The sequence below is a fragment of the Sphingobium sp. genome (assembly GCA_023266575.1).
In the GTDB taxonomy this organism is placed as follows: domain Bacteria; phylum Pseudomonadota; class Alphaproteobacteria; order Sphingomonadales; family Sphingomonadaceae; genus Sphingobium.
Genome location: JAHFPV010000004.1, coordinates 57,672 through 114,182, shown reverse-complemented (window position 1 = coordinate 114,182; position 56,511 = coordinate 57,672). Strand labels below are relative to the sequence as shown.

Genomic DNA, 56,511 nt, shown 5'->3' with positions numbered 1-56,511 from the left:
CGATTAGAGCGCACGAATCTGAAAACACGTTGAATTCAGTGTGCCGGACATAATGCGTCCATGGGCGAAGGAATTCTGCTGCCTTGTGGGCAAAGTCCGCTGGCACAATTTAACTAACAGCATTGTGCAAGTGTCGACTCGACGTGTTTTCAAAATCACTGATGCGGCGTGTTCATTTTCGGAACACCAATTCTGACGACGAGTATCGCGTTGTGCGAAAGGCAAGCATCTGCGGCGTTTGAGCGGGCTGGGTGCCTGTAGGCAAGAGCCATCAGACCGAAATGACACCGGCGCAACTGCTAAAACCTTTTCCAAAGCGCGATTCTAAAAACACGTTCATGTCACGCGTTCTGCATCAGCGCCGACCTATGATCACAGGCGATATTTATTGCGCCGGTGATGTTCCTTGACGAAGCCATAGAAGCGCTTGGAATAGTTGCGCGGCAATTCTGAGGGATTAGCCCCAAGAAATGCGTCGAAGCGGCGCAGCAGCTCGTTATAGTCCCAACCAGGGAAGTCGGCGCGAATGGCGGAATAAATTTCAGCGTCGATCATTCTGCTGGAGATCGTACGGGCAGCAGCATCGGATCGGCGCGCAGGTGGCGTTCCGATCACACGTCGCGGCGCGTCATCCGTGCTGACCCGCATTCCTTTGGACAGACTGGAAATCATACCCAGCGCCAGACGCGGATCGACCATATCCTGATCGTGCTGGGCCGGGGAGGGGAGGGCGGCCTGTCGCCTTGTTCTCGCCCGCTCACTCAGATGCCGCCGCATCACCATTTTCATCTTGGGGCGTGGGCCATCGCCGTCAATCACTTCCAGACTGATATCAGGCAGGTCATTGACGCGCGCAAGATCCAGCAGTTTGCGTTTGAAAACGGGATAGAGGCTCTCGCTGCCGCTCTTCTGGTGCAGCGTCTCGAAACCGATGGTAAAGCCTTCCGCGCCATTGCCTCCGGCATGTTTGCGCGAGGCGCGATAGAGCCATTTGCCCAAACCACTGGTAATCTCGAAATAGAGCGGTGAAATCGATAGCACGTTGCGCTTGTCCATCACCCCGTCAAAGAACCATTTGGACAAAGTGATTTCCATGCCCAACGACCGTTGAGTGCGTTCGTCGACCAGATGCGTATAGCTGTCGATCCAGGAGAAAGTTGTCTCGCGACTCTTGGCACTGGCGCGGATGTTGGTCTTGATCGTCGTCGCTTGAAGCCGGTCCAGCGCATTGACCAGCCGCTCATAGGCGCGGCCGCTCGTCCCCCAGCAGATGCGTTTGAGCAGATCGCCAGGTTGGAGCCGGATCACAGGCGACAGATCATTGGCCCCGCGTTCGCGCAATTCGTTGAGATGGGAGGCAAGGTAGATCATGATGTCCGCGTCCCAGATCGTCGCCATGCCATAGGCGGGATTGGGTGAGACATGGACGCTCACCGACTTGTCGGGACTGGTATAATCGATGGGCTTGATGCGCTTGCGCTTCGACAGGCTGAAGAAGGGGCGCTGCATCGTTTCCTGATAATCACGCAACGAAATGTCGCTGAAATCAGGCAGGGTGAAGAACATTTCGAACTGGACCTTGCGCTCTTTCAGCGCCGTCTTGAGTTCGCCCTCAATCTCCACCCTATCGGTCCCGTCCCGTATTCCCTCCAGGGGGAAAATTGCGATAACATTCTGAAATATAACAATAAAAGAAGATTTTTTAGCTTTTCATCCCTTGGCCCTAGCGCCGCCGTGCCCGCATGATCTTCGCCTGCTCGATCACCGGGCGGAGCGCCGCCAATATATCGTCGGTCGACAGGTCGGATGGCATCAGCGTCAGCGTCAAAAGTTTCTGCTGGTCCTTGTCGACCTGCCCAACCGTCGCGCCGTCCGCAGCTGCGATCGTCGCCTTCTGCACCCGGCCCTTGGTAGTTACAGCCTTGAGCAGGCGCGCCAGCACTTCCGAACCGGCTATGGGCGGTTCATCACCAGACCGGCGAAAGCTCTGTTCCGACGCGATCTGATCAGCCGCGGCCTCCAGCTTGGCGCGTGCGGTAGGATCACGCAGCAGGGGCAGGAGTTTCTCGGCATATTTGGCCTGAAGGTCCATCGGCGAGTGAAAGGCGCTGACCAGCAGGGGCGGGATTTCGGTGAGCGCAATATAGCGCGACAGCTGCGACTTGGAGATTTTGAGCCGCTCGGCCATGCGCAACTGAACGCCGCCATAGAAGCGATCGACCGCCGCCTTGTAGTTCGCCCCGCGTTCGAGATCGGAAATATCCTCCCGCTCGCGATTTTCGATATCGGCCAGGCGGAAGGCTGCTTCATCGTCCAGATCCTCGATGATCGCGATCAGTTCGATGTCGGGGTAATGATTAGCGTTGAGCCAGGCGATCGCCCAGTGCCGCCGCGTGCCGGTGACCAGTTCATAGGGCAGTTCGCCCTGCGGCGTGCGGCGCACCACGGCGGGGATGCGATTGCCGCCCTCGGCCAGGATAGAATCGATCAGGCTGCGCAGACGATTTTCATCGAGCAGCGAATAGTCGCGCGCATTGCCCGACCAGATCGAACATTCCGACGGCTTCAATCGGATCGTCGGGCGTTTGACGATCCGCGCCGCCTCACCAAAGGCTTCCAGCCGTTTGTTGGTGAAATTGGGGCGCGGAGCCGCAGGATTGGCATCGCTCGCCGGGACGGGCGCGGGGGCAGGATCGTTGAGCGAGGCGGCCAGTGCTTCGCTGATCAGGGACCGGCGGCTCATGCGGCAACACCCACGCTGGCGTCAGCGGTCAGGCTGGTCGATGGCCATTGCTGGCGGATCTGCTGCTCGACCTCGGCAAAGACCGCGTCTAGATTGTCGCGGCAGCGCGTATAGGTCTGGTGCGAGGCGGACGGTTTGGATTCATAGATGGAGCGGAACGCCTGGGTAGCGTTCTTGATTTCCTCCGACGCCAGGATCGGTTGCCCCAGCAGCAGCCCGGCATAGGTAGCCTGCATGATCCGCCACATATCATTCTCACCCGGCTTGCTGGGCGAGAAGGCGGAGCAGACCACTCGGATGAAGCCATAGTCCACCGGCGTGCCATTTTCTTCGAGAATCTCGATATTGTCCGCGATCGTGTCCATGAAATGGATGGTCGAGAGATAGTCGAGCTGACGCGCAGGCACCGGGATCAGCAGGCCGGTTGCCGCGGCCATGACGTTGAGACCCAGAAAGCCCATGGCTGGCGGCGGGTCGAGCAGGATGATGTCGAAATCCTTGGTCACGCTGGCAATGCCGATACGCAGCGCCTGCAAGCCTTCGCGCACGGCCTGTCCGCCTTCGCGAAGGGTCGCGGTCAGATCCCATTCGGCGTCCTGCAGCCCCAGGCTGGACGGCACGATCTTGATCGTCGGCCATGGCGTGTCGCGGATCGTTTGCGAAAAATCGCTGAAGGTGCTGCGGGGCGAGAGGAACGCACCCAGCGTCTGTTCGTCATCGATCAGCGTTTCGGGCTGGATGTCGAACATCGTTGTGGTGGAGGCCTGCGGGTCGCAGTCGATCACCAGCACGCTGTACCCGTGCAGGGCGAGATAGTCGGCCAGATGCTTGGTGATCGTGCTTTTGCCGACCCCGCCCTTGAAATTCTGCACTGCCAGCACGACCGCATCTTCGTCTGGCTGCTTGCCCACCTGTATGCCAAGCGCGGTGCGAATCTGTGTCAGATCCTCCAGCGTGTAGTAGCGGCGGCCGTTAGGCAGTTGCTTGGGCTGGGGCAGGCGGCCTTTGGCTTCCGCCTTGGCCAGCGCTTCGGGGGTCCGGCCGATCAGTTCGGCGGCGACTGTCGGGCCGAAAGTGATATCGAGCGTCTTGTGATTGTCCGGCCGGAACACGATCGTCTTGATATGATCGCGCATTTGCTGGCAGGCTGTGGTGACGTTACGCAGTGTGTTGACTGTAAACGACATGGTGCCTCGCATCGCCGAATCATGGGCAGTAAATTGGTTGGCGTTTAATGCGCCTATTTTGCCTCGAAAGTCAAACCAGCGGTGAGAGTCGTCGATAATACCGACTTGTTGCATTGCGATATCGCCAAACCATAACCTTGGTGTCGGGTCGCAGCGGATGGGTTTGGAGCGTCTTGATAGCCTATCAACCTCAACTCTGATGCTCTGATTGAGATGGATGGCCAACCTTGAGCCGTTTTGATCTGTCACGCCGCGCTGTCGGCTTAGAGATTTATTCTGGGATTAGCAGGGTTAGGGCTTGGTCCGCGCTGCTTTTCTCCGCCCATTTCCATGAGTCGGGCAGGGGTAGGCAAAACCGATCCCACGTCCGATCGGACCTGAAAACACGCTGGAGCGGTTCTGAAACCACGTCGGATGCGACGTGATAACACGCTGTGTTTCGGGCCTAATCATGCTCCATTGCGGGTATATGGGCAGGGCGATAATTGACCAAGGGGCGTTGATAGGACGGATCGCTTCTGTCGCGGGCCGACACGCCATTCGCGTCGATCCCCGGCCAGTCGGCAAAGGGCAGGGGGAGGGTGGGGACCAGCCCTGACCATTCGATGACATTACTGCGCAGCGCGATCTTCCACGCGCCGTTGCGTCGCTCCATCCGGTCGAGATAGCGCCCGCCCGCGATCCAGTTGCTGGCGTCGCGATTGCGGCCAACGAACAGATAATAGGTTTCGACATGCGCGGTGTCGCCGTCAATGTCGATCGTCTGGTTTAGGAGAATATGATGAGTGGCCTCCTGCCCGGTCTCATGCAGGCCCGTCGCCCAGTCATAGAGTGGCGCGGGTTCCCCGACAAATGGCCCGGCAGCGATGGTGGCGTCGGGGTGGAAGGCCGACAGGAACAGCGCTCGGTCGAACCGGTCCATGCCGCGGGCAAAGCGGGCGATGCAGTCGGCGATGTCTTGCCGGTCGAGCAGCGCGTCGAGGCGGGCGATACGATCAGTGTCCATGGCCGGACTCCTTGATGGGGCGCCAGATCGGCGATCCGCGTTCGGCCCGCAGCGACGGGATGATCTTCCCGTCGATATCGGCAATACCATAGTCCTGCGCGACCTCGGCGGTGATGAAGGTGCCGCCCGACCGCTCCATGATCGCTGGATCGACCGCCAGCGCAGCGATGACGAGGCCTGGAAATTCGGGCGAGCAGCCGACCAGCGGATTGGTGACGGTACGGCTCTTCATGGCAGGGTTGGCCGCCAGATTGCGGTTGGCCCGCTCGGTGAAGGTCAGCCCCTGCCACAGCGAGAGCGAGGCGACATTATGCGGTTCCAGTTCGATCGCCATGTCCCGCGCCATCCGGTCCACGGCCGATTTGCAGGTGCCGAACACCGTACCATAAGTATAGGTGACCCCGACATAGCCCGAAACCGCGACAATCAAGCCTGATCGCTGCGGCGTCATGATCTTTGCCGCGTGCCAGGCGGCGGTGAAGTTGGACCGCACCCCCACATCCACCATCTCCCAATTGGACAGCGGCTTTTCCCAGAAGGGCAGGGGGGTGGTCAGATCCTCCGGCAGTGCGAAGGCGTTGTTGACCAGAATATCGAGCCGACCCTGCTCCTGCGCCACGCGATCGAACAGTGCGGCGACTTGGGCGTCATCGCCATGATCGACTGCGACAGCGATGCCCTGGCCTCCGCGCGCATCGCATTGCGTCGCCGTCTCGCCGACCGTGCCGGGCAGAGCGTGATCGCCGTCTTTCACAGTGCGGCCCGTCACATAGACGGTCGCGCCCTGCTCCGCCAACGCGAGCGCAATGCCCTTGCCGATCCCCCGGCTTGCGCCGGTGACGACGGCCACCTTGCCTGTCAGCTGTCCCATCCCGTGCTACTCCTCATTATCTCGATCACGGCCCGCGAAGAAGGTTTCACTGACATCGCCCTGGGCGCGGCCGGTAAAGTCCGGACCGCTGAACGCCATGCCCATCAGCCCCTGCGACCAGTCGACCGCGGGGCCATCATCGCGGAACCAGTCATAGACCATGATGCGGCGAATGATCCGCCACTCGTCCGCGCGCCGTTCCATCTCATCCAGATAGCGACCGCCCAGCCACACATCACGAGCGCCTTCGCCCGCATCGATGCGGTGATAGGCGCTGACCTGGGTTTCGACCCGCGCGCTGTCGCCCTCCAAAACGACATGGCTTTGTCCCAATATATGCTGAGTCACTGCGATGGCATCCGACCCCGGCACCACCCAGGCGAGATAGGCGGCAAAATCGCCCGCGAATATGCCATAGTCCGTCGTCGCATCCGGCCAGAAGCTGGCACTGATCAAGGCTGCGTCGCGCCGGTCCTCACCCCGCGCCAGCCGCGCCAGACAGTCGCTGATCTGCTGCCGGTCGTGCGAAAACCGCCACGCCGCCGCATCGTCGGGCATTTCCATCCTCTCCTTCGTTCCCGCGATTATCGCGCGTCGGCGTGGTGATTGGCTTGACGAATCTGGACAGGAGCGCATCATCACCGCGGCACCGCCGGAGGGGATCATCATGACCGAGAGGAGCGATCCGTTCGAGGCCGTCCATGCCCGCCTGTTGCGCTTCTACCCTGAATTGGTGCGCGATCTGGGGGGCGATCCTGTCCTGCTGTTGCATCAAGCCGGGCTTGATCCGGCGGACCCCAGCATCGGTTATCGTCAGTTGGTCCTGTTGCTGGAACATAGCGCTGGGGCGTTGGACCGTCCCGATTTCGGCCTGCGCCTGGCCCTGCGTCAACGCGGCGGCGCGATGTTCGGGCCGCTGGGGCAGGCGATGCGCAACTCGACGACGCTGGGCGATGCGCTCGATTATGCCAGCCGCCACAGCTATGCCCACAGCCTGGCCGCGCGGCTCTGGCTACGCCGTTTCCCGTCAGTCCGTCATGTGTTTGTCGGCCATGACATCTTGCTAGACGCCATGCCCGACCGGGCGCAGGCGATGGAGCAGATATTGCTGCTGGGGCATTTGACCGCGATGGACCTGACGGGCAGTCGCGCCCGCGCGCGCCGGGTCCATTTCCGACATCAACCGCTCTCGCCGCTTCCCCTCTATCGCCGCCATTTCGGTTGTCCTGTGCATTTCGGCCAGAGCGAGGATGGCATCAGCTTCGCTGACCGGGACATGACCTGCCCGATTGTCGCGCCGGACGCCGATGCGCTGAGCGCCGTGACCGCCTATATCCGCACGCATTTCCCTGATCATCATCCCCCGTTGCACGCGCAGGTGCGCGGCCTGATCATGCAGGGGCTGGGCGTCGGCGATTGTTCCAATGCGCAGGTCGCCGTGCAGCTTGGCCTGCACCCGCGCACCCTGCATCGCCGGTTGCGCGCGGAAGGCACCGCCTTCCAGACGATCAAGGATGAGGTGCGGCGCGACATGCTGCTTTATTATCTGCGCCAGACCGATCTGGACGTCATGGTCATTTCGGAGAAGCTGGGCTTTGCCGAACAGTCGGTGCTGACCCGTAGTTGCCATTTATGGCTGGGTGCTGCGCCCACCGCGATCCGCGCGGCGGCACGCGGCTAAGCTTACACTGTCCAAATCCGTCAAGCAGCTGCCTTGGGGCCGCTGCTAGTCTCCATCGCAATTCCGCCGACCCGCCACGTCGCGACGGCAGACGCATGACAGGAGAGAGACATGACCAGCCCGACGCTCGATTGTTCGGATATCGACCAATATCTGGGCAAGCCGATCCAGCCTGCCCGCATGGTGGAGCCGATCGCCAATAGCGATATTCGCCGCTGGGTGCAGGGGATGCGCTACCCCAACCGGCTCCATTATGATGCAGGCTATGCCGCGCAAAGCCGCTGGGGCGGGCTGGTTGCGCCGCAAAGTTTCGCCGTCACCATGGATTGCGCCCATGGCTCCGCGCCCGCCTGCGTGGGCAGCATCCCCAACAGCCATTTGCTGTTCGGTGGCGACGAGTGGTGGTTTTATGGCCCCCGCATGAAGGGTGGCGACCGCATCTGGAACGAGCGAATTCCGTTCGACTACATGGTCAAGGACACCAAATTCGCTGGGCCTACCTGTTTCCAGCGCGGCGACAATTTCTACTATAATCATGACGGCGACCTGATCGCCAAACAGCGTTCCACCACGATCCGCTACAATCAGGCGGCGGGCAAGAATAATGCGCCGACCGATGGCTTTGACGATCCGGTCTGGACCGACGATGAGCTGGAAACGCTGGAAGTGCGCAAGATGGAATGGATCCAGATGCTGCACGATCTGGGCCATGACCGGCGCTGGTGGGATGATGTGGTGGTCGGCGCGGCCTTGCCGCAGCGGGTGATCGGTCCCCACTCGATCGTGTCCTTCACCACCGAATGGCGCGCCTATATGTTCACCCAATGGGGCGGCACCCATCGCCGCACCGATCTCGACATGGAAGCGCTGGGCTTCGTCAAGGAAATGGCGGGGCATGAAAATGACCCGGTGATGGAGGCGATCAATCCCGAATTTACCGACGGTGCCTATATCGGCCCGTCACGCGGGCATCTGTTCCCGCGCTGGGCACGCTTCATCGGGATGCCGCGCGGCTATGGCTATGGCGCGTCGATGGGGGCTTGGATCACGGACTATTTCGCGGGCTGGGCAGGCGAGTGGGGCATGGTGCGCCATTCCGCCTGCAACTATCGCGGTCCCGCCCTGACTGGCGACATCACGGTGACGAGCGGCTCCATCCTCGACAAATTTGTCGATGAGGAAGGGTGCCACATGGTGCAGGTGGAATGTCGGTTGATGAATCAGGTCGGCGTGACGCTGGCGACCGCCAAGGGCGAGGTGGAGTTGCCCAAAAAGCCCGCTTAACCAGGTAGCGGCAAATAGACGCTGGCGCGCAGGCCGCCTTTGGCCTGGCTTGCCAGTATGACATGGCCGCCATGGGCCTGCGCCGCTGACTGGACGATGGAGAGGCCAAGGCCCACCCCGCCGGTGCGCCGGTTGCGGGAGGGTTCGCCGCGGAAAAACGGTTCGAACGCGCGGGCCAAGTGGTCCTGGCTCATGCCGGGGCCATTATCGGCCACCTCGACCACTGCCATCATGCCCTGCGTTCGCACCGTGACGTGGGCGGCGTCGCCATATTTGACGGCATTGTCGATCAGGTTGGCGAACAGCCGCCGCAGCAGGATCATGTCGCCCTGGATGGTGATGGGCGCGACTTCGGCGATGGTGACCGGCTTGCCCATATCGGCAAAATCATCGACCAGCCCCTCGACCAGCAGGCCAAGGTCCAGCGGCTCCATCACGCGCGGGCGGCTTTCATTGTCGACAAAGTCCAGCGTGGTGCTGATGAGTTGCTCCATCTGACGAATTTCCTCCTGCGCGGCGGTGCGGATCGGGTCTGGCGCTGCGGCAAGGTGGAAGTGAAGGCGGGATAGAGGTGTCCGCAAGTCATGGGCGATTGCGCCGACCACCGATGTCCGTTCCTGCACGAACCGCGCGATACGTGCCTGCATGTCGTTGATCGACCGGGCCGCCATGCGGATTTCGGTCGGCCCTTCGACCGGGACCGGCGCTGCCTCATTGCCTGCCCCCATCCGTTCGGCCGCTGCGGCGAAGCTGCGGATCGGTCGGGTCAGCCGCGCGCTGAACCACATGCTGAGCGGGATGATGAAGAGCAGCCCGAACAACAGCGTATCCTGCCCGGTCAGGTTCCAGATCGTGCCGGGCGCGCGCGCTTCCCGCGTCACGATGCGCCATTGGCCCGATGGCTGCCGGGCCGCAGCGGTGAAGGTGCCGACGATGAATGGATCGACCTGTCCATCGCGTCCGTAGAGCGCGATTTCGCGGTTGAACTGGTCATATCGTTTCTGATCGCCGTCGTTCAGATACAGCAGGACATGAGCGGGCGGGAGCCGCAACCTGTCCGCCAGCATTCTGGCGAGCAGTCTTTCGCTGGGGTCGGTCATCGCGCGGGGAGCGCTTGTCTGTGTGCGAATGTGCAGTACCGGCGCGTCGCGCAAAATCGGCTGGCCGCGCATCAGGCGGGAAATTTCATAAATGGATACGGGCGTTTTTTCGGATGGGTGGATCAGGAACAGGATCGACAGGCTGAACAGCGTCAACGTGGCGATCACGCCAAATGCCATTGCCAGCATATGGGCGTGGATCGAGTTGGCCCATTGGCGCAGACGCATCATCATGCGCGTGTGACCATCGGCAGGAAAATATAGCCTTCGCTGCGCACCGTTCGGATGATTTCGCCATGGGCGCGGGTGCCCAGTTTCCGCCGCAACCGGCTGACCTGCGTGTCGATCGCGCGGTCAAAGGCATCGCTATCCTCGCCGCGCGCCAGTTCCAGTAGCTGGTCGCGGTTCAATATCTGCTGCGGCTTTTCGATGAAGGTCAGCAGCAGGCCAAATTCGCCCTCCGACAGGCCGATGATGATCCCGCCCGGATCGCGCAAGACCCGGCGCACCGGGTCCAGCCGCCAGCCGTCAAACTGATAATGGGCGGTCGCGTCGGCGTTGCCGCCCGCAACCGGTCGCCGCCGCCGTTCCAGCGCGCGGATGCGGGCGAGCAGTTCGCGCGGCGACACGGGCTTTGGCAGATAATCGTCGGCGCCGCCCTCCAGCCCTGTGATCCGGTCCGTCTCCGTCCCCAGCGCCGACACCATGATGATCCCGACATCGGCGGTGTCCGATAGCGTCCGGGCCAGCGACAGCCCGTCCTCGCCCGGCATCATCACGTCGAGGATGACGATATCGGCCGCCTGTCGCGCCAGCGCTGCGCGCATGGAGCGCCCATCCTCCGCCTCATCCACATCATAGCCCTGCGCGATCAGGAAATCGCGGATCAGCGTGCGGAGCGCCGGATCGTCATCGACGATCAGCAGCCGGGGGCGGGCGGGGGCTTCGACGTCCGACATGGCGGCTTTCCTCTCTTGGCTCCTCTTGTCGGTCTTTTCCGGTGGCGATTCAATTGTGGCGTGACAGCCATCGCAGGGACATTGACGCCCGCCTTTTCGTCCCTCTGTGTCAACGCAGACAAATTAGTCGGCACCCCATCTGCTAAAGCCTTGCGCATAGAGGCCGCTCGACCGGCCCGATGCAGGAGACAGGGTTATGCCGGATAGCGATGGGATGCTGACACGCCGGACCATATTGGGGCTGGTCGCTATCGCGCCATTGGCGATCGCTGCTCAGGCCCATGCGGCGTCCTGTGCCGATCCTGCCACCCTGTCCGCAGCGCAGAAGAGTATGCGCAAGTCGCTCGGCTTCAAATCCCCCGCGCCTGATCCTGCCAAACATTGCGCGACCTGCGCCTTCTTCACCGGCAAGGGCGCGGATTGCGGCCAATGCGCATTGCTGAGCGGCGGCATTGTTCCGGCCAATGGCGTGTGTGACAGCTGGGCGAAGAAGGGCTGATCGCGATGACGCGCGCGCCGCGCCAGTTCGTCTGGGACTTGCCCGTCCGCCTGTTCCACTGGGCGCTGGTCGTGCTGATCGGCTTTTCCTGGTGGAGCGCGGAAAATTACCGCATGGACTGGCATCGCCTGTCGGGGCAGGCGGTGTTGTTCCTCATCGCCTTCCGCCTGATCTGGGGCGTGGTTGGCTCCGACACGGCGCGTTTTGCCTATTTCTTGAAAGGCCCGCGCGCCATCCGCGCCTATCTGGCCGATAAGCAGGCACCTGCCAGCGTCGGCCATAACCCGCTGGGCGGCTGGAGCGTCGTCGCGATGCTGGCGATATTAGGCACGCAGGTGGTGAGCGGGCTGTTTGCGGTCGACATAGACGGCATCGAGTCCGGGCCGCTTTCCCACCTTGTCGATTTCGATCAGGGGCGGTTGGCCTCCGCCATCCACGGGGTCTGCTTCACCGTGCTGCAAGCGCTCATCGTGCTGCATGTGCTGGCGGTCCTGTTCTACCTCGTGGTGCGAAGGCGCAACCTGATCGGACCGATGGTGACAGGCAGCACCGCCGCCCAAGCGCCGATGGCGATGCGCCGGGCCGGACCATTGGCATTGCTCGTCGCGCTGTCGCTGTCGGCGGCACTCGCCTGGTGGCTCTTTGCCGAACCTGCGCTCTGAACCCAAGAAAGGATAGACCATGCGGAAATTCCTGATCGCAGCCGGTTTTGCAGCCCTGCTCACATCGCCGCTGATCGCTGCGCCCGGCGATATCGTCGCGACCCGGATCGCGGGCTTCCGCGAAGTCGGTGCGGCGTTCAAGAATATCAATGACGAGCTGAAATCGGGCAGTCCGCAGCTTTATGTAGTGCAGATTTCCGCGCGCCAGATTCGCGATTATGCGCGCCAGCATGTCGGCTGGTTCCCGGCGGGCAGCGGCCCGCGCCCCGGTGTAAAGACAGCGGCGAAGGCCGAAATCTGGAGCCAGGCACCCGCCTTCAAAAAGGCGCAGGACGGCTTCGTCGCGCAGGCCAATGCCTTTGCCGGCGTCGCAGGCAGCGGCGACGTGGCGAAAATGCGGATCGCGGCCAAGGCGCTGGGCGGCAGTTGCGCGACCTGCCACCGCAGCTTCCGGGTCGAGGACAAGCGCTGATGCGTCGCGCGCTTATCCTGCTGGCTTTCTTCCCCGCACCGCTCTGGGCGCAGGCGGCTGACCTCGACATTCCAGTTGCGGCGGCCGATCATTTTCCGCGCGGCATTTCGGTCAAGGCGCGCGTCTATACCGACCGGCGCGGCTTCACCCTTTATGGCATGGATATGCGTGCCGCGACCGGCCGAACCGGACAGCCCGCCCTTTATTGCAGCGGCGCTTGCCTGACCCAATGGGAGCCATTGTTGGCCCCACGCGGCGTGCCGATCTCCCCTGTCCCGCGCGCCTTTGGTGGACCGCGTCAGGAAGTGGCGGCGACGAAACCAGCGTCGGACAACCCCGACTGGACGGTGATGGAAGGACCGGCCGGGCCGCAATGGGTCTATAAGAAGGTCCATCTGGTGTTCACGCGAAAAGATGCTCGTCCCGGATCGACCGAGCATGACGGAGCGGACGGCTATTTGTGGAATAGCCTCAAATATCTGCCGCCGCCGCCCAAGCTGGTCGCGCCGCCCGATGTCACCGCGCGGCTGGTCGATGGTGCCTATATGCTGGCCGATGCGCAGGGCAACTGGCTGTTCAGGCCGAAATCCGCAGACTGCGCCGATCCCTGCGGCTGGAGTCCGCATTCCACCGGCATGGCGCGGCGGAGCGTGGGGCAATGGAGCGTCCGCCAGACCGCCGAATCCGCGCAATGGGTCTATCGCGGCAAGCCCGTCTATCGCGCCGCCCCGCGCCAGCCCGTGCCCGCCGACGGCGTGGCGTTGAACCCCTGATGAAGGAGAGCATCATGATCGCCTACAGGATCGCAGCCCTATGCACGGCAAGCTTCCTCGCCCCGATCGCGCAGGCACAGGCCTTGCCCGCGCCGCCCGCCAATGGCGAGCTAGGCTTTGTTTTCACCCATTTCGCGCCCGCTATCCATCAGGGCGCGCAGGACTGCCCGGACGGCCTCGCCGCCACGCTGCGAGAGAATTATCTCCAGACCCAGGCACCCGCAGAACGGCTGCGCCTGCTGGAAAAGCCGAACGAAGCGGAGCTGACCAAGCGATGGACCGGATACGCCTTCGGGCCGCAGGGGACCAATATCTGCACCCACCCGGCGTTGTTCGATCGCCCGCCCCAGCGCATTGTGCAGGGAAAGGTCGCGCAGGGACTGGATCTGGACGAAGGCGCGGACGCGGACGGTTGCGGCCATGAACCCTTCACGAGCCCCACGGGCCAGACCGGAGTGGACAACCAGACATGGCGCGCCATGGGCTGCGTGCGGACGTGGCGCGGGGTCGATGGCACCGGCGGCGACATTGTGCGCGGGCTGACCCAGTTTCTCGTCAGTGGCGAACATACACAGGTGCTTCTGCTGACCGGCGTGGACAGTTTGCAGGACGATCCCGACGTCAGCGTGATCTACGCCAATAGCGAGGATCGCGCAGTCGTCGATTCCAAGCAAAATTTCATGCGCGACGCCAGCTACACCGTCGTTGCCAATGCGCAGCATCGCAATGTGCTGAAAGGCCGCATCGTCGACGGCGTGTTGATGACCGATCCGGCCCAAATCCGCCTGCGCCAGACCTGGGGGCAGGGGTCCGAACGCGACATTCGCGGCAAGCGCACCGAATATGACATGACCAAGGCGCGCCTGCGTCTGACCTTCCAGCCGGACGGGTCGCTTAAAGGACTGGTCGGTGGTTACCAGCCAATCTGGGATATCATGGCCAGCGCCTCGATCGGCGGGGAAGGGGCGGCCACGACGGCGGGCTATGACTGCGCCGCCATGTATGCGGCGCTCAAGAAGCTGGCCGATGGCGATCGCGATCCGGCGACCGGCCAGTGCCGTCGTATCTCCAGCGCGATGGAGGCGGGGGCCATTCCCGCCTTCGTCAATGATACCCCGCCCGCGACCAAGGTGGCGCAACAATGATCCGTGCGCTCTCCCTCATTGTCGCGCTGGGTCTGACCGCCTGCTCGGCGGAAAAAGCGCCGCATAGTGCATCGGCTGAGCCTTCTTTTGCTCCGCTCAAGGAACCGCTCGGCCAGATCGTCACGATGCGCCGCCTGACCGAAGCGCAATATCGCAACAGCATCGCCGACATATTCGGCCCCGACATCCGCGTGGCGGGCCGGTTCGAGCCGATCGTGCGCCCGGTGCATGAACTGATCGCGACCGGCGCGGCATCCTCCACCATTTCGCCCGCAGGTCTTGAACAGTTTGATGCCATGGCCCGTGCGATCGCGGCGCAGATATTCGATGCCGACCATCGCGCCCAGTTCATGGATTGCGCGCCACGCGACGCGGCGGCTCCCGATCCCGATTGCGCCGCGCGCGTTTTGGTGCCGGTGGGCCGCTATCTCTTCCGTCGTCCGATGACGCAGGAGGAAGTCGCGGCCTATGTCATGATGGCAGGCAAGGCGACGGAATCGAGCGGCTCTTTCCACAAGGGGCTGGAACTGGGGCTGGCCGCCATGCTGGTGTCGCCGCATTTCCTCTATGTTGTGGAAAGCGCTGAACCCGACCCCGAAAGTCTCGGTGGCCTGCGGCTCGACAATCTGGCGCGCGCATCGCGGCTGAGCTTCCTGATGTGGAACACGACGCCCAATGAAGCGCTGCTGAAGGCGGCGGAGCAGGGCCAGCTGACCGACCCGGCGCAACTGGCGGCCATCGCCGGGCGCATGGTCCGCTCCCCCCGGCTGGAGGATGGCGTGCGCGCCTTCTTCGCCGACATGCTGTTGTTCGAGAAGTTCGACGAAATGGCCAAGGATCAGATCGTCTATCCCCGCTTCAACCCCGATGTCGCGTCGGCTTTGTCGGAACAGATGCTGCGGATGATCGTCGATCAATTGGTGACGCAGAAGGGCGATTATCGCGACCTGTTCACCACCCGCCGCACCTTCATCAACCGCGCGCTGGGGCCGCTCTATCAGGCGAAGGTCACATCGACGCAGGGCTGGGTGCCGTATGAATTTGCGCTGGGTGATGACCGGGCGGGTCTGTTGGGCCAGGCGGGGTTCCTGGCGCTCTACGCCCATTCGGGGCGCAGTTCGCCGACCCTGCGTGGCCGGGCGGTCCGTGAATTATTGCTGTGCCAACCCGTCCCCAACCCGCCCGGCAACGTCAATTTCACCGCGGTGCAGGACGTGACCAGCACCGCCATGCCGACCGCCAAGATGCGCCTGACCGCGCATAACAGCGACCCGGTCTGCGCCGCCTGCCACAGGATCACCGATCCGCTCGGCCTGCCGCTCGAAAAATTCGATGGCATCGGTGCCTTTCGCCCGCGCGAGAATGGCGCGCCGATCGACACGGCGGGCCTGTTCGAAGGGGTCGCGTTCCAGGGCAATGTCGGCCTGGGCAAGGCGCTCGCCGCCAGCAAGTCCACCACCGAATGTGTCGCAGGCCGCGCCTTCCAATATGCCACTGGCCGCGTGCCGGAGGATAACGGTGGATTGGCGGGCGGGATCGAGCAGGATTTTGCCAAGGATGGCTATCGCATTGCGTCGCTCTTCCTGCGCGTCGCCACCATGCCGCAGGCCTATCGCATCGCCGCTACGCCGCTCGCTGCACCCCAAATCGCCATGACCACCCGCACAGGAGTCCATCCATGAGCTTCACCCTGAACCGCCGCACCGCGTTGCGCGGCATGGTCAACGGCATGGCGGTCGCGGTCGGCCTGCCGCTGCTTGACGCATTTCTGGACGGTAATGGCGCAGCGATGGCCGCGACCGGCGCCCCGGTGCCGGTGCGCTTTGGCACCTGGTTCTGGGGTCTGGGGGTCAATCCGCCCCGCTGGTATCCCAGCAAGATCGGCGCGGACTATGACCTGAAGGAAGAACTGGCCGCGATTGCGCCGCTCAAGCACAAGATCAACATTCTTGGCGATTTCAGCCTGCCGCTGGATGGCAAGCCCAACCTGCCGCATATCAGCGGCGGCATCGGCATCCGCACCGGCATGGCGATTGCGTCCGACCGGGGACTGCCCGCGCCCTCCTTCGACGTGGCGATCGGTGACGTCATCGGCACCCGCACCCGCTTCCGTTCACTCGAACTGTCGGCGACGGGCGACCCGCGCAACTCGCTGTCGGGGCGCGGCAATGGCAATCTCAACCCGGCTGAAGTCTCCCCCGCCGCGCTCTACACCCGTATCTTCGGTCCCGATTTCCGCGATCCCAACAGTGCGACCTTCACCCCTGATCCAGCGCTGCTCGCCCGGCGCAGCGTGTTGTCGGGCGTCGCGGACCAGCGACAGGCGCTCAACGCGCGACTGGGCGCGGCGGATCGGCAGAAACTCGACCAATATTTCACGTCGGTGCGCCAGCTGGAAAAGCAGCTCGACGTGCAGCTGACCAAGCCCGAACCGATGCAAAGCTGCGTCGTGCCGCAATCCGTCGCCGACCGCCCGGTCAATGCGGAAATCGAAAATGTCATGGCCAATCATCAGGTGATGACCGACCTGCTGGTCATGGCGCTGGCGTGCGACAATGTCCGGGTGTTCAACATGAATTTCAACAATGGTGCATCGTCGCTGACCCGCATCGGCAGCACCATCACCCATCATCAGCTGACCCATGAGGAGGTGATGGACAATCGCCTGGGCTATCAGCCGGAGGTCACCTTCTACGTCAACAAATGCATGGAAGCCTGGACCTATTTCATCAAGGCGCTGGACGCGGTGCAGGAAGGGGACCGGACCCTGCTCGATAACACGCTCGTCTTTGCGCATAGCGAAACCGAATTCGCCAAATTCCACACCATCGACAATATCCCGATGATGACCGCCGGGTCGGCAGGCGGACGGATGAAAACCGGTCTGCACATTGCAGGCGAAGGCACACCGGTCAGCCGCGTCGGCCTGACATTGCAGCAGTTGATGGGTGTGCCGGTCGATACATGGGGGACCGACAGCATGGAAACCAACAAGCCGGTATCGGCGCTGATGGCGTGAATCAGCCCGCCGCGATCGCCTGGCGCAGCCGCTGCAACAGGCTGCGCCGGTGCCGCTCCGCTTCAAACCGGGCGAGTTCGGGATCGCGGCGGACGATGGCATCGATGATACCGCTGCGCCACTGCCGCCACGCCGCAAACCCCTCCGCGCCGTCGAAAATCGGTGCGATCGGCGCGCTGCGATAATAGCGCATACTGACGCGGGCGAGCAGCTCGATCAGTGGCCGGTCGACCATGCGGAACAGGATATCGTGCAGGTCATCCTCGAACAACAGCCGCGCGCCGCCATCCGCGCATTGATCCACCCGCTTGGCCAGCGTCGCCAGCGCCCGATGCAGCGCAGCGTCATCGCATGTGGCGGCGGCGGGCATCAGCTCGCAATCGAGCAGCGTCATCATCTCCAGCGCTTCATAGGCATCCGACCCGCGCACCCGCAAATAGGCCGCGACCGACCGTTCGAGCGCCGCGACATCGGGCCGCGTGCCGAAATAGCCCCCGCCCGGACCCCGGCGCACTTCCAGCAGCCCCTCATGTTCCAGCACGCGGGCGACCTGCTGCACCGTGGCGATGCCCACGCCCAGCAATTTGGCGATGTCGGGCAGCGCGCCAATCTGGGTCTGGGGCGGCTGCGCCAATATGATGTCGCGCAACTGCTCGGTCGCCTTGGCGGCCAGATGCCGTCGGTGCAGCGGTGCGTCATCGTCGGCTGTCGCCACGCTCATCCTTTCCTTGATCCCGCCTTGACCCGTAACCCGATGCCGCGCTCTTGGCCAGCTTCGCGCCGGTTTGGCGCGGGGGCGATTTTATCAGGGGAGCGGCAGGCAGCGGCCTTCGCTGGCGGAACGTTGCGCCGTTTCGATCACCGCCTGCACCGCAAGCGCGTCCTCCACCGGCGTGGGTAAAGGGCCGCCGGACCGGATCGCAGCGGCGACCTGCGCGTAGAAGCGTTCCTGGCACCCCAGCAGCGCCGGGCGCGTCGTCATCCCGCCCTGCCCATCATAGATTTCCAGCGGATCAGGATCGACGCCCCAGCCGCTATCGCCCGGTCGCAATCCTGCAACCAGCTGCGCTTCCTGCGGATCGAGCAACCGCTTGATCAACGTGCCGCTGGTGCCATGAACGATGAAGCGCGGGCTGCCGCCGGCCTCGGCCCCCGGCACGGTCAGGCTGGCGTGCAGCACCACCCGCATCTGCGGGTAGCGCAGCACGACATGCGCCCAGTCGTCCGATACCGCGCCGTCGCGCAGCGCAGCAAAGTCTGCGCTGACCGCATCAGGGCGTCCGAACAGCGCCAGTGCCTGATCCACCAGATGCGGTCCCAGATCGAGCCACAAGCCCGACCCCGGCGACCCATCCTCGCGCCAGCGGTCGCGTATCTCTGGCCGGAACCGGTCGAAATGCGATTCGAAATGGGTGACCCGCCCGACCACGCCCTCCTCGATCGCCGCGCGGATGCTGCGAAAATCGCTGTCGAACCGCCGGTTGTGGAACACCGCCAGCTGTTTGCCGCATTGGGCTGCCAGCGCCGCCAGATCCTGCGCTTCGGCCAGCGTCAACGCGAAGGGCTTATCCACGACGACATGCTTGCCCGCCCGCAGCGCTTCGGCAGCCAGCGGTGCATGGGTCGCACTGGGCGTCGCAATCACCACCAGATCGATGGCGGGATCGGCGAAAATCTCCGCGGCAGTCGCGACACAGCGGATGGCTGGATCAAGCGCGGCGACTTCATCGGCTTTGCTGGTGCTGATGCTGGTCAGCGCCATCGCCGGAACGGCACGCAGCAACGGCGTATGGAAGATACGGCCAGCGGGGCCATAGCCCACCAGCCCGACGCGGATCATATCAGGCACGCAATTTCCCCTCAACAATGGGTGCCAGCTTGCCCACGATGACCATGACCCCCTTGTCATTGGGGTGGATGCCGTCGGGCAGTTGCAGCGCCCGATTGCCGATCACCCCGTCGAGCATGAAGGGATAGAGCGCTGCGTCATATTTCTTCGCCAGCGCCGGGAAGATCGGGTTGAAGGCGGCGGCGTAGTCCGGCCCCATATTGGGCGACGCCAACATGCCGGTCAGCAGCACGGGGATGCCGCGCTTCTTGAGTTCAGCCAGGATCGCGTCGAGATTGTCCCGCGTCGCCTCCGGGCTTAGGCCACGCAGCATGTCGTTGCCGCCCAGCCCCACCAGTATCAGGTCAGGCTTGCGCGCCAGCCCGTCCAGCGTGAAGGCCAGGCGCGCCAGACCCGCCGCGCTGGTATCGCCCGACACGCCGGCATTGACGACCTGCGCCTTCATGCCCTTCGCGGCCAAAGCCAGCTCCAGCACCGGGGCCAGCCCCTTACCCTGATCCAGATTATAGCCCGCATAGAGGCTGTCGCCGAACGCCACGACCAGCTTGCCATCGGCCACCGGCGCAGCGGTTGGCTTGGAAGCCGACGTGCCGTCGGCGCTGTTGGCGACCGGGGGCGGGGGCGGTGCCTTGTCCGAACAGGCGCAAGCCAGTTGGACAAACAGCGCCAGCGCCCCATATTGCAAAAATCTGCCCGCCAAGGAGCGCTCCTTCTTCATGCACATGCCCATCGATCCGGCCACTATCGCGATCCGCGCGCACAATGTCACCCTCTCGCTTGGCACAAGCGATGCGCCCGTCGAGATTTTGAAGGGCGTTGATCTTACCCTGCTGCGCGGCGAAAGCATCGCCATATTGGGCGCTTCAGGTTCGGGCAAAAGCTCGTTGATGGCGGTCTTGTGCGGGCTGGAGCGGGCGAGCGGCGGGGACGTGCATATTGGCGGGGTCGATTTTGGCGCGCTGGACGAGGATGCGCTGGCCCGCGCCCGGCGCGGGCGCATCGGCATCGTGCTGCAAAGCTTCCACCTGCTCCCCACCATGACCGCGCTGGAGAATGTCGCCGTGCCGCTGGAACTGGCGAGGGAAGCCGATGCGTTCGCCCGCGCCGCCGATGAATTGCGCGCCGTCGGGCTTGGCCACAGGCTGGACCATTATCCCGCTCAATTGTCGGGCGGCGAACAGCAGCGCGTCGCCATCGCCCGCGCCGTCGCGCCGCGCCCGACCATCCTGTTCGCCGACGAACCGACCGGCAATCTCGACGCGACCACCGGCGTCACCATCATGGACCTGCTGTTCGATCGGCAGCGGGCGGCGGGCGCAACGCTCGTCATCATCACCCATGATCCGGCGCTGGCCGACCGTTGCGGCCGGATCGTAGAGATGCGCGACGGGCGGATCGTTTCGGATCGCGCGGCGTGAAGGCGCTTGATTGGGCGACAAGCTGGCGCATCGCCCGGCGCGACCTTCTGGGCCGGTTCCGGGGATTGCGGCTGCTGTTCCTCTGCCTGTTCCTGGGTGTCGCCACGCTGGCCGCGATTGGCAGCCTGACGTCGGCGATCACGCAGGAACTCAGTGAACGCGGGCAGGGGTTGCTGGGCGGTGACGTCGAAATAGCCATGACCCAGCGCGAAGCGGGGGAGGGCGACAAAGCGGCCTTCCGCCGCCTTGGCACATTAAGCGAAACCATCCGCCTGCGCGCGATGGCGCGGGGCGAACGAGCCGACGGACCGGCCGTGCTGACCGAACTCAAGGGCGTGGATAATGCCTATCCGCTCTATGGCACGCTGGCTTTGCAAGGTGGAACCTATCGCGCGCCATTAGCGCCCGACAGCATCCTCATCGGCCCTGCATTGGCCGACCGGCTGAATGTCAGGCCCGGCGACCGGCTGGTCTATGGCACTGCCACCTTCACCATCGCCGCGATCATCGCCGACGAACCTGATCGGTTGGGCGAGGGCTTTACCCTTGGTCCGGTGGCGATCGTCTCGCTTGATGGGCTGCGCCGCACTGGCCTGATCCAGCCGGGCAGCCTTTATGACAGCAAATATCGCCTGCGCCTGCCCGCTGGAGCAGACGCGCAGGCGGTGCGGGAGGATCTGGAAAAGCAATATCCGTCGGCGGGTTGGGAGTTTAAGGATCGCGATCGGGCGGCTCCCGGCGCCAGCCGCTTCATCGTGCGCATGGGGCAATTTCTCTCGCTGATCGGCCTCGCCGCACTGGTGATCGCGGGCATCGGCGTCAGCAATGGCGTCGCTTCCTATCTCGCTTTGAAACGCCCCGGCATCGCGACCTTCAAGGTGCTGGGCGCGACGTCCAGCGACATTGCCCGCATCTACCTGCTCCAGATTGGCTGCATCGCGCTGCTGGGTATCGCCTGCGGTCTGGCGGTGGGCGCGCTTTTGCCCTCTGCGATCGTCGCGCTGGCGGGCGATGTGCTGCCGGTCAGCCCCGGCTTTCGCCTTCATCCTTTGCCTCTCGTCACCAGCGCTGCCTATGGCCTGCTGATCGCCTTCCTCTTCACCCTGCCGCCGCTTGCCCGCGCCCGGACCCAGCCCGCCGCGCTCATCTTTCGCGGCGTGGTTGATCCGCGCCACGGCATCGACCGGCGCACGATTCTCGCCATGGCAGCGGCTGGCGCATTGCTGGTGGCGCTGGCGCTCGGTACGGCGCGCGAACTGCTTTTCTCCGCCGCCGTGCTGGGCGCGACTGCGACGGTGCTGCTGCTCCTGCTCGGTATCGGTTGGGGCGTGCGCCAGATCGCTCTGCGCGCGCCGCGCCCGCGACGGCCCTTGCTGCGTCTGGCGCTGGCCAATCTCCACCGCCCCGGCGCGCAGACCGCCGCACTGATCGTCGCGCTTGGCCTGGCGCTCACCCTGTTCGTGACGCTGGCAGGTATCCAGACCAGCCTGGACAGTGAAATCCGCAATGTCGTGCCAAAGACCGCCCCGGCCCAGTTCGTGCTGGATATCCCATCGGAGCAAGCGGATCGTTTCCGCACCATCGTGCGCAAACAGGCGCCCGACGCGCGGTTCAATATCGTCCCCGCCCTGCGCGGCACGATCGTCGCCTATGGCAATCAGCGCGTCGCCGACCTGAGGGAGCCACCCGAAGGTGCATGGTTCCTGCGCGGAGAGCGCGGCGTCACCTATAGCGCCACCCTGCCGCAGGGCAGCGAACTGGTCGCGGGGCAATGGTGGCCTGCCGATTATGCCGGGCCACCGCTCGTTTCCTTCGACGCGGAAGCCGCGAAAATCCTCAACATCGGCGTCGGCGACACATTGACCGTCAGCCTGCTGGGGCGCGAAATCACCGCGCGCATTACCTCCCTGCGCAAGATCAACTGGGAGACGATGGGCTTCAACTATATCCTCGTATTCTCCCCCGGCATCGTCTCCGCCGCGCCGCATAGCCTGGCTGCGACCATCACCATGGACACGCGCCACGATAGCGCCGTCACTCGCGACCTGCTCGCCGCTTTCCCCGGCGTGTCGGTGATCGCGGTGGGCGAGGTTATCGCGCAGGTTGGCGCGATCATGACGCAAATGTCCGCCGCCATCGTTGCAGCCGCTTCGGTCGCTATTCTGGCGGGCATCGCCGTGCTGGTCGGCGCGATCGCCGCCTCGCGCCAGGCGCGCAGCTATGACAGCGTGATATTGAAAACGCTGGGTGCAACCCGCGCGCAGTTGCTGGGCGGGCAGGCGCTCGAATATGGCCTGCTCGCCACGATGCTGGCGCTGGTCGCGCTGGCGCTGGGGTCCGGCGCGGCCTGGTTCGTGATCGTCCAGATTTTCGAATTCAGCTGGTCGCCCGACTGGCTGGTCGTGCTGGCGACGCTGGTCGGTGGCGCGCTGCTGACGCTGGGCATTGGTCTGGCCGGGTCGATCCCGCTCCTGTCGGTGCGTCCGGCCAGCGCCCTACGGCAGCTTTGAACGTCCCGGCGGAGGCAAACGGCACCATTCGCGCTTCGCTGACGCGCGCTTGGTGCAACCTGCCGCCCGCATCGCGCTAGCTTGCCGCAAATTTCTTGAGGGAAGCCAGCATGACGACCAGCCAGACCGCCACCCGTTCCTTCGTCGATCTGCGCGCCTGGGCGGCGGGGGTGACGGTCGGGGCAGGGGAGGGCGACGCCTTCCTATCCGCCCGCGCTGTGCTGCCCCAACCCGAAGGCCCGGTGACGATCGGCCTGATCGCTCTGCCGCAGGGCAGCGGGTCGGTCGCAGCGATGCCCGCCGACGAATTTGTCATTGTTGAATCGGGCAGCGTGCAGATTGATCAGCGCACGCTCAACGAAGGTGACAGCATCGTCCTGTGCGAAGGCGCACGTTTTGGCTGGACCAGCACCGCCGACGCGCGCCTGCTGTTCGTGCGCCGCACCGGTGGGTCTGCCGCCGACGGTGCGATCATTCCGATCCACACCAGCGCGTCGCTCGAACCGTCAGGCGCGCCGCTGGCTGAACTGCTGGTCGGACCGACCCCGTCCTGCCGCAATTTCACCGACTATCGCTCGGCTGACGGCGAATTTGTCTGCGGCACCTGGGATTCCACCCCCTATCACCGCCGCTCCATGGCCTACCGCCATTATGAGCTGATGTATCTGCTCGATGGCAGCGTCACCTTCGTCGATGGCGCGGGTGCGGCAGGGACGTTTGGCAAAGGCGACATCTTCCTGGTCGAACAGGGCGCATCGTGCAGTTGGGACAGCCAGGTTCACGTCAAGAAGGTGTATGCGATCTACCGCCCGGCCTGATGGCTCAGGCCATCGGATCGAGCGTCCCCAGCCAGGCCACCAGCACCAGAATCCCGATCGCCGCGCCCGTCTCCAGCATCAATGAGAGACGCAGCGCGGCAATTGCGCTGTCACCCCGCTCCAGTGCCGGGGTCAACCGCCAGCGATTGAGCGCCGCCAGCCCCAGCATCCCGCCGAACAGAACCAGCTTCGCGCCCAGCAGCCAGCCATAGCGGCTGCTCACCAACGCAGGCAGATCGGCCACGCCCACGATCATCAGGCTGTTGACCACCCCAGTCACGACCAAAGTGGCGACAAACACGGTTCCCAGCAGCGAAAATTTCGCCAGCATCACCGCGATCCGTTCGACATTCGGACGGTGCATCGTCACGGCGTGCAGCAACGCCGCCAGCGCGCCGATCCACCCCGATGCGGCCCAGATATGCGCGACGTCGGCGGCGCGATGGACGCTGCCCGCGACATTTTCGGTTGCCCCGGCATGGCCGGTCCAGGCAATCGTCGCGGCGGCAATGGCGGCCGGGATCAGCACCCAGCGATCCCGCCCGACCACAGCCAAGCCTAGCGCGGCGAGCAAAGCTATGCCGCGCACCGCCAGCACCGGGCCGATCGGCGTCATCGTCAGCAAAATCTCTGCCGTCGCCCAGTCGGGCGGCAGCAACGGGGTGCCGGTCATGCTCGCTGCGCTCGCCAGCAGCCACAGCGCCGACAGCGCCATGCCGCCCAACGCCAGCGCCACCAGCAGCGCGCGCTGCCCCGCCATGCCCATCGCCCACCAGAAAAGCGGCAGGCCCATGAGCAGGGCAAGGTCGGCCATCAGGCCAAAGCGCGCCAGTAGCAGCATGGGTGCCGGCATCCCCCCGTCCATGACGGCTTACTTGACCTTGAAGCTATAGCCGCCTTCCATCTTGTGCTGATCGGCGCCGACAATATGCCATTTCAGGTCATAGCTGCCGGCGGGCAAAGCGCGGGGCAGGGTGACGATCATCGTCTTGCCGTCGGGCGCCACCACGGTCTTGAACCCCTTGATCGGCATTGGCGCATGATCGCTCATGCCCGGCATCCCGGTCATGACCAGATCGATGCCCGAAAGCGGCCCCAGGAATGTCTCGGAAAAAGTGAGCGTCAGCTTGGTCGGCTTGGCGACCGTCGCATTCGCGGCAGGGCTGGATGACAACAGTTTGCTATGGGCCAGAGCGGCTCCGGGCAGGATGGCGATCGACAGGGCGATGGCGGCGGTCAGGAAACGGGACATCGGGGCTTCTCCATGATGGCGGTTACGGGATATTACGCATCGACTTGCCCGACCCCTCATAGCGGGTGCATGATTTTTTCCTGGGCCATCGGGTGAGGGATAAGCGCGCGCCGCGCGTATGCCGCGATGAGGATGGAGTATGTGCAGATGAGTGATCTCGATCAGTTGCTGGGGCAGATACGGGCGATGCCGGTCGACGCCCGGCTGGAGCAGATGGACGGCGTGGTGATGCAGGGCGTTGCCCGCCGCCGCGAACGGGGCATGGCGCGGCGCAGCATGATGCTGGCCGGTCTGCTGGCGCTCGGCATCGGCTGGGCCGGCAGCATCGTGCCGTCAGCGCCCGCGCAAGCTGCGCCGATCGGCATGTCGGATTATGCGCCCTCGCGCCTGCTCGGCCAATGAGCCTGAAGCGCTATCTGCTCGTCGCGCTAGTCGCCTTCGCCGCCGCGCTGGCGGCGGTGCTGGTCGCGCGCGTCTGGATCGCGCCACCGCCCCGCGTCGAAAGCGAAGTCCATGCGCTGCTGCATGAAAAGCTGACGCTCGACGCCGCGCAGGAACAGCGCATCCACGCGCTCGAAGCCGCCTTTGCCATCCGCCGCGAAGCGCTGGAGGCGGAAATGCGCGCCGACAATGCGCGGCTGGCGCAGGCGATTGCGGCGGAACATGGCTATGGCCCGCAAGTCGGCCAAGCCGTGGACCGCACCCATCATGTCATGGGCGCGCTGCAAAAGGAGACGCTCCAGCATATTTTCGCGATGCGCGCGGTGCTGCGTCCCGACCAGGCGGCGCAGTTCGACGCCGCCGTCGTCAAGGCACTGACCCAGCCCGCCCCCCGGTGAACGTAGCCGAACCCGATGACAGGGCGCTGGCCGCGCGGGCGCTGGCCGGGCATCAGGAGGCCTATGCCGCGCTGATGCGGCGGCATCGCGATGCTGTGTGGCGTCTCGCCCGCGGCCATGTCGGTGATGGCGACGAAGCGCTCGACATCACGCAGGAGGTGTTCGTCGCCGCCTTCGCCGCGCTGGCCCGCTATGATGGCGCGCGCCCCTTTCGCAGCTGGATCGCGCGGATCACGCTCAACAAATGCCGCGACTGGGGCCGTCGTCGCGCGGTGCGGCGCTTCTTCGCCTTTGCGCGCCCGATCGACGAAGCGGGCGACATTGCCGACGCCGCGCCCGACCCGGAACAGGCGCTGCAATCGCAGGCGGCCCTTACCCGCATCAACGCCGCCATCGCCGCGCTGCCTTCTGCGTTGAAGGACGTCCTGTTGCTGCGCACGATCGAGGCGATGAGCCAGGCGGACACCGCCGCGGCGCTGGGCCTCACCGAAAAAGCGGTCGAAACCCGCCTTTATCGCGCGCGGGCAAAATTGTCGGAAAGTTTGAGGGATGACGCGCCGCCCCGCGTATGAAGGGGCATGACCAACCTGACTCTCGACCGCCGCACCCTGTTCAAAAGCGCGGCTGCCCTCAGCCTCGCCAACGCCTTCCCCGCTTGGGCGCAAAGCGGCACCCATGGCCTGCATCCCGCGCCGGGCGTCCTGTCGGGTGAAAGCATCGCGCTGACCGTCGCCGACAGCCATTTCGCGACCGGGGGCCGCTCCGCCCATGCCATTACCATTAACGGCACCGTCCCTGCGCCGCTGATCCGGCTGCGCGAAGGGCAGAATGTCCGCCTCTCCGTGACCAACAAGTTGAAAGAAGATACGTCGATCCACTGGCACGGCCTAATCGTCCCCTTCCAGATGGACGGCGTGCCCGGCGTCAGCTTCCCCGGCATCGCGCCGGGTGAGACTTTCACCTATGAATTCCCGATCCGCCAGTCCGGCACCTACTGGTATCACAGCCATTCGGGGATGCAGGAGGCGATGGGTCATTATGGCCCGATCGTCATCGACCCTGCTGGGACCGATCCGGTGCAGGCTACGCGCGAGCATGTGATCGTCCTGTCCGACTGGTCGCCGGTCCACCCCCATGTGCAATTGACGCGCCTGAAACAATCGGGCGGCTATTATAATATGCAGCGCCAGACGCTGGTCGGTCTGCTCAAGGGCAAAGACCAGCCCCTCAAGGACCGGATCGACTGGGGCAAGATGCGGATGGACCCGACCGATATTTCGGATGTCACCGGCTCCACCTACAGTTTCCTGGTCAACGGCCATGGCACGGCGGAAAACTGGACCGGGCTGTTCACGCCGGGCGAGCGCGTGCGGATGCGCATCATCAATGCGTCGGCCATGACCAATTTCAACGTGCGCCTGCCGGGCCTGGCAATGACCGTGGTCCAGTGCGACGGCCAGCATGTCCAGCCGGTCGAGACCGACGAGTTCCAGATCGGCATCGCCGAAACCTATGACGTGATCGTCCAGCCGACCGACGCCACCGCCTATGCCCTGATCGCCGAAGCCATCGACCGTTCCGGCCTTGTCCGCGCGACGCTGGCGCCGCAAATCGGCATGGTCGCGCCGATCCCCGCGCTGCGCGCCCGGCCGCTGCTGACCATGAAGGATATGGGGATGGACATGTCCGGCATGGACATGGGGCAGGGGGGCGTGATCGACCTGTCCCAACCCGCCAATGACAGCATGTCCGGCCATAGCATGAAGATGCTCGACCCCTCGGTCGCGCCCAATGTGCCGATGGGACCGGGGGTGGCGACGCTTTCCTCCATGCCCGCCGATCGCACCGCCGACCGACCCACGGGACTGGAGGATGTCGATCATCGCGTGCTGACCTATGCCGATCTGCGCGCGCTCGAACCCAATGAGGATACGCGCACCCCGACCCGCTCGATCGACATTCACCTGACCGCCAATATGGAACGCTATATGTGGTCGTTCGACGGGGTGAAGCTGTCCGACGGCGCGGACCCCATCGCCTTCCGCCATATGGAGCGGGTGCGCGTCACGCTCATCAACGACACGATGATGCCGCACCCCATCCATATCCACGGCCATTTCTTTCAGCTGCTGACCGGGGAGGATGCGGCACATAATCCGCGCAAGCATACGGTCAATGTGTTGCCCGGCGGCAAGATCAGTTTCGATCTGACCGCTGACGCGCTGGGCGACTGGGCGTTCCATTGTCATATGCTGATGCACATGCACACAGGGATGATGCGCGTCGTCATGGTTCGCCACGGGGAGGACGCGGCATGATGCGCCTGATCGCCGCCGCGACCCTGCTACTCGCCACGCCCGCCATAGGACAAGAGATTCACGACCACGAAGTTTTTGATAATAAAGAACAAAATCAGAAAACTATGCCGTCTGTGGGCGAAGTTCCAGCCGACCCCCATGCCGGTCACGCCATGCCCGCAATCGACGACAGCGTGCCGCAGGGCGTTGCCCCGCCAATCCCGACGGATCATGCCGCCGAAGCCTTCTACCCCGCCGCCACCATGGCCCGCGCCCGCGCCGCGATGATCAAGGAAAGCGGCGGCATGAGCTTCTCGCAACTGATGCTCGATCGCCTGGAATATCGCGCGCACAAGGGCGCGAATGGCTATGCCTGGGAAGGGGAAGGCTGGTTCGGCGGTGACATCAACCGCTTCGCGTTCAAAACGGAAGGGGAGGGCGAAGTCGGCGGCCCGCTTGAAAGCGCGGAAATACAGGCGCTCTACAGCCGGGCGCTCAACCCCTGGTTCAATGTCGAGGCGGGCGTGCGACAGGATTTCCGTCCGCAACCCCAGCGTACCTATGCGGTCGTCGGTATCGAAGGCCTCGCACCTTACTGGTTCGAGGTCGGCGCGCAGGCATTCCTGTCCGACAAGGGCGACGCCCATCTGCGGCTGGAGGGCAGCTATGACCAGCGCATTACCCAGCGCCTGATCCTGCAACCCGCCGCCGAAATGAATATCGCTGCACAGGATGTGCCGGAACTGGGTATCGGGTCGGGCGTCTCCGACATCGAACTGGGCCTGCGCCTGCGCTACGAATTTGCCCGCGAATTTGCGCCCTATGTCGGCGTCCATTGGGAACGCAAGCTGGGCGATACGGCGCGTTATGCGCGCGCGGCGGGGGAGAGTGCGTCGGCCACGAGTCTGGTTATGGGTGTGCGTTTCTGGTTTTGACAAGATGAACACTCCGCCGCTCCAAACGAACGGACGTGGCGTTAAATCGCCAAATGCCGCTCAACCAACGCGACGTGCAGCCGGATACCCAGCCCCAGCACATCATCGTTGAAATCATAATGCGGGTTATGCAGCGGCGGGCCGCCGTCCGGCTTGGCCTGCCCCAGCCAGATATAGGCGCCTTTGCACGCTTGCAGCATGAAGGCGAAATCCTCCGACGTGAAGGCCGGATCGGGCGCCAGTTGCGCGATGCCGACGGTCGCCGCGGCATCCAGCGCCTCCTGCGCCGCCTCCGCATCGTTGATCGTCGCGGGATAGTAGCGCTGATAATCGACACTCGCGCTTAGCCCGTTGGCCAGCGCCACGCCGGCCGCGATTTCGCGGATCGACGCTTCGATCTTGTCCTGTACCGCCGGGTCGAACGTCCGCACCGTTCCGCCAATGCGGACCTCTGCCGGGATCACATTATGCGTATGCCCGCCATGGATTTGCGTGATCGACAGCACGGCAGATGCGGTCGGCGCGATCCGCCGCGATAGGATCGCGTTCATCTGCGTCACAAGGCTGGCCGCCGCCAAAATCGCGTCCGGCGTATCCTGCGGGATCGCCGCATGGCCGCCGCGCCCTTCCAGGACGATCTCGAACTTGTCCGCCGCCCCCATGATCGGGCCGGGCCGGGTCGCGATCATACCCGCTGGCAGGTCTGGCCAGTTGTGCAACCCGAACACCCGGTCGCAGGGGAAACGCTCGAACAGTCCCTCCTTCACCATTTCGCGCGCACCGCCCTGTCCCTCTTCGGCGGGCTGGAAGAAGAAGTTGACCGTCCCGTCGAAATTCCGGCTGCGCGTCAGCTGCTGCGCAGCGCCCAGCAGCATCGCGACATGCCCGTCATGGCCACAGCCATGGAAGGTGCCGGGCGTCTTGCTGGCCCATGGCAGGTTGGTTTGCTCCTCGATCGGCAGCGCGTCCATGTCCGCGCGGAGCCCGATGCTCCGCCCTGACGTTCCGTTGCGCAGCACGCCGACCACGCCGGTCCGCCCGATCCCCTCATGCACCTCCAGCCCCAGCGCGCGCAATTGCTCGGCAATGCGCCCGGCGGTGCGATGTTCGCAAAAGCCCAGTTCCGGGTGCGCATGAATGTCGCGACGGAAGGCCACAAGCGGATCGATCAGGTCGGTGATGTCGGTCATGAAATTATCGTTGCTCGCCGAACAGATGCTGGATCGGATAATGATGTTTGATGAAGGGCGATTTGATCACGACATAGCTGAAATATTTTTCGATGCCGTAATCGCTTTCCAGCATCCCCTCGATGATCGACTGATAATGGCCGACGCCGCGGGTCACGAATTTCAGTAGATAATCATATCCGCCGCTGACCAGATGACATTCGACAATCTCGTCCAGCTTGCGGATGCGCGTCTCGAACCGGGAAAAGTCGCCCGACCGATGTTCGCTCAGCGTTACTTCGGTAAAGACGGTCAGAAATTCGCCCAGCTTGTGCAGATTGATATGCGCGCCATAGCCGGTGATATAGCCCGCTTTCTCCAGCCGTTTCACGCGGGTAAGGCAGGGGCTGGGGGACAGGCCGACCGCATCGGCCAGCTCGACATTGGTGATCCGGCCCGACTGCTGAAGCTGCGTCAGGATTTTCAGGTCGATCCTGTCCAGTCTGGGTCCGCCCAACATGTCCTTGTTCCCCCTTATATTTATCCCAGCGCCGCTCGAATATCGGCCTGTTCGAGCAAGCCGTCGAGTGTTTTCCTGATGCGCGCGAATATCTCGTCCATCTCTGCGTCCGTCGCGCACAGCGCCGGGGCGAGGCCGATGATATTGTCGGCAAAGGCACGGAAAATGACGCCATTGGCATAGCCATCGTTGAACAGACGGTCGGCGACTTTCAGCGCCGGGTCGAACCGCGCCTTGGTCCCCTTGTTCGCGACCAGTTCGATCGCGCCCAGCAGCCCGCGCCCGCGCGTGTCGCCGACCAGCGGATGATCGGCCATGTCCGTAAGACCCGCGTCGAAGCGCGCCGCGACCTTCTGCCCGTTAGCCAAAATCCCGCCCTCGGTATAGAGGCGCAGCACTTCCAGCCCCACCGCCGCGCTCACCGGATGACCAGAATAGGTCGCGCCATGGCCGATGACGACATCGGCCGCCGCGCCATCGGCAATGCCCTGATAGACTTTGTCCGACATCAGCACCGCGCCCATCGGCACATAACCGGCGGTCAGTCCCTTGGCGACGGTCATCAGGTCGGGCGTCACATCCTCGGCTTCGCAGGCGAACATCGGCCCGGTGCGCCCGAACGCCGTGATGACCTCATCGGCGACCAGCAATATGTCCAGATCATCGCACGCCTGCCGCATGGCCTTGAGCCAGCCGACCGGCGGCACGATGACGCCGCCTGACCCCTGGATCGGTTCGCAGAAGAAGGCCGCGACATTGTCTGCCCCCAGTTCCGCAACCTTGTCTTTCAACTGCTGCACCGACCGGGCAATGATGGCGGCGTCATCACCCTCCAGATCGCTGCGATAGGGATAGGGCGACGCGATATGATGCTGCCAGCGCAGCGGCAGATCGAAATTGCGATGGAAATTGGCAAGCGCCGTCAGCCCCGCGCCCGTGCTGCTCGACCCATGATAGCCCCGCTCCAGCGCGATGCACTGTTTCTTGGTCGGCTTGCCGATCGCATTATAATAGTGCGTGATATAGCGGATCGCGCTGTCCACCGCGTCCGACCCGCCCAGCGTGAAATAGACATGGTCCAGCCCCTCTGGCGACAGGGCGACCAGCCGCTCCGCCAGCCGCGCGGCAGGCTCGCAACCGAAATGGAAATAGCCCGTCGCATAGGGCAGACGGCGCATCTGTTCCGCCGCGGCCTCGACAATGCTGTCCTGCCCGTAACCCACATTGACGCACCATAGCCCGGCAAAGGCATCCAGCACCTCGCGCCCGTCCATATCGGTCAGCCACATGCCCTTGCCGCTTTGCAGCATGGTTGCGCCGCGCGCTTCATGGGCACGGAAGGATGTGACCGAATGGATCAAATGATCGCGGTCGATGTCCAGCAAGGATCGGTTGGATTGGTGCATCGTCGGGGTGCTCGCCATGGTGGTTATGGGATGCAGCCTATCCTTGTGCCGCAGCGGGAAAGTCTCAATCTGGCCGGTTGCGGGCCTGTGTCTGGCCGTATTAGCGAAACGGCGCAGCATATTATGCTGCGCCGCCTGAGGTCAGGTCAAGGCGTCAGCAATCGCCTTGCCGCATTGCTCGGTATTGGCTTTGCCTTTGAGGTCGCCGGTGCGCAGGCCGGGTTCCGCGAGCACGGTTTCGACCGCGCGCATGATCGCGGCAGCGGCGTCCGCCTCGCCCAGATGCTCCAGCATCATCGCCGCCGACCAGATCTGGCCGACCGGATTGGCGATGCCTTTGCCTGCAATGTCGGGCGCAGAGCCATGGACCGGCTCGAACAGCGAAGGGTGGGTGCCGTCCGGGTTGATATTGCCTGACGGCGCGACGCCGATCGTGCCGGTGCAGGCCGGGCCAAGGTCCGACAAGATATCGCCGAACAGATTGGACGCGACCACGACGTCGAACCGGTCGGGGTTCAGCACGAATTGCGCGGTCAGAATGTCGATATGATATTTGTCATGGGTGACGGTCGGGTAATTTTTGGCCATCTCCTCCACCCGTTCGTCCCACCAGGGCATGGTGATGGCGATGCCGTTGGACTTGGTCGCGGAGGTAACATGCTTGCGGTCGCGCGTGGCGGCTAGATCGAACGCATAGCGCAGCACCCGGTCGGTGCCGTGCCGGGTCATCACCGTTTCCTGGATGACGATCTCACGGTCGGTGCCGGGAAACATCTTGCCGCCGACCGAGCTATATTCGCCTTCGGTATTTTCGCGCACGACCCAGAAATCAATGTCGCCCGGCTCACGCCCCACGAGCGGGCAGGGGACGCCGGGCATCAGGCGCACGGGGCGCAGATTGACATATTGATCATATTCGCGCCGGAACTGGAGCAGCGATCCCCATAGCGAAATGTGATCCGGCACCGTGTTGGGCCAGCCGACTGCGCCAAAGAAGATGGCGTCAGGCTTGCCGATCTGTGCCTTCCAGTCGTCCGGCATCATCTGGCCATGCTTGGCATAATAATCGCAGCAGGCGAAATTCTGCCACTTTTGCGCGATGGTGAAGCCGTACAGGCTCGCCGCCCGCTCCAGCACGCGGATGCCTTCGGGCATCACTTCCTTGCCAATGCCGTCGCCGGGGATAACGGAGATGGTATAGTTGCGGGTCATAAAAAACTCCCGTTTGGGCTGAGCCTGTCGAAGCCCTGTTCTTTCTTGAAGTGCAGTACGACCCTTCGACAGGCTCAGGGCGAACGGATGTGGCCTAAAGTTTCAGCCCGGCGATATGGAATGCCTTGGTTTCCAGATATTCCTCGATCCCCGCATGGGCGCCCTCACGGCCCAGGCCGGACATCTTGACCCCGCCAAACGGCGCGACCTCCATCGCGATCGACCCGCTGTTGAGCGCCACCATGCCCGCCTCCAGCCGTTCTGCCACGCGGAAAGCGCGGTGCAGATTCTCGGTGTAGAAATAGCTGGCCAGGCCATAGCTGGTCGCATTGGCCAGCTCGATCGCTTCATCCTCATGGGCAAAGCGGAACAAAGGCGCGACCGGGCCGAACGTTTCCTCCTCCGCCAGCCGCATGTCGCGCGTCGCACCGGTCAGCACCACCGGGCGGGCAAAGCGTTCACCCGTTGCGCCCTCCGGTGCCTGCGCAAACAAAGCCGCGCCGTGCGACAAGGCGTCGTCAATATGCGCCTTCACCTTGTCGGCGGCGGCGGCGTTGATCAGCGGACCGATCGTGCTGCCGGGGATATCGCCGGGCGCCACGGTCAGCGCCGACACGGCTTTCGCCAGTTTCTCGGCAAACTGGTCATAGACGCTGTCCTGCACCAATATGCGGTTGGCGCAGACGCAGGTTTGCCCGGCATTGCGGAATTTGCTGACCATCGTGCTGGCGACGGCCAGGTCGATGTCGGCGTCATCGAACACGATCAGCGGCGCATTGCCGCCCAGTTCGAAGCTGACCCGCTTGATCGTGTCGGCGCATTGCCGCATCAGCAGCGCGCCGACGCGGGTCGATCCGGTGAAGGATAATTTGCGCACCACGGGACTCGCGGTCAGCGTCCCGCCGATCGCGGTGGGAAGGCCAGTCACGACGTTGAAAACCCCTGCCGGAAAACCCGCTTCCTCCGCCAGCTTCGCCATCGCCAGCGCGCTATAGGGGGTGAGTTCAGACGGCTTCACCACCACCGGGCAACCAGCCGCCAGCGCAGGCGCGCATTTGCGCGTGATCATCGCGGCAGGGAAATTCCACGGCGTGATCGCGGCGGACACGCCGACCGGTTCCTTCATCACCAATATCCGGCGATTGGCTTCGGGCGCGGGGATGATGCCACCCTCGATCCGCCGGGCTTCCTCGGCAAACCATTTGATGAAGCTTGCGGCGTAGCGAATTTCGCCCTCGGCCTCAGCGATCGGCTTGCCCTGTTCGGCGGTCATGATCCGGCCAAGGTCGGCGACATTGGCCAACACCAGCGCGTGCCACCGCTCCAGCACGGCGGCGCGATCGCCCGCCGTCCGCGCCTTCCACGCCGGGAAGGCGGCCTCGGCCGCATCGATGGCCGCCTGCGTATCAGCCGCGCTGCAATCGGGCACGGTGCCGATGATTGCGCCGGTCGCGGGATTATCCACCGGCACGGTCGCGCCGGACGCCGCGCCGACCCACGCGCCGCCAATAAAGGCGCGCTCGACGAAAAGGGCGGTGTTGGAAAGGGAAAGGGTCATCCGAGCGCCTGTGTCGTGAGGGAAAAGACTTTGATCGAAGGGTCGGTCTGCGGCATCGGGCCGCGCACCATGCGCATCACCCGGCCGACGCAGGGCAGGCCCAGTTCATCGAGCCAGCTGCACAGTGCGCTTTCCTCCGGCACGTCGAGCCGACAGAAAATGCCGCTGTTGGAACCCAGCCAATGCGAAATCAGCGCCTTCGCGCCACCAGTGTCCGGCGCTACGGTCGGCCCGACGACATAGCCGCGCCCGAAGCGGCGAAACAAGGCAAAGCCCACCGGCTCGTTGGCGCGCGTCAGCACCACGCCCTGCGCGCCCGGCACCAGCGCATCGAGCAGCGCATCGCGGTTCATGCCGCTGGCCCGCCGCGCCAGCGCATGAAGCGTCGGCATATCCTTGGCCCCCAGCGGTCGTACCCGTTCGTCGGGGATCAGTTCGGCGACCGGCACCGCAAAGGCCGCGCCCTGATGCTGGAACACCGGGCCGATGCTCTCAAACCCCAGTTTGCGATAGAGCGGCGCGCCCTCATCGGTGGCGTTGAGCAGGATCGTGCGATCGCCAAGGTCGGCCATCACCGCCTCCATCAGCCGACGGCCCAGCCCCATGCCCTGGGCGGCGGGCGAGACGATCACCATGCCAAGCGTCGCGGCGTTGGTCCCGTAAAGCCACGCCATGGCCGTGCCGATGACTTCCCCGTCGCGTTCCGCCACATAGCCAAAGCCAAGGCTGAGCAGCATGTCCCAATCCTCGATCCGGTGCGGCCATTTCTGCTCGCTGGAAAGCGCGTGCGCGGCGGTCAGATCGTCCACGGTCATCGCCCGCAGGTCCACCATCGCCTCTATGCCTGTCGCCATGCGTCTTGCTCCCCGGCGGAAAAGGGTTGTCCGCCTGCCCTGATTAGGAATCACTTGGGGCAAGCTTAATCGGCGTGTCCAAGCATTGGCTGCTGCCTTCGCCCTGATTTTGGAAGATTATCGCGCAGATTTTCCCGCGCAACTGCAACACATGCCGCGCGCGATCCATATTCTGTCATCCTGCCTGCATGAAGGAGAGCCGCGCCATGGACATTTTCAACCCCGATCTGATCGCCTTGCCGCAGGGCAGCAATTTCATCGGCGGGCGGCGCGTTGTCGGGCGCGGGCAGGCGATCCCGGTGCGGCGTCCCTCTGACGGGCGGGTCTATGCCGATCTCGACAGCGTGGATGACGCGCAATTGGCGCAAGCGGGCGAGGACGCCCAGCGCGCCTACAAGAGCAGCGGCTGGGCGCAGACCGATCCGCGCGGTCGGATGCGGGTGCTGCGCCGCTGGGCCGACCTCATTGAGGCGGACATGGAGGTGCTGGCGCCCTTGGAGGCGCTCGGTTCCACTCGGATGATCCACGAAATCCGCGCCTGGGACGTCAGCTACACGGCCGAAACCGTCCGCTTCTTTGCCGAATGGGCGGACAAGATTGGCGGCGAAGTCGCGGCGACCACGCCGGACAAGCTGGGCCTTACCATCCACGAACCCTATGGCGTGGTCGCGGCGATCGCGCCGTGGAACCTGCCGCTGGTGATGGCCGCATGGAAGATCGCGCCCGCGATCGCGGCGGGTAACAGCATCGTGTTGAAGCCCTCCGAAATGACGCCCTTCAGCATCGTGCGCCTGGCTGAACTGGCGATCGAGGCCGGGCTGCCCGCTGGCATCTTCAACATCGTGCAGGGCGACGGGCGCCAGGTCGGCGATCCGCTGGTGCGGCGGCCTGAAGTCGCCAAGGTCACCTTCACCGGATCGACCGCCACGGGCGCGGCGATCATGACCGCCTGCGCCCAGACCGGGCCAAAGCCGGTGACGCTGGAACTGGGCGGCAAAAGCCCGCAGATCATCTTTGCCGACGCAGGGCTGGACAAGGCATCGGCCATCGTCGCGCGCGCGATCACGCTCAACGCTGGCCAGGTTTGTGTCGCCGGATCGCGCCTGCTGGTGCAGGACAAGGTGGCCGATCAGGTGATCGACCGCATCATGCGCGCCTTCGCCGCGCACAAGGCGGGACCGACCTGGGCCAGCGACAGCACGCTTGGCCCGATCATTTCGGAAGGCCAGCTCAACCGGATCGACGGCATCGTCCAGCGTGCCGTGGCTGATGGCGCGCAAGTGCTGACCGGCGGCACCCGCGCTACCGCGCCGCAGGATGGCAGCTATTTCCAGCCGACTTTGCTGCAAAATGCTGCGCAGCATAGCGAAGCGGTGCAGGGCGAGATTTTCGGACCCGTGCTGACGGTCCAGACCTTCGCGGACGAAGGCGAAGCCTATGCGCTGGCCAATGACAGCGCCTATGGGCTGGCCGCTGGCGTCCATACTGGCGACCTTAACCGCGCGCTGCGCGCCACCCGCGCGCTGGAGGCCGGCACCGTCTGGGTCAACCGCTATGGCCGCAGCAACGATTTCATCCTCCCCACCGGCGGTTTCAAACAATCGGGCATCGGCAAGGATCTGGGCCGCGAAGCCTATGTCGCCAACCTCAAGACCAAGGTGGCGCTGATCGAATTTTGATCAGCGCGCGGCCAATTGCGCCGCCGCGCGCACGTCGATCACGCCCAGCCGCACCATGCTGCGTGCCTGACCCAGCTCGACGATCTGCTCGACCTGGGGGTGACGGCCCTGCGCCACCTTCAACCGGTAGCGGCCATAGCGGACCCGTTCGAAACTGAACATGCCGTCAAACTCCGTGCGGGCGCGATAGGCGCTCGTCCCGTCCATCGTCAGCAATTCCATCGTCTCTCCTGCCAGCGCCCGTCCGTCCATCGCCAGCATTCCCTCGACCGAGGCGGAGGGCGACACGCCCAACTCGACGACCTCGCGCAACCCCGCACGCGGGGTGACCAGGATGCCAGGATTGCTTGGTATATCGAACGGATCGGACAGCGATGCTTCGTCCAGCGCGATCTTGACCGGGGTCGCGGGGCTCAGCCCGTCCAGCTCCACGTCCCGTTCCGCCTCATCGCGCAGCCGTGCGGGCAGCGGCATGTCATTCACCAGCACGCCGACCGAATCGGCAAAGTGTGGCTCACCCGCATCGCGCCGGCCATTGCCGTCCAGATCGTGAAAGGCCCGCACCAGCAGCCCGCCGCCGCGCGCCTGCGATGCTGAACGCACTCGCCCGAACCGCCCGTCACCACCCGGACCGACGCTGAACGTCAGCCCCAGCCCGATCGCCACTGCCCGGCGGCTGTCGCCCGACAGGTTCAGCGTCAGCGCCGCCGGGCCGAAATCGCGCGCATAGGCGGCATCGATCGCAAATTTTCGCTCGGTCGCTGCATAATTGGCGGAAATCTGCACCATGTCCGAAGCGCCCAGCGCCCGGTTGGCGGTCAGTTGCACCCCCAACAGCGCCGGATCGGGCGTCAGCCGCCAATGGACCTCACCACGCAATCTGATCTTGCCCGCCCGCCCGCTCACCAGCAGCCCCGCCGTCGCATTGTCGCGCGTGATTCCGTCGCTTGACCGGAAGCGGCTCCATCCGCCGACCAGGCCTGCCGCGACGCTGCGTGTCGCCACGGACAGGCGCCCGTTTGCCTCAACGCCCTGTCCGCTCCGCTGCCGGGTCGATCGCAGGTCGAAATGCAGCGGCAATATCAGCCCCCCAGCATGAACCGGCCTGTCCAGTGCAATCCCGACCGAGGACCGCAGCGCCGGGTCCATCCGCTCGGATCGCAGCCCGCGATTATGCACCGCTTCCACCGCGATGCTGGTCTTGAACAGATCACCGACGACAGACGCCCGCATCGCCGATCCGCCGCCCCTGCGCCCGGCCCAGGACAATTCCCCCAGCATCCCGGCTAGCCCGCCGCGCATATTGAGATGGGCAAAATCGGCGCTGCCGGCGGACGAAGGCGCACGCACGACCGCTGCGCCGATCGACGTCCCCCGGCCCAGTCCATGGTCCACCCCCACACTGCCGCGCCATCCCGACGACGGGGTCTGGCGGCTGGTGCCAAATCGCAGCAGGTCATGATTACCCTGCACGATAGTGGTGGACCACCAGGTTTCGCCCGGCCCCGGCGATTGCGCCGCAATATTATAGACCAGTCGTTCGCGCCGAACCTGTCCCTGCGGGCCATAGCGCACGACTTCCAGCACATTGACGCCATGGCGCAGGGCGACATCGCGAAAGGCATAGCGCCCCGCCGCATCGCCGGGGACCACGCGCAACAACTCCCCGTTGCGATAGAGTTCCGCGTCCCACCCCAGCGGCAAAAGACCAGTCAGCGCTACCTTGTCAAATTCGCCAATGGCATCGAGCGGCCGGTTTGTCAGGGACATGCCGCGCCCGCTGGCGGACCCGGCGACCAGCGGCACGGCAAAGCTGTCCACATCTCCGACCGCCGCCTGCGTCGCTGCCACCGGACCCAGCAATTCCCCGTCAGGATCGGCCCGATAGAGCCGCAACCGCACGCTGTCTGGCATCCCGCGCGCATCGGATGCGAGCCGCGCTTCAGCCGACGCATAGGCCAGTTCGCCCGCGGCCAGCATTTCATAGCGCGTCGTCCGCAGCTGCGCGCCCTTTGCGTCGCGCTGCCATCCGGCGGACAGAGACGCATCCAGCGCGGGCATACGCCATAGCCGATAGGGAAAGGCGCGCCGTTCCAGCCCCGCCGTCTGCGGCTGCGCCTTGGTCGCCAGTCGTTCTGCCGCCGCTGTCCGGCGCAACGCCGCTTCGATGGGCAGGGGCGCAGGGGATGTTATCGTCAGGATCGCGTTGGTCGTGTCGGCGTCGAACGTGACGCCCAGCCACCGGCCCAGCGCATCGGTGCCAACGCACCATCCCGACCGGCTGTCATGGATGTCGCCCGCGGCCAGCCGCATATATTCCGTCCCGAACCGCGCCTCGCCGGTATCGCGGTCGATGGCGATGTGCCGCGCCTCATCAAATGCCCAGCCCTCCGCCCGGCGCTTGTCCTCGCTCGGCACCAGCGCAATTTTCAGCGCGTCTATCACATCGCCCAGATCCAGGCAGATGGCATCCTCGACCGCAAAGCCGCGTATGCCATTGCCGACGGACAGCGATCCGACCCGCGCGTCTAACAGCAGCGCGTCGTCGGGAGACAGCGGCGCGGCCGCCGCCATCGCTGGACCCGCGCGCAACAGCAGCAGGACCAGCAGACATGACAGCAGGACACGCCACAGCCGGGGCTGCGCGTTCATGGGGTCTGGACCCTTGGCTTGGTGTCAGGGCCGCGCCACGGCGGTTTCGCTCACTGCGCCGCCCGCCGCCGGATCGGTCTCCACGAACCGCACCTTGAGCGGCCCGGTCGCCCGCGCCAGCGCCGCCTTGTCGATGGGCAGCATGATGTGCCGCTGCGCCACTTCGGGATAGGCGGCGATCCCCTTGATCGTGGCGATCGCGGTCTTGCCGTCGGCCTGCATCAATTCCAGCGTGCCATAGACGGATCGGTCACCCGCACGCATCAGGTCCACGTCCAGCTGCGCCTGCCCGTCCTGCACGCTCAACCGCGCGTTGTTCAGGCTGGCGCTGCCTTTCGGTTCGCCCACGCGCACGATGACGGGAATGGTCACGCCATAAATGGGTGTCAGGCTGATCGACATGCCATCGCCCGCGGGGACTGGCGCGGCGGCATCGGCCACGTCGGGGACCGCACGGAACAGCAGATGCGCGCGATATTCGCCGCCCGGCATGGTCGGTGGCACCCGCACGCCGATCCGCACCGTCTGCGATTGCTGCGGCGCGAGCGTGATCTTGCGCGGGGCGTAGGTGATCAGGTCCAGCGCGGCGGCGTCCCGCTGCGACGCCGTTGCTTCATCGACCGATTCGATCGTGCCCTGCTCTGTCATTTTCCGCAGCACCAGCGATATTCGGTAGGTCGTCGCCTTGTCGCCGCTATTGTTGACCACCACTTCGCCGCCGCTATTGGCGCTCATGATCAGGCGGGTCGGCGCAACCAGCAGGTCGCCTGCGGCGGCTTGTGCCACGGTTGGCGCAAGGGCATGGATGGCGGCCATCGCCACCATCATCATTGTGCGTTTCATAATATCTACCCCATGTCAGCGGCGTCGTGTCCAGCGGGCCGCAAAGGGCAGGGATGACGAAAATTGGTTAGCAACTCGCTAACCATGCCGGGTGTGGGTCAGAAATATTCGACGATCACCTCATAGCTGCCCGTATATGCGCCTTCGGGCTGTGCCGCTGACAGGGTCAGCTTGCCGCCGACGCTAAACTGATTCTTGCGCTTGCCAGGGTCCAAAACCATCGTCGATTGCGACGCTTTGGGAAGGGCCAACAGGCTATTGCCGCGTCCATTGGTCAGGCGGGCAGGGGCCAGCACTATGCCGACCATATAGTCTTTCGGCCCGGTGACATAGAATAGCCCGGCCCGCTCGCCGCCCAGGCATTGCAGCCCGGCGGTGCAGCGCGCGACGCCCGATGGCGTCAGTTCGATCGTGCCGCCGGTCGTGCTGGCTGCCACCATCCCGAAGCTGATGTCGGTGGCCGCCTCGACAATCGGCGCAGATTTGCGCGTGTCGGCATGGGCAAAATTTCCGGGCAGGGGGGACAGGCTCAGGGCAATCGCCGCCATAGCGGACATTGCACGCATCACCCTGTCCTCCCTCTGGCATCGGCACGGCATGGGTGCGGCACCTGGGTGCCGCCCCTGCCGACCATGATCTTACTGATAGGAAACCGAGACCGCATATTGGCCCGAATAGGTGCCAGCCGCCTGATTGGCGCCGACATTCAGCGTGCCAGCCACCTTGAAGCTGCCATCACCCGTGCCAGACAGGGTCATCGCCGACGTCGTCGTCGCCAGCGCTACCGCCATGCTGTTCGATCCGCCATCAGTCAGGGTGATCGACGGATTGTCGATCGCGACGGTCACGGTTTCATTCGCCGTGCCGACGACGGCAAAGGCGCCCGCGGTGGTCGTGCCGAAGCAGGACAGGCCGCTGCCGCAGACACGGCTATTGTCTTCGGCGATGGCGACAGTCGCAGCAGCGGCCGACGGCACGATCTTGCCAAAGTCCAGGTCCGACGATTTCGTGACGGTGATGGCGCGCAGGATCTTAACCGTCGCATCGCCTGTGGCGGATGCGGCATGAGCCGGTTCGATCGAGAGCGCAACGCCTGCAAACAGCATGGCAGTCAGGCCAAGGGCCTGAACGGATTTGTTGGTCATGTCATATACCCCTTGAGTTGCGTCGGCATTCCAGCTCCGACAAGGGCATTGATAGGAAATGTCCGTCTATCTAAGGCTAATGGGCATGGTAAAGCCGCCATTAACCATATGAAGGGTCGCGGATTTTAGTATAAGTTACTGATATTCGAAGCTAATATTATATTGCCCGGCATAGCTGCCCGGCGGCGTTCCTGCCGTCACGATCATCTGCCCGCCTACGGCATAGGGGGACCCGGTCGGACTCGCCATCGCCACCGGCCCGGACGGCAACAATGTCACCATCAGGCGCGCTGCATCCGGCCCCGTCATCGCGACCACCGGGTCGATCGACACCGCCAGTGGCACGTCCGCGCCGGTCAGCCGGAACAATGCAGGCTGTCGCTCACCCAGGCACAGCATGGCGCCGCTACATTCGGTCCCGCCATCAGGCCGCACCGTCACGATTCCGTCCTGCGCCGCAGGAAGAATGCGCCCGAAATCGAGCGATTCTTCCTGGGTCGCCGATAACGATCGCAAGATCGTCACCGCCGCACCGCCGGAGGCGGCATTCGCTGTATGACCCATGGCAAGGCTGGAACAAGCCATGGCTCCGGCGAACAGGGTGACCCGCATCAAGGGGTATGAAATGATGCTGCCATCCCGCATATCGCCGTTGTGCCTGCGAATTGGTATAAATACGTAAGCATAAATGCTTACCGCAACGTTAAGCCTGTTGCAGCGCCGGTGACGCGCCATTGTCCGGGTTCAGCGTCGCAAAGCCAGACGCATAGGCCAGCCGCATGACGTCGGTAAAATTGTCCGCGCCCAGCTTCAGCATCATCTTTGCGCGATGGGCTTCTGCGGTCCGCACGCTGATCGCCATCTGCTCGGCCGCGTCCTTGTTGGTCATGCCGCTGACCAGCAGCCGCAGCAGCTCGCTTTCCCGATCGGTCAGGCTGGCGATGCGCTGCTGCGCGTCGGCGCTGGCGCTCTGGTCATCCAGCACCGTTTTCAGCTGGTCCAGCCCGGCCTTGACCGCCGCATAAAGGGTGTGGGGCTGGCACGGCTTTTCCAGATAGTCGATCGCGCCCATTTTCATCGCCTGCACCGCCTGGCGGATTTCGCCCCGGCCCGACATCATGATGGTGGGAAAATGGCTGCGCTTCGTTTCCAGTTTTGCGATCGTCTCAAAACCGTCAAGGCCGGGCATATAGACATCCATCAGCAACAGCCCGCCAGCGACCGGCATGGCGTCCAGGAAATCATTGCCTGATGCAAATATCTCGACATCGACCCCCGGCACGATTTCGAGCATGTCGCGCAATGCGACGCACGTTAGTTCGTCGTCATCGACGACATAAACCTTATGTATCACGCCGACCCCAGCCCTGTTAAACATTTGTTATATACGTGCGCTAACCCAACCGCATCCCGCCATCAAGCGCTCTAAGGGGCAAATCCGGCAGAACATTGTTTCAGGCGGGGACTAAATCTGGCCTACAACCTATGTTAGCGTTACATCACCCGGTTCGCCTGCGCTGTGATCGTGGCGAATCGATCGGCGGCCTCGCGAATCTGTTGCGGCCATTGCGCGTCGGACCAGCTATCCAGTGCCTCGTAAAGCTCTCGCATAGCGCTGGCGGTCGTCACATTCTCGAACAGGCCAGCGGTCCCGGCCAGCTGGTGCATCGCGGTGCGCAGCTGCGCCTTGGCCTCGCTGGTCAGGCCATCGGGCGCGGCGGCGCTGGCAAATTGCTTGGCGATATTGTCTAGCCGTTCGCGATACATGTGGGCCAGCCGTGGTGACGGGGCTAGTGATGGTGTCGGTCCATCCACCACCCGATGGTCGTTATTTGCGCGCAACCATGGCTCCAGCACCGCCTGCAAATCCGCCATCCTGACTGGTTTGGCGACATGGCCCTGCATCCCGGCATCCAGACAGGCGGCGATGTCGTCTGCATAGGCGTTCGCGCTGATCGCGATGATCGGCAGCTGATCGGCGCTGTAGCCCCGCCTTCGCAACTTGCGCGCTGCGCTCAGCCCGTCCATGCGCGGCATACGCAGGTCCATCAGTACCAGCGCATAGGGCAATCCCCGCGCATGGGCATCGCTCACCATGGCGATCGCCTCGACACCATTGGCTGCGATCGCGACGTCATGGCCCAGCCGCTCCAGCATCTCGGACACCAGCAACTGGTTGATGTCATGATCCTCGACCAGCAGGATGCGGCGCGCCATGGCGGCTCTGACCGGTGGGGGCAGGGCAGAGGGAACCGGTGTTGCCGCTTCACCCTGCGCTAGCACCAAGGGTATTTCAAGCGCGACAATCGTGCCTTCACCCAGATCGCTGCGCAGCAATATGTGCCCGCCCATGAGCCGCGCCAGCTGATCGCATATCGCCAGGCCAAGCCCCGATCCGCCATGGCGCTGCGCCGCCGCCCCATGCGCCTGCACAAACTCCTGAAAGATCGCGGTCTGCCGGTCACGGGCAATGCCGATGCCGGTATCCTCCACCTCTACGCGCAGCATAGCGCCGGGCAGCTTGATCGCCCGGATGGTGATATGCCCATCATGGGTGAACTTGATCGCATTGGCCAGCAGGTTGACGATGATCTGGCGCAGCCGCAGCCGGTCGCACAATATCATCTGGGGTAATGCTGGATCGACTATGATGGATACCGGCAGCCCCTTGCGCTCGGCCAGCGCACGAAGCGCGGCAACGCTCGCCTGCAATTTTTTCTGCAGGTTTACCGGTTCGGGTTCCAGCACCATCTGGCCCGCTTCGATCCGTGAAAAATCCAATATGTCGTTCAACAACTCCATCATCGACTGGCTGGATTCCAGGATCAGTTCCAGCTTGGCGCGCTGTGCGTGGCGCGGCTCGTCCTGCAACAGCAATTCGGTAAAGCCGATCACACCGTTCATCGGCGTGCGGATTTCATGGCTCATATTCGCCAGGAAAACGGCCTTGGCATTGGCGGCCTGTTCGGCGCGCACCAGCGCGGTTTCATTTTCCTGTTCCAACTCCTTACGCCGGCTGATGTCGGTGCCAACCCCGATCAGGCCAATCAGCTGGCCCTGCGCATCGACCTCCGGGCCGCAGATCAGGTCAACCCAGCAAATGCCGCCATCGCTGTGGCAAAAGCGCAATTCCACCCGCCATGTCAGCCCCTGCGACATAGCGGACCGCCATTGCGTGCGGATCTTCTCCCGGTCATGGGGATGGATCGCCGCCATCCACCCCACGCCCATCACTGCGTTGCGCGAGAGGCCGGTGGTTTTCAGCCAGGCGTCATTGGCGAAATTGCAGAAACCCAGATCGTCGGTGCGGAAAATCCCGGCGGGCGACAGGCTGGCGAGCGCGGAAAAATGCCGCTCGCTTTCCTCCAGCGCGCCGACCGCGCGCTGGAGGCCCGCCTCGCGTTCCATCAACTCGCTGGTCTTGATCGCCACCTGCCGCAGCGCATATGTCTCACGCCGGATGTAGGACAGCGCCAATATGCCGAATATCCAGCTAATCGCCAGTCCGCAGACCAGCACCAGCCAGCCTTCGCTGGTCGATACGCTCCCTTCAAACTGGGGCGTGCTGGTCCAGCGCACCGTCCATCTTTGTTCCATCAGCAACAGCGTGCGGGTTACGCTATATCGCGGCTCATGATCGTCTTTGGCGGCGCTGGCATAGATAGTGTCGTCATCGTCCGTCACCGGACCATCGAAAATATGGATGTCGAGCGACCGGCCCTGACTTTGCGTCAACCCTTCCATCAGGCGGCTGGCGATGAACGGCGCATAGACCCATGCGATCAGTCCCTTACGCCGCTGGTCAACGGTCGCATGGGGCAGACCAGGCCGATAAAGCGGTCGCAACAGCAGGAAGCCGGGGCGCTGCTGCGCATCCTGGACCAATATGATGCGCCGGGTGATCGTTGCCTTGCCGGTGTCCCGCGCATGCAGAGCGGCGGATCGCCGCCGGGCCTCGGCCAATATGTCCAGCCCCATGGCTGCGCGGTTGGCCGCGATCGGTTCGATCTGGGCGATCACGCCGCGCAGCACAGCCCTGCTGTCGGGATGGATGCGATAGCCGGGGAAGCGCCACGCCTGTCCCTGCTGAAACGCTTGCAGCGTCGCGGGCGTCACGGGGCGGATATAGCCAATGCCGTTCAGGCCGGGCAGGAATGCGCCCATGTCCAGCGCCGCGACATAGGCACGCCAATCCTCCGGGGTAATGTCGTCCGACGCAGCGAACAGCGCAGCTGCGCCGTCCAGACTGCGAGCATAGGCTTCCAGCCGGTATCGCAATGCCCGCTCATTCTCACGCGCCAGCACAGCGAAGCTGGCCTGGTTACGGTCATGGACAAATTCGGATGTGACCTTCCACGCGGTCAACGTGCCGCCGATCATGACCATCATGACCATCATGACCGCGCTCATCGTCGCGGTGTAATGGGCGATCGGCTCGTCGCGCCACAATATCCGCCATCCCTTCCAGGGGCTGAGCATGATGACGGGGGTGACGATCAGCACCCCCAGCAGGTCGCCCGCCCACCATGTCGCCCAGCTTTCACTGATGGCGGCGGCAGGGATGGTGTGGTTCAGGTAGAGCGTGGCGACGCCGACGGTTGGCGCGACTACACAGGCGAGGGGACAGATGAGCGCTGCCAGCAACGCAATATCGTAGGCCGATGTCAGCCGGATGGGCGTCCCGAACCGGACGCGCACGATGCTGCCCGCGATCAGCGCCTGCAATGTTGATCCGATTGCGATGCACAGCGCGTTGGACAGGATCAGCGGCAGGCCCGCTGTCTCCAGTCTCATCATGCCGATCGCGGCATTGACGACGAACGCACCGACCGCAACGCCCGGCCAAAGCGCCCGCCCGAAAATCAGGATCGCGGACACCGCAACGCCCGATGCTGGCCAGATCAAAGTTGCATAGCCGGGCGGGATCGCCATTTTCAGGCCCAGCCATCCGACCACACAATAGACCAGCGCCAGTCCGGCATTCAGCATCACCGCGCGCGGCGCGAAACGTCCCCCGCGTAGAGTGCTGTCACCCCCGGCCGCAGCCCGGCTGCCTTGTTGCTCCATCTTGCCCCCCGGCACAGGCGGGGCGGCGTGGTTCCGGCCCGTCTGGACTCCCGCTTATAGAGGATGGCGCGCAATCGGCAATCGTTGTCAGGTCGGCGTGGCGAAGCGTTCGATGCGATAGGGCGCGATCGGAATGTCGGTCGCGCCCTTGGCGATGACCTCCGCCATCGTTTCGCCCACGCCCGGCCCGATCTGAAATCCCGACCCGGAAAAGCCGAACGCATAATAAAGCCCGCTGGTCGTCGCGCTCGGCCCCATCACTGGCTGGCTGTCGGGCATATAGCCTTCGATCCCGGACCAGACGCGGATGATGTTGAGCTTCCCCAACGACGGGGCCAGCCGCCTTATATGCTTCAACTGGCTCAGCGTATTCTGCGGTTCGACATAGGCACGATACTGGTCGGGGAAGGATGGTCCCCGCGTGCTGCCGCCCAGCACGATATTGCCGCGCGCGACCTGCCGGAAATAGACCGTCTCCTCCTCGATCGGGGTCATCACCCCTATGGCGGGCAGGATGCCGTAGGGGACCGGCTCGGTCACGCTCATATTCGGGCCTTTGGGCGTGATCGGCACCGGCTCGCCAAATTGCGACGACAGCGCATTGCCCCACGCCCCTGCCGTCACCAGCAGGATGGGTGCGCGGAATGTCCGCCCATCGACCGCAGTAACGATGAAATCTTCGCCGACCTTCTGCGCGTCCACAATCTTCGTATTTTCATGGATCACCGCGCCCAGCCGCGCCGCTGCCCGCGCAAAGGCAGGCGCGGCCAGCCGTGGATTGGCATGACCGTCTGTCGCCGAATAGGAACCGGCCAGCACGTCCGGCCCGAAAAAGGGGAATTTGTCGCGCAGCGCATTGCCGCTCAGCAATTCCAGCTCCAACCCTTCCTCGCGCGCCTTGGCGGCATAGTCCTCCATCGACCCCACCAGTTCGGGCCGCTCGCGGTAACAGACCCGGATATGCCCGGACTGGAGATATTCGACATCCGCCCCCAGCAGTTCGCGCGATTGACGCCAGATGGCGATGGCGCGATTGGCCAAAGGCAACTGGTGGATGGGTCGCCCTTGCCGCCGGACATTGCCGAAATTGGTGCCGCTCGCCTGCCGCCCGATCAGGTCGGTTTCCAGCAGGGTGACCGACAGGCCATGGCCGCGCAGGAACAGGGCCGCCGATGATCCCATCAGCCCGCCGCCCACGATGATGACGTCGCTGGCAGCGCTCATTGTTCTTCCCCGATAGCGATGGTCAGCGGCTTGACCGGTGCCTGGCCGCGCAACCGCCCGACCTGCTCGACCGGCACGCCGGCTTCCGCCGCGATCAGCTCCGCCGCTGCCAGCCCGCAATAACGCCCCTGGCAGCGTCCCATGCCGACCCGGCTGAACGCCTTGGCCCGGTTCGCTTCCTTCGCGCCCGTCTCACGCATCACACCGCGCAGGTCGCCCGCCGTCACTCCCTCGCACCGGCACAATATGGCGTCGTCCGGCAATTGCGATGCTTGTTCTGAAGGCCACGGAAAAGCCTTCGCCAGTCCCCGCGCAAATTTCGCATAGGTGCCGACATCGCCGCGCAGCGACGCCATCTCGCCCTTGTCGACGGGCAGCCCCAGATCGCCCAGTGCTGCCAGCGCCGCCAGCCGCCCGCTGGCTTCCGCGGACCGCGCGCCCAATATCTTCGCGCCATCGCCCGCCAGATAGACGCCCGCCACGCTCGACCGCCCATCGCCGTCCCGCTTCGGCAGCCATTGCCGGGTGCCGGGATCGAAGGCGAAAGCACAGCGCGCCAGATCTGCCAGCTGGGTTTCGGGCCGCAAATGATGCCCCATCGCCACCGCGTCGCAGATAATTTCCTGCTCGGCACCCGCCCCCGTGCGAAAGCGGACGCCGCTCACGCCGCTGTCAGCATTACCTTTTATTTCCAATGGCTTGATGCCATTATGCACTGCCACCCCCGCGCGCTTCAATTTCATCGTCAGCGCCACGCCGTTCCACAATACGGACGGCACCGCCAGCAGATCGGGCAACGCCTTGATCCGCGCGCTATAGTGCGCGGTATCCAGCACTGCGACGACATTGGCCCCCGCCTCGACATATTGGCTGGCGACAAGATACAGCAGCGGTCCCGATCCCATGAACACGACCTTGTGTCCGATCGACACCGCTTGGCTCTTGAGCGCCACCTGCGCCCCGCCCAGGCTGTAGCTGCCCGCGAACTGCCAACCCTTGACCGGCATCAACCGGTCGGTCGCCCCGGTGCAGAGCAACAGCGCATCGAACGGCAGCGTGTCCGCATATGTCTGGCTCGCTGTCCAGATATGCCCGCCCGCGATGTTCCACACCAATGTTTCAGGCCGATAATCGACCGCGCCCTTCAGCCCGTCGAACGTCTCGTGCAGTGCCTGCGCCCGCCCGGCTTCGCTGCCGTAAAGCTTGGCATAGGGCCGGGTGAAATTGTCGGGCTGGCGGCGATAAATCTGCCCCCCATCGCGCCGCCCCTCGTCCAGCACGATCGGGCGCACCCCCGCCTGCACACAGGCCTCCGCCGCGCGTGTCCCCGCTGGTCCGGCCCCGACGATAACTACCCTGGGGATTATGCGTGGTTCGACCATGATGCCCCCGGCTGGCTCGTCAATATGCGCTGGCCCGATGCCGCCAGTGTCGAACAGGCGCGCAGGCGGTCGCCACTTTCGGTCCATACCCAGCAATCCTGGCACGCGCCCATCAGACAGAAACCCGCCCGCTTCTCCGGTCCGAACTCCGACTGGCGCAGCACGCCGCCCTGGCTCAGCAGCGCGACCATCAACGTGTCACCCTCCAACGCCTCGACGGGCGCACCATCGACATGCACGGTGATGGCGGGGCGATCGGTTTCGCCCAGACGAACGAAGCGGCTCATAAGGGACACAAGCTTTCATCTCCATGATGGCACAATATCTGGCTGCCCTTAGCCAGCGGGCGGCGGGGCGGGGGGGTGGTGTTGCACAGCCCATCCACCCGCGCGGCGCAACGCGGCTGGAAACGGCACAGGTCGGGATGATCGCCTGTCTCCCCGATCGGCGGTGGCGCGGCCCCGGCATGGCTTTCCTCCAGCCAGCCCGCGCGCATTTCCGGCACGGACCCGATCAGCAGGTCGGTGTAAGGATGGAAGGGCGCAACCCCGAAAGCGGCGCGCGGTCCCGTCTCCACCATCGTGCCGGAATAAAGGACGAGGATGTCGTCGCAAATCGCCCGCACCGTCGAAATGTCATGGCTGATGAACATGGTCGCGATACCCAATTCCCGGCGCAACTCCGCCATCAGCTCCAATATCGCCGCACCGACTACCGTATCGAGCGCCGACGTCACCTCGTCGCACAGGATCAGCTGCGGATCGGCCGCGAGCGCGCGCGCCAGATTGATCCGCTGCTTCTGTCCACCCGACAGGCCGCCGATCGGTCGGTCGATCAGCGTCGCTGGCAGGCGAATAAGGTCCAGCAACTCCAGCACCCGCATCCGCGCAGCATTGCCTTTCAGGCCATGGTAAAAGGCCAGCGGTCGCGCCAATATCCGCCCGACGCTATGCGCGGGATTAAGCGCCGTGTCGGCATTCTGGAATACCAGCTGCACCCGGCGAAACTGGTCGCGGCTGCGCCCCTGCAACCCCGGCGGCAGAGCCTCACCATCCAGCAGCACTTGCCCGCTGGCGGGCGGCAGCAACCCGGCGATGACCCGCGCGATGGTCGATTTGCCCGACCCGCTTTCGCCGATCACGCCTAAGGTCGCGCCGCGCTCGATCGTCAGGTTGATGTCGCGCAACACCGGAATGCGCGGTCGGCCGTCCTTGCCGATCTTGCCATAACCCGCCGTCAGCCCACGAATTTCCAGCAGCGGCGCAGCGGGCAGGGCGATTTTTTCGGGCGCTGGGCGGATCGCGGGCCGCGCCGCCGCCATCAGCGTTTTGGTATAGTCGTCGGCAGGCGCGTGGAGGATCTGCGCTGCCGCCCCGGCCTCGCGGATGCGTCCCTGGCTCAGCACCACAATCTGGTCCGCCATCTGGGCGACGACCGCCAGATCATGCGACACATAGATGGCCGTCGCGCCGCGTTCCAGCACCACCGCCTTGAATGCGCGCAGCACCTCGATCTGCGTGGTTACGTCCAGCGCCGTGGTCGGCTCATCCAATATCACCAGTTCGGGGTCAGTGATCAGCGCCATCGCCGCCATCAGCCGCTGCAACTGCCCGCCGGACAATTGATGCGGATAGCGCGCGCCGATCGTGTCGGGAAAGGGCAAAGCGAGCGCGCGGAACAGCTCGACCGCCTTGGTCTCCGCCTGCGCACGCGGCATCAGGTCATGGATCAGCGCGGGTTCGATCACCTGATCCATGATAGTGCGCGACGGGTTGAAGGCGGACGCCGCGCTCTGCGCGATATAGGCGATGCGATTGCCGCGCAGTTGCGCCAGCGCGCTGCGATCCAGCTTGGTCAGGTCACGCTCGCCCACGCGGATCGATCCGCCTGCAATCGTCGCGCCGGGCCGCGCATGGCCCAGCAGGGTGAGCGCGATCGTCGTCTTGCCCGATCCGCTCTCGCCGATCAGCGCCAGCACTTCGCCGCGTTGCAACGCAAAATCAATGCCGCTGACGATCGGGAATATCTCCCCCGCCGCATTGCGCGCGGTGACGGTCAGGCCTTTTACCTCGACGTGAGGAGCCTCACTCATCGGCCTTTCCCCTTGCCCGAAAAGCCGATTGCGTCGATCAACAGGTTCACTCCGACGGTCAGCGTCGCAATCGCCACGGCGGGTGCCAAAATCGCCAGCGCGCCTTCGCCCAGCCCCGAAATATTCTCGCGCACCAGCGACCCCAGATCGGCGTCCGGCGGTTGTACGCCAAGGCCGAGGAACGACAGCCCCGACAGCAGCAGCACGATGAACACGAAACGCAAGCCAAAATCGGCCAGCAGCGGGTGGATCATATTGGGCAAAATTTCGGCGATGGCGATATGGAAGCGCCCCTCGCCGCGCGCCCGCGCCACCTGCACATAATCCATCTGCGCCAGATTGACCGCCAATGCCCGCGCGATCCGGTAATTGCCCGGCACATAGGTGAAGGCCGCGATCAGCAGCAGCAACCCCAGCGACGATCCGAACGCCGCGACCAGCACCAGCGAGAATATCTTGGACGGGATCGAAATCAGCATGTCCATGAAGCGCGACAGTGGTTCATCGACTTTGGAGCCACCCACCGCCGCCGTCAGCGCCAGCGCCGTGCCGGTCGTGCTGGCCAGCAACGCCGCCGCTGCCGCCAGCCCCACCGTATAGCGCGCGCCTGACAGCAACCGGCTCAGCACATCGCGGCCCAGATAGTCGCTGCCCAGCCAGTGCTTGGCCGACTGGGCGTCGAACACGTCATAGGCGACGAAAGCGCCGACCGGATAGGGGGCCAGCATCGGCCCGAACAGAGCGACAGCCAGCCAGAAGATGACCAGCGCCAGTCCCACCTTGCCCGACAGCGGCAGGGCTTTAGCCCGTTGAAAAGCATTACCCATCATTGCGCCCGCAGCCTGGGGTTGGCCAGGATCGCGGTGACATCGGCGATCAGCATCAGGATGAGATAGGCGGCGCAGAAAATCATCGCGCACGCCTGCAACAGCGGCATGTCGCGGCTGGTCACGGCATTGACCATCAGGCTGGCAAGCCCCGGATAGTTGAAGATGGTTTCCACGATCACCGCCCCGCCCAGCAGGTAGGATAGGCTGAGCGCCATCGCATTGACGATCGGCGCAATCGCATTGGGCATGATGTGCCGCAGCACGATCCTGACCGGCGCAACGCCTTTCAGCACTGCCATTTCGACATAGGGCCGGTCCATCTGGTCGATCACCGCCGCCCGCGTCATTCGCGCCATTTGCGCGATGACGATGACGCTCAGCGTCAGGATCGGCATGGCGACCCCGCGCAGATAATCACCCCATCCCATATCGCTCGATGCCATTGCGATGGAGGGCAACCAGCGCAGCTTCACCGAAAAGATCAACACCGCGATCGTCGCCACCAGAAATTCCGGCACCGCCACCATCGACAGCGTGACGATATTGAGCGCCCGGTCGATCCGCCCGCCCCGGTTCATCGCAGAGCCAATGCCGATCGCAAGCGCGACCGGCAACGCGACCAGTGCGCTCAGTGCGGCCAGCAACAGGCTGTTGGGCAGCCGCTCGGCAATCACCTCGGACACCGGCATATTGGCGACCAGAGACTGGCCCGGATCGCCGCTGACCATGCCCGCCAGCCAGCTGACATAACGGACATGGGCCGGGCGATCGAGGCCCATTTCATGGCGCAATGCCGCGACCTGTTCGGGCGTGGCGCTCTGCCCCAGTGCTTCCTGCGCCGCGTCGCCGGGCAGCAGTTGCGCGATTACGAAGATCGTCATCGACACCAGCAGCAGCGTCAGCAGCGACGATGCAAAGCGCTTGCCGATCAATGTCAGCGCGGCGCTCATACCGCTTCGGGTGGATGCGCCCGCCATCAGCCTTCCCACCACACATGTTCGGCAAATTGATAGCCCATCAACCCACCCAGCGACACAGGATATAGCCCCTTCAACCGCCGGTCATAGCCGTCGATCAGGCTGATGAATACTGGGATGCCGACGCCGCAATGGCTGCGCACCAGCCCCTGCATTTCGCCATAAAGCTGCTTGCGCCTCGCCTGATCCGCCTCGCCCCGCGCCTCCAGCAACAGCCGGTCGAAGCGCGGATTTTTCCACCCGCTCTCGTTCCAGGCGGCGTCGGACTTGTAGAACAGGCTGAACAGCAGGTCGGCGGTCGGGCGCGGGTTGGTGTTGCCGAAGCCCAGCGGATGTTTCATCCAGTGGGTCGACCAATATCCATCGCCCGGCACCCGATTGACCGCCAGCTTCAAGCCGACGCGCGACCCATATTCCTGCAAGATCGACGCCATGTCGACCGATCCGTCAGCGGCGGGCGACGCATAGACCGGCAGCCGCACGCCGGTCAGGCCCGCCCGCTGCAAATGCCATTTCGCCTTGTCCAGATCCAGGCTCGTCTGGGGTAAGTCGGCGCGATAATAGGGGTGGAATGGCGGGATCGGATGATCATTGCCGATCGTCGCATAGCCGCGATAGAGCGCCCGCTTGATCAGTGGTCGGTCGAGCAGATATTTCATCGCCGCGACAAAATGCGGGTTGCCTGTCGGCAGCTGGTCCTGCCGCATGATGAGGTTGGTGTAGAGGCCCGATTGGGTTTCCAGCAGGCCATGGCCACGCGACGCCATGATCCGCTTGGTCGATCGCGGATTGACCGCAATCACCAGATGCACGTCGCCCGACAGCAGCGCATTGACCCGGCTGACCTCGTCGGGAATGCCGATCAGCTCGATCTCATCCAGATAGGGTTTGCCCGGCTTCCAGAAATTGGGGTTGCGCCGCGCCAGCGTCCGCACGCCGGGCCGGAACTGCGCGCACAGATAGGGACCGGTGCCGTTGGCCGTTCGAAAATCGCGCGTTCCCGCACGCAGGATCAGGAAATGGGATTGCGCCAATATGGTCGGCAGATCGGCATTGGGTCCGGTCAGGCGGATGGTCAGATCATGCCGCCCCTTTGCCTTCACCTGCGCAAATTGCTCGGCAATCTGCGCCATCTTGGACCCGGTGGCCGCATCCTTGTGCCGCAGCAGCGACCAGACCACATCGGCGGCGGTCAGCTCCGCGCCGTTATGGAAGGTTACGCCCCTGCGCAACCGTATATGCCAGTTGATCTGGTCCGCGCTCTCCATCCGCTCCGCCAGCGCAGGACGGGGGACGAGATTGCGGTCGAGCTGGGTCAGCCCGCTGTAAAACATATAATGGCGCACATAGTCGGTCGACAGCGCACCCTTGGCCGGATCGAGCGTATCGGCGGTCGAGCTGGACAGGCTCGCCACGCGGATGCGCCCACCGACGCGGGGCTTGCTCGCCGCCAGCGCGCCATCGGGCAATAACAGCCCCGCGCCCAGCCCTAGCCCGGCACCGATCATCTCGCGGCGCGAAAAAGGCGGCTGACCGTCCATCAATGGATCACATCCTGCCATTTATACCATAGCCCCACCAGCGGCAGGAACCATGGCTTGCCGAAATGCCCCGGCACGCTCGGCCAGTCGAGATGTCCCCAAGGATTGGCGTCCGGCTCGCCGCTCATCACGCGGGCCATCTGTTGCCCCATATGGGTCGCCATCTGCACGCCATGGCCGCTATAGCCCATGGAATAATACAGCCCGTCCGTCTCGCCTGCACGCGGCAGGCGGTCGGCGGTCAGGTCCACCATCCCGCCCCATACATGGTCGATGCCCACGCCCTTCAGCGCCGGGAAAATTGCGCCCAGCGTGTCTTCAAGGATGCGCCCGCTCTTCATGTCGGATCGGGGATCGCTGATCGCAAAGCGCGCCCGCCCGCCGAAGATCAGGCGATTGTCGGGGGCCAGGCGGAAATAATTGCCGATATTCTTGCTGGTCACATAATTGCGCCGCCCCGGCAGCAACCGATCGATCAGCCCGTCGTCCAGCGGCTCCGTGGCGACCACGAAACTGCCGACCGACACGATCCTGCGACGAAAGAAACCGAACGGTGCAGCCGCAGGCGCCCCGCCGGTCGCGACCAGCACCTGTTTCGCGCTGACGATCCCGCGCGATGACGTCACCCGCCATCCGTCAGCCGTCCGGTCAAGCCCGGTAACCTCGGCACCCTCGTAAATCCGCGCCCCGGCCCGCGCCGCCGCCTCGGCCAGCCCCACCCCGAACCGGGCAGGATGGATCTGCGCGCTCGTCGTCTGGATCAGCGCGCCATGGAAAGCGTCGGAACCCACTTCCTCACGGATGCGCTCCGGCGGCACCAGTCGGACATTCTCGTCCACCTCGGCAGCCAGCAGGTCATGCGCGCGCGCCAGCTTGTCATAATGGGCGGGCTTGGCCGCCAGCTTCACCCGACCGCAGCGGGTGAAGTTGCAGTCAATGCCTTCCTCGCGCGCCAGCCGCTCGACCGTATCGACCGCGTCGCAATGCGCCCGATACCAGGCTTTGGCGACCGGCTTGCCGAACTTCGCCGATAATGCACCA

Annotated in this window: 52 protein-coding genes (1 of these 52 cut by a window edge); 18 read left to right on the top strand and 34 right to left on the bottom strand. The window is 64.3% G+C overall.

The features are described from left to right. Positions 1–372: 372 nt before the first annotated feature. The 6 genes from Q0D44_RS06550 to Q0D44_RS06525 all read right to left on the bottom strand — a co-directional run bounded on the left by Q0D44_RS06550 (position 373) and on the right by Q0D44_RS06525 (position 6,371). A complete protein-coding gene (locus tag Q0D44_RS06550) occupies positions 373–1,623 on the bottom strand; it encodes a replication initiator protein A (RefSeq protein ID WP_294134269.1) in 1,251 nt (416 codons plus the stop codon). A gap of 100 nt (positions 1,624–1,723) precedes the next feature. Next, a complete protein-coding gene (locus Q0D44_RS06545) occupies positions 1,724–2,743 on the bottom strand; it encodes a ParB/RepB/Spo0J family partition protein (protein WP_294134266.1) in 1,020 nt (339 codons plus the stop codon). Then, positions 2,740–3,930, bottom strand: a complete 1,191-nt coding sequence (locus Q0D44_RS06540; RefSeq protein ID WP_294134264.1) for an AAA family ATPase — start codon at positions 3,928–3,930, stop codon at positions 2,740–2,742. The genes Q0D44_RS06545 and Q0D44_RS06540 overlap by 4 nt, the downstream gene beginning before the upstream one ends. Before the next feature lie 445 nt (positions 3,931–4,375). After that, positions 4,376–4,936: a nuclear transport factor 2 family protein gene (locus Q0D44_RS06535; RefSeq protein WP_294134262.1), complete on the bottom strand. Its 561-nt coding sequence runs from the start codon at positions 4,934–4,936 to the stop codon at positions 4,376–4,378. Next, positions 4,926–5,807 (bottom strand): SDR family NAD(P)-dependent oxidoreductase, encoded by an 882-nt coding sequence (locus tag Q0D44_RS06530; protein WP_294134259.1) that lies wholly within the window; start codon positions 5,805–5,807, stop codon positions 4,926–4,928. Before Q0D44_RS06530 ends, Q0D44_RS06535 begins: the two co-directional genes overlap by 11 nt. 6 nt (positions 5,808–5,813) lie before the next feature. Next, a complete protein-coding gene (locus Q0D44_RS06525) occupies positions 5,814–6,371 on the bottom strand; it encodes a nuclear transport factor 2 family protein (protein ID WP_294134257.1) in 558 nt (185 codons plus the stop codon). A 103-nt stretch (positions 6,372–6,474) separates the two neighbouring features. On the opposite strand from Q0D44_RS06525, the gene Q0D44_RS06520 reads away from it, so the two are divergent. Beyond that, complete coding sequence (locus Q0D44_RS06520; protein WP_294134254.1) at positions 6,475–7,488, top strand: AraC family transcriptional regulator ligand-binding domain-containing protein; 1,014 nt, start codon at positions 6,475–6,477, stop codon at positions 7,486–7,488. A gap of 111 nt (positions 7,489–7,599) precedes the next feature. Beyond that, on the top strand, positions 7,600–8,772 hold the full coding sequence (locus Q0D44_RS06515) for a MaoC family dehydratase N-terminal domain-containing protein (protein ID WP_294134251.1): 1,173 nt from the start codon (positions 7,600–7,602) through the stop codon (positions 8,770–8,772). On the opposite strand, the gene Q0D44_RS06510 is transcribed toward Q0D44_RS06515, so the two are convergent. Next, a complete protein-coding gene (locus Q0D44_RS06510; protein WP_294134248.1) occupies positions 8,769–10,106 on the bottom strand; it encodes a HAMP domain-containing sensor histidine kinase in 1,338 nt (445 codons plus the stop codon). The two genes, Q0D44_RS06515 and Q0D44_RS06510, sit on opposite strands and share 4 nt — an antisense overlap. Next, on the bottom strand, positions 10,103–10,831 hold the full coding sequence (locus Q0D44_RS06505) for a response regulator (protein WP_294134246.1): 729 nt from the start codon (positions 10,829–10,831) through the stop codon (positions 10,103–10,105). The genes Q0D44_RS06510 and Q0D44_RS06505 overlap by 4 nt, the downstream gene beginning before the upstream one ends. A gap of 196 nt (positions 10,832–11,027) precedes the next feature. Between Q0D44_RS06505 and Q0D44_RS06500 the strand changes: the two genes are divergently transcribed. From Q0D44_RS06500 to Q0D44_RS06470, 7 genes are read left to right on the top strand one after another with little or no spacing between them, the layout of a single operon-like run. Next, entirely contained in the window at positions 11,028–11,330 is a 303-nt protein-coding gene (locus Q0D44_RS06500) for a high-potential iron-sulfur protein (protein WP_294134243.1), read from the top strand. A 5-nt stretch (positions 11,331–11,335) separates the two neighbouring features. Then, positions 11,336–11,992: a cytochrome b/b6 domain-containing protein gene (locus tag Q0D44_RS06495; RefSeq protein WP_294134240.1), complete on the top strand. Its 657-nt coding sequence runs from the start codon at positions 11,336–11,338 to the stop codon at positions 11,990–11,992. 19 nt (positions 11,993–12,011) lie between these two features. After that, positions 12,012–12,464 (top strand): cytochrome c, encoded by a 453-nt coding sequence (locus tag Q0D44_RS06490; protein WP_294134237.1) that lies wholly within the window; start codon positions 12,012–12,014, stop codon positions 12,462–12,464. Continuing rightward, a complete protein-coding gene (locus tag Q0D44_RS06485) occupies positions 12,464–13,237 on the top strand; it encodes a hypothetical protein (RefSeq protein ID WP_294134234.1) in 774 nt (257 codons plus the stop codon). Before Q0D44_RS06490 ends, Q0D44_RS06485 begins: the two co-directional genes overlap by 1 nt. 14 nt (positions 13,238–13,251) lie before the next feature. Continuing rightward, positions 13,252–14,382 carry a hypothetical protein gene (locus Q0D44_RS06480; RefSeq protein WP_294134231.1) on the top strand — a complete coding sequence of 377 codons (1,131 nt, stop codon included), beginning with the start codon at positions 13,252–13,254 and terminating at the stop codon, positions 14,380–14,382. Continuing rightward, entirely contained in the window at positions 14,379–16,064 is a 1,686-nt protein-coding gene (locus Q0D44_RS06475) for a DUF1592 domain-containing protein (protein ID WP_294134227.1), read from the top strand. Before Q0D44_RS06480 ends, Q0D44_RS06475 begins: the two co-directional genes overlap by 4 nt. Then, positions 16,061–17,401 (top strand): DUF1552 domain-containing protein, encoded by a 1,341-nt coding sequence (locus Q0D44_RS06470; RefSeq protein WP_294134225.1) that lies wholly within the window; start codon positions 16,061–16,063, stop codon positions 17,399–17,401. Before Q0D44_RS06475 ends, Q0D44_RS06470 begins: the two co-directional genes overlap by 4 nt. Before the next feature lies 1 nt (position 17,402). Here the strand turns inward: Q0D44_RS06470 and Q0D44_RS06465 are convergent, their stop codons facing one another. The 3 genes from Q0D44_RS06465 to Q0D44_RS06455 form a co-directional block, all read right to left on the bottom strand. Further along, entirely contained in the window at positions 17,403–18,122 is a 720-nt protein-coding gene (locus Q0D44_RS06465; RefSeq protein ID WP_294134221.1) for an FCD domain-containing protein, read from the bottom strand. Between the two features lie 84 nt (positions 18,123–18,206). Then, positions 18,207–19,241 (bottom strand): oxidoreductase, encoded by a 1,035-nt coding sequence (locus Q0D44_RS06460; protein WP_294134472.1) that lies wholly within the window; start codon positions 19,239–19,241, stop codon positions 18,207–18,209. A gap of 1 nt (position 19,242) precedes the next feature. Then, positions 19,243–19,968 (bottom strand): arylesterase, encoded by a 726-nt coding sequence (locus Q0D44_RS06455; protein ID WP_294134218.1) that lies wholly within the window; start codon positions 19,966–19,968, stop codon positions 19,243–19,245. On the opposite strand from Q0D44_RS06455, the gene Q0D44_RS06450 reads away from it, so the two are divergent. The 3 genes from Q0D44_RS06450 to Q0D44_RS06440 all read left to right on the top strand — a co-directional run bounded on the left by Q0D44_RS06450 (position 19,967) and on the right by Q0D44_RS06440 (position 23,996). After that, on the top strand, positions 19,967–20,668 hold the full coding sequence (locus Q0D44_RS06450; protein ID WP_294134215.1) for an ABC transporter ATP-binding protein: 702 nt from the start codon (positions 19,967–19,969) through the stop codon (positions 20,666–20,668). The genes Q0D44_RS06455 and Q0D44_RS06450 overlap by 2 nt on opposite strands. Continuing rightward, positions 20,665–23,178 carry an FtsX-like permease family protein gene (locus tag Q0D44_RS06445; protein WP_294134212.1) on the top strand — a complete coding sequence of 838 codons (2,514 nt, stop codon included), beginning with the start codon at positions 20,665–20,667 and terminating at the stop codon, positions 23,176–23,178. Before Q0D44_RS06450 ends, Q0D44_RS06445 begins: the two co-directional genes overlap by 4 nt. Before the next feature lie 110 nt (positions 23,179–23,288). Then, entirely contained in the window at positions 23,289–23,996 is a 708-nt protein-coding gene (locus Q0D44_RS06440; protein ID WP_294134209.1) for a cupin domain-containing protein, read from the top strand. Positions 23,997–24,000: 4 nt separating this feature from the next. Here Q0D44_RS06440 and copD read toward each other — a convergent pair whose 3' ends face one another. Together copD and copC are read right to left on the bottom strand one after the other, a co-directional pair. After that, complete coding sequence (gene copD, locus Q0D44_RS06435) at positions 24,001–24,849, bottom strand: copper homeostasis membrane protein CopD (RefSeq protein ID WP_294134206.1); 849 nt, start codon at positions 24,847–24,849, stop codon at positions 24,001–24,003. A gap of 18 nt (positions 24,850–24,867) precedes the next feature. Then, positions 24,868–25,248, bottom strand: a complete 381-nt coding sequence (gene copC / locus Q0D44_RS06430) for a copper homeostasis periplasmic binding protein CopC (protein WP_294134204.1) — start codon at positions 25,246–25,248, stop codon at positions 24,868–24,870. Between the two features lie 147 nt (positions 25,249–25,395). Here copC and Q0D44_RS06425 point away from each other — a divergent pair, with 147 nt between their 5' ends. Genes Q0D44_RS06425 through Q0D44_RS06405 form a run of 5 tightly spaced genes read left to right on the top strand, consistent with a single transcriptional unit; the run spans position 25,396 to position 29,319 of the window. Then, entirely contained in the window at positions 25,396–25,650 is a 255-nt protein-coding gene (locus Q0D44_RS06425; RefSeq protein ID WP_294134201.1) for a hypothetical protein, read from the top strand. Next, on the top strand, positions 25,647–26,087 hold the full coding sequence (locus tag Q0D44_RS06420) for a periplasmic heavy metal sensor (RefSeq protein ID WP_294134198.1): 441 nt from the start codon (positions 25,647–25,649) through the stop codon (positions 26,085–26,087). Before Q0D44_RS06425 ends, Q0D44_RS06420 begins: the two co-directional genes overlap by 4 nt. Beyond that, positions 26,084–26,659, top strand: a complete 576-nt coding sequence (locus tag Q0D44_RS06415) for a sigma-70 family RNA polymerase sigma factor (RefSeq protein ID WP_294134195.1) — start codon at positions 26,084–26,086, stop codon at positions 26,657–26,659. Before Q0D44_RS06420 ends, Q0D44_RS06415 begins: the two co-directional genes overlap by 4 nt. A 6-nt stretch (positions 26,660–26,665) precedes the next feature. Beyond that, a complete protein-coding gene (locus Q0D44_RS06410; RefSeq protein ID WP_294134189.1) occupies positions 26,666–28,405 on the top strand; it encodes a copper resistance system multicopper oxidase in 1,740 nt (579 codons plus the stop codon). After that, positions 28,402–29,319, top strand: coding sequence for a copper resistance protein B (locus Q0D44_RS06405; RefSeq protein ID WP_294134187.1), 918 nt, complete (start codon positions 28,402–28,404; stop codon positions 29,317–29,319). The genes Q0D44_RS06410 and Q0D44_RS06405 overlap by 4 nt, the downstream gene beginning before the upstream one ends. Positions 29,320–29,360: 41 nt before the next feature. Here Q0D44_RS06405 and Q0D44_RS06400 read toward each other — a convergent pair whose 3' ends face one another. The 6 genes from Q0D44_RS06400 to Q0D44_RS06375 form a co-directional block, all read right to left on the bottom strand. Beyond that, positions 29,361–30,509 carry a M20 aminoacylase family protein gene (locus Q0D44_RS06400; protein WP_294134184.1) on the bottom strand — a complete coding sequence of 383 codons (1,149 nt, stop codon included), beginning with the start codon at positions 30,507–30,509 and terminating at the stop codon, positions 29,361–29,363. Positions 30,510–30,513: 4 nt separating this feature from the next. Next, entirely contained in the window at positions 30,514–31,008 is a 495-nt protein-coding gene (locus Q0D44_RS06395) for a winged helix-turn-helix transcriptional regulator (RefSeq protein WP_037490126.1), read from the bottom strand. Between the two features lie 20 nt (positions 31,009–31,028). Continuing rightward, positions 31,029–32,414 carry an aspartate aminotransferase family protein gene (locus Q0D44_RS06390; RefSeq protein WP_294134178.1) on the bottom strand — a complete coding sequence of 462 codons (1,386 nt, stop codon included), beginning with the start codon at positions 32,412–32,414 and terminating at the stop codon, positions 31,029–31,031. 141 nt (positions 32,415–32,555) lie between these two features. Then, a complete protein-coding gene (locus Q0D44_RS06385; RefSeq protein WP_294134175.1) occupies positions 32,556–33,626 on the bottom strand; it encodes a tartrate dehydrogenase in 1,071 nt (356 codons plus the stop codon). A 94-nt stretch (positions 33,627–33,720) separates the two neighbouring features. Further along, the gene (locus Q0D44_RS06380) at positions 33,721–35,184 is read right to left on the bottom strand and encodes an NAD-dependent succinate-semialdehyde dehydrogenase (protein ID WP_294134173.1); all 1,464 of its coding nucleotides are present in this window, start codon (positions 35,182–35,184) and stop codon (positions 33,721–33,723) included. After that, positions 35,181–36,038 (bottom strand): GNAT family N-acetyltransferase, encoded by an 858-nt coding sequence (locus Q0D44_RS06375; protein ID WP_294134170.1) that lies wholly within the window; start codon positions 36,036–36,038, stop codon positions 35,181–35,183. Before Q0D44_RS06375 ends, Q0D44_RS06380 begins: the two co-directional genes overlap by 4 nt. A gap of 206 nt (positions 36,039–36,244) precedes the next feature. Between Q0D44_RS06375 and Q0D44_RS06370 the strand changes: the two genes are divergently transcribed. Continuing rightward, positions 36,245–37,717: an aldehyde dehydrogenase family protein gene (locus Q0D44_RS06370; RefSeq protein WP_294134167.1), complete on the top strand. Its 1,473-nt coding sequence runs from the start codon at positions 36,245–36,247 to the stop codon at positions 37,715–37,717. On the opposite strand, the gene Q0D44_RS06365 is transcribed toward Q0D44_RS06370, so the two are convergent. The 15 genes from Q0D44_RS06365 to Q0D44_RS06295 form a co-directional block, all read right to left on the bottom strand. Beyond that, positions 37,718–40,369, bottom strand: a complete 2,652-nt coding sequence (locus Q0D44_RS06365) for a carboxypeptidase-like regulatory domain-containing protein (protein WP_294134164.1) — start codon at positions 40,367–40,369, stop codon at positions 37,718–37,720. Between the two features lie 24 nt (positions 40,370–40,393). Beyond that, a complete protein-coding gene (locus Q0D44_RS06360) occupies positions 40,394–41,212 on the bottom strand; it encodes a hypothetical protein (RefSeq protein ID WP_294134161.1) in 819 nt (272 codons plus the stop codon). A gap of 98 nt (positions 41,213–41,310) precedes the next feature. Beyond that, positions 41,311–41,778 carry a DUF4402 domain-containing protein gene (locus Q0D44_RS06355; protein WP_294134158.1) on the bottom strand — a complete coding sequence of 156 codons (468 nt, stop codon included), beginning with the start codon at positions 41,776–41,778 and terminating at the stop codon, positions 41,311–41,313. A 72-nt stretch (positions 41,779–41,850) separates the two neighbouring features. Then, complete coding sequence (locus Q0D44_RS06350; RefSeq protein WP_119746594.1) at positions 41,851–42,357, bottom strand: DUF4402 domain-containing protein; 507 nt, start codon at positions 42,355–42,357, stop codon at positions 41,851–41,853. Positions 42,358–42,492: 135 nt separating this feature from the next. Continuing rightward, positions 42,493–42,921 (bottom strand): DUF4402 domain-containing protein, encoded by a 429-nt coding sequence (locus Q0D44_RS06345; RefSeq protein WP_294134152.1) that lies wholly within the window; start codon positions 42,919–42,921, stop codon positions 42,493–42,495. 139 nt (positions 42,922–43,060) lie between these two features. After that, positions 43,061–43,711, bottom strand: a complete 651-nt coding sequence (locus tag Q0D44_RS06340) for a response regulator (protein WP_294134150.1) — start codon at positions 43,709–43,711, stop codon at positions 43,061–43,063. Positions 43,712–43,851: 140 nt separating this feature from the next. After that, a complete protein-coding gene (locus tag Q0D44_RS06335) occupies positions 43,852–47,424 on the bottom strand; it encodes a CHASE domain-containing protein (RefSeq protein ID WP_294134148.1) in 3,573 nt (1,190 codons plus the stop codon). Between the two features lie 87 nt (positions 47,425–47,511). After that, on the bottom strand, positions 47,512–48,648 hold the full coding sequence (locus Q0D44_RS06330; RefSeq protein WP_294134145.1) for an FAD-binding oxidoreductase: 1,137 nt from the start codon (positions 48,646–48,648) through the stop codon (positions 47,512–47,514). Next, complete coding sequence (locus Q0D44_RS06325) at positions 48,645–50,030, bottom strand: NAD(P)/FAD-dependent oxidoreductase (protein ID WP_294134142.1); 1,386 nt, start codon at positions 50,028–50,030, stop codon at positions 48,645–48,647. Before Q0D44_RS06325 ends, Q0D44_RS06330 begins: the two co-directional genes overlap by 4 nt. Beyond that, positions 50,012–50,317, bottom strand: a complete 306-nt coding sequence (locus Q0D44_RS06320) for a (2Fe-2S)-binding protein (protein WP_294134141.1) — start codon at positions 50,315–50,317, stop codon at positions 50,012–50,014. Before Q0D44_RS06320 ends, Q0D44_RS06325 begins: the two co-directional genes overlap by 19 nt. After that, on the bottom strand, positions 50,314–52,122 hold the full coding sequence (locus tag Q0D44_RS06315) for an ABC transporter ATP-binding protein (protein WP_294134140.1): 1,809 nt from the start codon (positions 52,120–52,122) through the stop codon (positions 50,314–50,316). The genes Q0D44_RS06320 and Q0D44_RS06315 overlap by 4 nt, the downstream gene beginning before the upstream one ends. After that, positions 52,119–52,952 carry an ABC transporter permease gene (locus Q0D44_RS06310; protein ID WP_294134138.1) on the bottom strand — a complete coding sequence of 278 codons (834 nt, stop codon included), beginning with the start codon at positions 52,950–52,952 and terminating at the stop codon, positions 52,119–52,121. Before Q0D44_RS06310 ends, Q0D44_RS06315 begins: the two co-directional genes overlap by 4 nt. Then, entirely contained in the window at positions 52,949–53,929 is a 981-nt protein-coding gene (locus tag Q0D44_RS06305; RefSeq protein WP_294134137.1) for an ABC transporter permease, read from the bottom strand. Before Q0D44_RS06305 ends, Q0D44_RS06310 begins: the two co-directional genes overlap by 4 nt. Further along, the gene (locus Q0D44_RS06300) at positions 53,929–55,470 is read right to left on the bottom strand and encodes an ABC transporter substrate-binding protein (RefSeq protein WP_294134135.1); all 1,542 of its coding nucleotides are present in this window, start codon (positions 55,468–55,470) and stop codon (positions 53,929–53,931) included. Before Q0D44_RS06300 ends, Q0D44_RS06305 begins: the two co-directional genes overlap by 1 nt. After that, on the bottom strand, positions 55,470–56,511 hold the 3' portion of the coding sequence (locus tag Q0D44_RS06295) for an FAD-binding oxidoreductase (protein ID WP_294134132.1). It continues 242 nt past the right edge of the window; 1,042 of the gene's 1,284 nt are visible here — the last part of the coding sequence; the start codon falls outside the window, past its right edge — the gene reads right to left on this strand; the stop codon is at positions 55,470–55,472. The genes Q0D44_RS06300 and Q0D44_RS06295 overlap by 1 nt, the downstream gene beginning before the upstream one ends.

What these genes read in the sequence shown, in the direction of transcription:
- Q0D44_RS06545 (WP_294134266.1), bottom strand. Translation starts at nt 2,743, where the DNA reads ATGAGCCGCCGGTCCCTGATCAGCGAAGCACTGGCCGCCTCGCTCAAC.
- Q0D44_RS06540 (WP_294134264.1), bottom strand. Translation starts at nt 3,930, where the DNA reads ATGTCGTTTACAGTCAACACACTGCGTAACGTCACCACAGCCTGCCAG.
- Q0D44_RS06535 (WP_294134262.1), bottom strand. Translation starts at nt 4,936, where the DNA reads ATGGACACTGATCGTATCGCCCGCCTCGACGCGCTGCTCGACCGGCAA.
- Q0D44_RS06530 (WP_294134259.1), bottom strand. Translation starts at nt 5,807, where the DNA reads ATGGGACAGCTGACAGGCAAGGTGGCCGTCGTCACCGGCGCAAGCCGG.
- Q0D44_RS06525 (WP_294134257.1), bottom strand. Translation starts at nt 6,371, where the DNA reads ATGGAAATGCCCGACGATGCGGCGGCGTGGCGGTTTTCGCACGACCGG.
- Q0D44_RS06520 (WP_294134254.1), top strand. Translation starts at nt 6,475, where the DNA reads ATGACCGAGAGGAGCGATCCGTTCGAGGCCGTCCATGCCCGCCTGTTG.
- Q0D44_RS06515 (WP_294134251.1), top strand. Translation starts at nt 7,600, where the DNA reads ATGACCAGCCCGACGCTCGATTGTTCGGATATCGACCAATATCTGGGC.
- Q0D44_RS06510 (WP_294134248.1), bottom strand. Translation starts at nt 10,106, where the DNA reads ATGATGATGCGTCTGCGCCAATGGGCCAACTCGATCCACGCCCATATG.
- Q0D44_RS06505 (WP_294134246.1), bottom strand. Translation starts at nt 10,831, where the DNA reads ATGTCGGACGTCGAAGCCCCCGCCCGCCCCCGGCTGCTGATCGTCGAT.
- Q0D44_RS06500 (WP_294134243.1), top strand. Translation starts at nt 11,028, where the DNA reads ATGCCGGATAGCGATGGGATGCTGACACGCCGGACCATATTGGGGCTG.
- Q0D44_RS06495 (WP_294134240.1), top strand. Translation starts at nt 11,336, where the DNA reads ATGACGCGCGCGCCGCGCCAGTTCGTCTGGGACTTGCCCGTCCGCCTG.
- Q0D44_RS06490 (WP_294134237.1), top strand. Translation starts at nt 12,012, where the DNA reads ATGCGGAAATTCCTGATCGCAGCCGGTTTTGCAGCCCTGCTCACATCG.
- Q0D44_RS06485 (WP_294134234.1), top strand. Translation starts at nt 12,464, where the DNA reads ATGCGTCGCGCGCTTATCCTGCTGGCTTTCTTCCCCGCACCGCTCTGG.
- Q0D44_RS06480 (WP_294134231.1), top strand. Translation starts at nt 13,252, where the DNA reads ATGATCGCCTACAGGATCGCAGCCCTATGCACGGCAAGCTTCCTCGCC.
- Q0D44_RS06475 (WP_294134227.1), top strand. Translation starts at nt 14,379, where the DNA reads ATGATCCGTGCGCTCTCCCTCATTGTCGCGCTGGGTCTGACCGCCTGC.
- Q0D44_RS06470 (WP_294134225.1), top strand. Translation starts at nt 16,061, where the DNA reads ATGAGCTTCACCCTGAACCGCCGCACCGCGTTGCGCGGCATGGTCAAC.
- Q0D44_RS06465 (WP_294134221.1), bottom strand. Translation starts at nt 18,122, where the DNA reads ATGAGCGTGGCGACAGCCGACGATGACGCACCGCTGCACCGACGGCAT.
- Q0D44_RS06460 (WP_294134472.1), bottom strand. Translation starts at nt 19,241, where the DNA reads ATGATCCGCGTCGGGCTGGTGGGCTATGGCCCCGCTGGCCGTATCTTC.
- Q0D44_RS06450 (WP_294134215.1), top strand. Translation starts at nt 19,967, where the DNA reads ATGCACATGCCCATCGATCCGGCCACTATCGCGATCCGCGCGCACAAT.
- Q0D44_RS06455 (WP_294134218.1), bottom strand. Translation starts at nt 19,968, where the DNA reads ATGAAGAAGGAGCGCTCCTTGGCGGGCAGATTTTTGCAATATGGGGCG.
- Q0D44_RS06440 (WP_294134209.1), top strand. Translation starts at nt 23,289, where the DNA reads ATGACGACCAGCCAGACCGCCACCCGTTCCTTCGTCGATCTGCGCGCC.
- copD (WP_294134206.1), bottom strand. Translation starts at nt 24,849, where the DNA reads ATGCCGGCACCCATGCTGCTACTGGCGCGCTTTGGCCTGATGGCCGAC.
- copC (WP_294134204.1), bottom strand. Translation starts at nt 25,248, where the DNA reads ATGTCCCGTTTCCTGACCGCCGCCATCGCCCTGTCGATCGCCATCCTG.
- Q0D44_RS06425 (WP_294134201.1), top strand. Translation starts at nt 25,396, where the DNA reads ATGAGTGATCTCGATCAGTTGCTGGGGCAGATACGGGCGATGCCGGTC.
- Q0D44_RS06420 (WP_294134198.1), top strand. Translation starts at nt 25,647, where the DNA reads ATGAGCCTGAAGCGCTATCTGCTCGTCGCGCTAGTCGCCTTCGCCGCC.
- Q0D44_RS06410 (WP_294134189.1), top strand. Translation starts at nt 26,666, where the DNA reads ATGACCAACCTGACTCTCGACCGCCGCACCCTGTTCAAAAGCGCGGCT.
- Q0D44_RS06405 (WP_294134187.1), top strand. Translation starts at nt 28,402, where the DNA reads ATGATGCGCCTGATCGCCGCCGCGACCCTGCTACTCGCCACGCCCGCC.
- Q0D44_RS06400 (WP_294134184.1), bottom strand. Translation starts at nt 30,509, where the DNA reads ATGACCGACATCACCGACCTGATCGATCCGCTTGTGGCCTTCCGTCGC.
- Q0D44_RS06395 (WP_037490126.1), bottom strand. Translation starts at nt 31,008, where the DNA reads ATGTTGGGCGGACCCAGACTGGACAGGATCGACCTGAAAATCCTGACG.
- Q0D44_RS06390 (WP_294134178.1), bottom strand. Translation starts at nt 32,414, where the DNA reads ATGCACCAATCCAACCGATCCTTGCTGGACATCGACCGCGATCATTTG.
- Q0D44_RS06385 (WP_294134175.1), bottom strand. Translation starts at nt 33,626, where the DNA reads ATGACCCGCAACTATACCATCTCCGTTATCCCCGGCGACGGCATTGGC.
- Q0D44_RS06380 (WP_294134173.1), bottom strand. Translation starts at nt 35,184, where the DNA reads ATGACCCTTTCCCTTTCCAACACCGCCCTTTTCGTCGAGCGCGCCTTT.
- Q0D44_RS06375 (WP_294134170.1), bottom strand. Translation starts at nt 36,038, where the DNA reads ATGGCGACAGGCATAGAGGCGATGGTGGACCTGCGGGCGATGACCGTG.
- Q0D44_RS06370 (WP_294134167.1), top strand. Translation starts at nt 36,245, where the DNA reads ATGGACATTTTCAACCCCGATCTGATCGCCTTGCCGCAGGGCAGCAAT.
- Q0D44_RS06365 (WP_294134164.1), bottom strand. Translation starts at nt 40,369, where the DNA reads ATGAACGCGCAGCCCCGGCTGTGGCGTGTCCTGCTGTCATGTCTGCTG.
- Q0D44_RS06360 (WP_294134161.1), bottom strand. Translation starts at nt 41,212, where the DNA reads ATGAAACGCACAATGATGATGGTGGCGATGGCCGCCATCCATGCCCTT.
- Q0D44_RS06355 (WP_294134158.1), bottom strand. Translation starts at nt 41,778, where the DNA reads ATGCGTGCAATGTCCGCTATGGCGGCGATTGCCCTGAGCCTGTCCCCC.
- Q0D44_RS06350 (WP_119746594.1), bottom strand. Translation starts at nt 42,357, where the DNA reads ATGACCAACAAATCCGTTCAGGCCCTTGGCCTGACTGCCATGCTGTTT.
- Q0D44_RS06345 (WP_294134152.1), bottom strand. Translation starts at nt 42,921, where the DNA reads ATGGGTCATACAGCGAATGCCGCCTCCGGCGGTGCGGCGGTGACGATC.
- Q0D44_RS06335 (WP_294134148.1), bottom strand. Translation starts at nt 47,424, where the DNA reads ATGGAGCAACAAGGCAGCCGGGCTGCGGCCGGGGGTGACAGCACTCTA.
- Q0D44_RS06330 (WP_294134145.1), bottom strand. Translation starts at nt 48,648, where the DNA reads ATGAGCGCTGCCAGCGACGTCATCATCGTGGGCGGCGGGCTGATGGGA.
- Q0D44_RS06325 (WP_294134142.1), bottom strand. Translation starts at nt 50,030, where the DNA reads ATGGTCGAACCACGCATAATCCCCAGGGTAGTTATCGTCGGGGCCGGA.
- Q0D44_RS06320 (WP_294134141.1), bottom strand. Translation starts at nt 50,317, where the DNA reads ATGAGCCGCTTCGTTCGTCTGGGCGAAACCGATCGCCCCGCCATCACC.
- Q0D44_RS06315 (WP_294134140.1), bottom strand. Translation starts at nt 52,122, where the DNA reads ATGAGTGAGGCTCCTCACGTCGAGGTAAAAGGCCTGACCGTCACCGCG.
- Q0D44_RS06310 (WP_294134138.1), bottom strand. Translation starts at nt 52,952, where the DNA reads ATGATGGGTAATGCTTTTCAACGGGCTAAAGCCCTGCCGCTGTCGGGC.
- Q0D44_RS06305 (WP_294134137.1), bottom strand. Translation starts at nt 53,929, where the DNA reads ATGGCGGGCGCATCCACCCGAAGCGGTATGAGCGCCGCGCTGACATTG.
- Q0D44_RS06300 (WP_294134135.1), bottom strand. Translation starts at nt 55,470, where the DNA reads ATGGACGGTCAGCCGCCTTTTTCGCGCCGCGAGATGATCGGTGCCGGG.